Here is a 42,360-nt window from a genome sequence, read left to right as displayed (position 1 = left end):
CTGGTCGGCCGCCCCTCCGCCTACGGCTCCGGGGTGACCGACCAGCCGGTGCCTCAGCACGCACCAAGGGGGTCCCTTTTGGACGCCGATCCGGGGTCCCATTTCCATGCCGATTGACACTCGGGGGCATTGCCACGGTCGAACGACGAGCGAGGAGGGGGACCAATGACCGATGTTCCCGCCGACCGGGCCGAGGAGGCCAGCGACGAGGGGTTCGACCGCCCGCTCCTTGACCCCGCCTTCCGGGAGGAGGTGCGGCGCGTGGTCGCATTGGGGCGGGCGGCGCACGCCCGGGGCGACCATGCCGAGTACCGGAAGGGAGAGGAGGGCAGCGCGAGCCTGCGCCGCCTGCTGCCCGAGGCCACCGCCGAGGCGGAGGCTCACAGGCGGGCGGAAACTGGCGGCGGCGAGTGGCTGCCCGCAGATCCTGGGGAACGCGTCGGGACGGGCGCCATCGCGCCGCCCGCCGCCGTTCCCGGCGCGTTTCATAGGGAAGTTCCGCGCGATCCGCAGGGGAAGAGCTTGGCAAGTAACTGCGTTCACTTGGCAATTCGGCCCCGAATCCTGAAGGATTCCAGGGAGGGCCTCGCGAACGGCACCTGACCGGCTCACGCCGCTTGCAGGCTGACGCGGCCCTCTCCCGGGACGATGCGCCCGTCGCGCTCCAGCCCGGCCGGGGCACACGGCCACGCAAGCCTGGCCCAACCGCCACGGGGATGGCGGCTAGAGGTGGACATGGGCGGCCGCGGCCGGGTCGCGATGGCCGATCGTCGCCGCCACCCAGCCGTAGGTCCGGAGCAGCCAGCGCGTGGCGCCCCCGCAGCCTTCGCCGGGAGCGCCCCTGCCGTGCACCACCAGCCGGTTCCGCACGAGGCAGACATCGCCCGGGCCGATCACGACATCCTCGTAGAGGCCCGGCAGCGCCTCCTCAAGCCGGGCGAGGGCGGACGCCGCCGCCTCTGGGGCATCCTCGGCGGCGCGAACGCTGCGGTGGCTGAACCGGAAGGCCAACCCGTCCGGCTCGTCCCGGCTCAGCAGGGGACTCCCGACACGCGGCCGCACGCCGCGGAACGTCCGCTGCGCGCCGATGTTGAAGTGCGGCCCCTCCAGGGCCGCCACCTCCTCGTCCGTGAGGTGCTCCAGTGCCTTGGTGACGGGCGCCAGCCTCGTTGGCGTGCCGCCCGGGTTGCGCAGGCCGACCAGGACCAGGAGGTCGGGCGCGGGCGAGTGGTCCTCGCCGCCGCGGGCGAACTCGCTGGGGAACGGGAAGGCGGCCCCGTCGGTGTGGCCCCGCATCTCGCGGGTCGATTTCTCGGCGAATTGCGCCCCCACCTCGGAAGGTGGCAGCGCGACGAGGTTCACGAAGGCCGCGCCGTCGTTCTCGCACGCGTACGAGACGATGCGCGCGCCCGCCAGGGACATCAGGCCCACGGTGAGCCAAGCCAGCGGCCACCATGCCGGGTCCGGGACCGGCTCGAATCCGGTCGGGGTCTCCGGCAGCGCCCGCAGGTCCATTCCGGTCCCCACGACGAGCCAGGGCAGCATCCCAGCCCGAAGGTGCTCGATCGCGGTGCGGTCCGGGGGTGCCAGCGCATCGCGCACCGCCGCCTCGGCCGCCCCCTGGAGCCGCCAGGGGGTGGCGCACGGGTGCTCGGTCGGCAAGCGTCCCAGGGAGGCGGTCACGCGCGCCGCATCCAGCACGATCCTGCAATCAAACATGGCGCTGAGGAGACTCGACCCAGGAGAGAAGCTCTAGCCTTTTCACCCAAAAGCGAATGCCATTGCAATCTCACCGCAATCCGGTGAGACTCACCGATGGGCGGTGAGGTCCAGCGCCGGGACAGCACGCGCCGCCGGGCGGCCTGGGCCGACAAGGGTACAAGGATTCGGTGGAGGCAAAATTGGCGACTTACGGCACTGCGGCGGGGCGGGCGCCCGGGGAGGCGGAGCGGGGCACCGGCGATGCCGGGGAGGTCACCCGGGCGGATCTGGAGCGCGCGGCCTTCGCCGCGCTCAGGCACGACTTCCACGCCCCCTCAAGGACCCACATCGTCTGGTGCCCGGGCGTCGGCCGCGGCGGGACCAAAGGATTCGGGGATGCCGCGGACGAGGCCCACCGGGCCTTCGTGGCGAGGCTCGCCACGCTCCTTGAGGCGGCAAGCTCCGGCGACATGCGGCGCTGGTGGGGCAACCTGGCCCAGGACGAGGCCGAGCGCAGCCGGGAGAGGCACGTGCGGTCCCTCGCCGCCAGGGAACGGATGGGGGAGTACAGCATCAGCCTCGACCCCAGCCAGTCGGCGGCCCTCCGGGCGGCGGCCGGGGCTGGCGCGGCGAACGCGCGCATCGTGGAGGCGCTGCGCGAGGGCCTCGCGGCTGTGAGGGAGGAGGCTCGCGGCATGACCGAGGCGGCCATGCGCGACGCGGTCGCCGCCAGCGAGCGGCTCCTGAGGGACGGCCGCCGCCTGCGCGGGGAGGACCTGGACGTCCGCACCGTGCGAATGGATGCCGAGACGCACGCGCGGCTTCAGCTCCAGGCCCACGAGCTCGGAGTGAAGCTGCCGGAGCTCTGCCGCTACGCTGTCGGGCTCCACCTCCGGCGGCACGCCCATGTCGACCCGGATCGTGACGCTATGGGAATCGACCCTTTCGCGGGTATGGACCGCCAGGCGTTCGGGGCGACCGCTCGGCGGCTCGGCATTCCGCGTGACCTGCTCGCCGGATTCAGGGACCGCCAGATCGAACTGGACACCGTGCCCCCCGCGTTCATGGCCCGCCTCTGCGACGACCTCCCCCGCCCGGTGCCGGTCGCGGCGATGCGCGCGCACCTCTCGGCGGAGCCGCGCCTGTCCGGCGCCATGATGTTCAGGGCCGACGGCAAGCCCGCGGCATCCGGCCGCAAGACGTTCGAGGAGGCCGCGAGGGACGCGGGCATGCCGGAGGAGGAGGTTCGGCGCCTGCTCTCGGAATGACCCCGCACGGCGGCCGGTGAATTCCTTCGACGCCGCGAGGCTCGCCGCCCGCGAGCTGCGGCGGCGCGTCGTCACGGCGGGGACGCCTGCCGGGGATCCGCTCCCCCTGGCGCTCGCCGCGGCGGATCACCTGGATTTCGAGGTGGTCTGGGTCAAGCCTGGGGATCCCAGGCTCCACGGTGCCCGGGCGCTGGTGGACGCCCAGGCGGGCTGCATCAGGTGCGGGGACACCGGGTCGCGGGGCGACCGCGCGTTGCTCCTGGCGCACGAGGTCGGCCACGAGGCCGTCCACCGCCTCTCCTCCGGTGGCGAGGCCGCCACCGGGTCGCGCTCGCCCTCCGCCGCGATGTCGCGCGTCACCGACTACGGGCCGCGCGAGCGCCGGGAGCTGGAGGCCGAGGTGTTCGCGCGCGAATTCCTCCTGCCGTCCCCCGACGCGAGGCGGCTGCACCTCGACGAGGGACGATCGGCTGCCGCCATCGAGGCCCTCCTCGGGTTGCCGCGTGGCGTTGTCGAACGGCAGCTGCTCGACGCCCTGCTCCTGCCGGTCGTCGGTGCGCCGGTCGCCGTGGCCGCCATCGGCGGCGGCGCGGCGCCGGGGAGTGACCCCTCGCAGGACGCCGCCGCGTCCCACGGCGGGGGGGCCCTCCTGCTCCAGGCGGGGCCGGGCACCGGGAAGACAAGGACGCTGGTCTCCAGGGTCCGGCACCTCGTCGCGGGGGGGCACGATCCCGCCGGAATCCTCGCCCTGACCTTCTCCAACCGGGCCGCTTCGGAGGCGGCCGAGAGAATCTGCGCCCACCTGCCGGACCATGGTCCCCGTGTCTGGACGGGGACGTTCCACCAGTTCGGGATGGACGTCATCCGCCGCCACCATGACCGCCTCGGCCTGCCCGAGAAGCCGGTGCTGTTCGACGGCGCCGCAGCGGTGGAGGCGCTCGAGGACCTGCTGCCGACGCTCGGCCTCGTCCACCACCGGAACCTCTGGGAACCGGCCCTCCTGCTGAAGGAGATCCTCCGCGCCATCTCGCGCGCCAAGGACGAGTTGGTCGGGCCGGAGCGCTATGCCGAACTCGCGGCAGGCATGCTCGCGGCGGCTGGCGACCCCGACGGGATCGAGGCCGCCGAGCGCGCCGTCGAGGTCGCCCGCGTGTACGACGCCTACCAGCGGGAGCTGCGGGCACGGGGCGCGGTCGACTTCGGCGACCAGGTGATGCTGCCCGCGCTGCTGCTCGAAGCCGACGCCGAGGTGGCGACGGCGCTGCGGTCGAGGCACCGCCACGTGCTCGTCGACGAGTACCAGGACGTGAACCGGGCGAGCATCCGCCTGCTCAAGGCCCTCGTCGGCACCGGCGGCGACGTCTGGGTCGTCGGCGACCCGCGGCAGGCGATCTACCGGTTCCGGGGGGCTTCGGCTGCGAGCGTCGCCCGCTTCGGGGAAGACTTCGGCCCGTTCGCGGCCATGCGGCTCGACACGAATTACCGCTCATCGGCCGAGGTTGTGGGGACGTTCCTCGGGTTCGGGCACAACATGGCCGCCGCCGCGGGCACGCCCGCGCTGTCGCTGTCGCCGAAGCGCGGGGCCACCGGCGCGGGGCCGGAGCTCATCACCTGCGCCGACGACCGGGAGGAACTGGGTGCGGTCGTGGCGGGCATCGAGTCCTTGGTGTCGAGCGGCATCGGGTATGGCCAGCAGGCGGTGCTCTGCCGGGGGAACTCCAAGATGGACCAGGTGGCGGAGGCGCTGGAGGTGGCGGGCATCCCCGTGCTCCGTCTTGGCAACCTGTTCGAGCGCGACGAGGTGCGCGACCTGCTCAGCCTGCTCAGCCTCGCCGCGGATTCGACCGGGACGGGCCTGCCGCGCGTAGGTGCGTTCCCGAGGTACGGGCTGACCCTGCAGGACGTGCGGGTCGCGGCATCTGCCCTGGACCCCGGAACCGGACGCACGGTCGTCGAGGCGCTTGGGCAGCTCGCCACGGAAGGCCTGTCGGCGTTGGCCAGGGCGGGGCTCGACCGGCTTCGCCACGACCTCGCTGGCCTCGGGCCCGGGTCGTCGCCCTGGACGTTCCTGACGACGTACCTGCTTGACCGCACCCGCTGGCTCGCGGATCTGGCGTCTGCGCCGGGCGTCGCGGGTCGGATGCGCTGCCTCGCCATCTGGAGCCTGATGGAATTCGTCCGCGAGCAGCCGCCCGGAATTGGCGGCCCCCCGATCAGGCGCCTGCTGGAGCGCGTCAGGCGGGTCACCATGCTCGGCGAGGCGCGGTCCCTGGGTGACGTGCCCGAGGCGGCGCGGGGCCTGGATGCGGTGCGGGTGATGACCGTGCACGGGAGCAAGGGCCTGGAGTTCGAGGCGGTGCACCTGCCCGGCCTGCACGACCGGGGCTTCCCCTTGTCCTACCGGGCTCCCACGTGCCCGCCGCCGGACGGCCTTATTGACGACCCGGGCGCGCCCGGGTCGTCGCCGGAGGCGGACGCGCTGGCCGAGGAGGAGTGCCTGTTCTTCGTCGCCCTCTCGCGCGCTAGGACGCACCTCCGCCTCTACAGGACCCGCGCCACGGGCGGCGCGCGGCGCCAGACGCGGAAACCGTCGCCATTCCTCGCCCGCGTGGCGCCCTTCCTGACCGAGCGGGAGGGCGTGGCAGTGGCGGTGGCGCCGCAGGTCGGGGAGCCGCCGATCGCCGTCGCTTGGCCGGGCGGCATCCCGGTCGTCGAGGCCCACCACCTCGACCTGTACCGCCGCTGCCCGCGCAGGTTCCTGCACACCGTGCTGCTGGGCATCCGGGGCGCCCGCAAGACCGGGCCGTTCGCCAGGACACACGATTGCGCCTCCCGCCTGCTGGCGCGGCTCGGGGCGCCGACGGAAGGTCCGGCGGGAAGCGACCTGACGGACCTGGAGGCGGAATTCGAGCGCATCTGGCTCGAGCACGGACCGCATGACCACGGCTTCGCGCCGGACTACCGGACGCTCGGCGCGGCGCTCGTGCGCGCCGTGCATGCCCAGCTCGGCGGCCGGGCGCGCTTCGAGCCAACGACCCACCTCGTGGCGCTGCCCGGCGGGTGCGTGGTCGTGCGGTCGGACGACTCCCGCGCCGCCGCGGACGGGACGCGCGTGTTCCGCCGCATCAAGACGGGCACTGACCGGGGGGCGCGCGGGGTCGAGGACGACGTGGCCTTCATCCTCCTCCACATGGCGGCGCGGGACTGCGCCACTGGCGGGTACAAGGTGGAGGCCGCGCACCTGACGGACCAGGAGGTCCGCCCGGTGGATCTGACGCCCGTGAAGCTCCGGAACCGCGAGGACACCGTCCTGCGGCTCGTGGATGGCCTGTGCGCCGGGAACTTTCCGGCCAGGATAGACGATGCGGCCTGCCCAAGATGCCCCCATTGGTTCGCTTGCGGGCGCCTGCCGCCGGGTGGCCTCAAGGTGGAGCCTACGGGGGCCGCGGCGGCGTGAGGCGCCCTCTTCCTGCGTGGGCGGCGCCACCCGGGTGGACGCTGTGCGCCGCGGCTGCCCTTGCCCGTGAAAGGTGCAAGAAGCGAATGGGGGAGGGCGGTGCCCCAGGACAGGCGGAACGTCAGGTGCCCGGTTGGAGCACCCGCCGAGCCTAGCGACATCCGGTCCACACCCCTCTCATCCGACGAGGTGACGCCACCTCAGCCCGTCGTGCCTCGGGGGACGAACCTGATGGTGGCGCGCGGCCCGCCTAGCTCGAAGTGCAGCTCGACCGCCGCGCCCTCGCCCAGGTCGTGGCCGAGCGCGCGCTCGAGCAGCCGGGTGCCGAAGCCGGGTCGCGACCGGTGCCTGCGGACGGGCGAGGCCGGGAAGTCAGCCCGGTCCGGCTCCGGCCCGGGGGCGCTCTCGCCACTCCCCACGTCCTCGGCCGCTTACGCTTCAGTCCTGGCCTGTCACCTCGCACTGTCGGTGATCGCAACGAGCGGTGCTGTCATCTGCTCCGAGTCTCCCGCAGCATCACCGGGCCATTCAGCTGACCGACGCGGCGTCCTGGATACGGGGTTCCACAACCCGGCCCAGCGCAAGCCTGCTCGACAGGAACCGCTCCGGCGCAGCGAGATCGGCGGCCAAGGCTGGGGAAAGGTGCAGGCACCCGTCAGTGAGGGCATCCGGCTCTCCTCCCCGTTGACGTGGCGGCATCTGGGTGCCCCGATGCGCCGAGAGCTGATCTGAGGAGCGGGAGAGGACCATGGGAGCGGCGCCCACGGCACGTCGGAACCGGGGTCCCGTGGACGGCGCCGCGGGGATCAACCCCCATGCCGAGCGGATCACGCCGGACGAGTTCCGGCGCCTCGTCGCGGAATTCTACGGCACCCTAACCCTGGTGTTCGACAAACTCTTCGCCGAGGAGGTGCTGAAGCTGAACACCGGCAACCGGCGCGTGAACCAGCGCAAGCTGGCGCAGCTGGTGGACCAGATGCGCTCCGGCGAGTTCGAGAACACCGGCGAGCCGATCATCGTCTCGGCCGAGGGCGTGCTGAACAACGGCCAGCACCGGCTGCTGGCGGTGGTCGAGGCCGACGCCGTGGCGGACATGGACGTCCGCTTCGGCATCCCGCGGCGGGTCTTCAGCAAGACCGACACCGGCGCGGCGCGGAGCGGGGGCGACGTCCTGACCATCAAGGGTGTGCCACAGGGCGGGCCGGTGGCCTCGGCGGTGCGGCTGCTCATCCTCTACCGGCGCGGGCTCCCGGACAGCATCCGCGAGTTCGTCAGCAACGACGAGGTGGGCCGGGCCTATGACCGCTGGAAGGACATCGCGGAGGTGGTCGCGGCGGTGAACGGCTACGCCTATCCCCGCGGCATCCGCAGCACGCCGCTCTACGCCACGGCCTACCTGGCCTCGCGCTCGCCGGGGAAGGCCACGCTGAAGGATTGGCTCTACACCCTGGCCACCGGCCTGAACGCGAGCAAGGACAACCCGGCCTGGCAGCTGCGCGAGCGGCTGATGCGGGGCATCGAGGCTCCCATCGGGACCCGCGAGGGCCTGGTCGAGCGGTTCGCCCTGATGATCAAGAGCTGGAACCTCTACGCCAGCGGCGAGACGGTCCCGATGCGCGAGTTCCGCTGGCGGCCGACCGGTAAGGGCGCGGAGCCCTTCCCGACGGTGACCGGGGCGCGGCTGCCCGGCTACGAGGGCCTGGGATAGCGCAGGCAAGCCTCTGCGGCGGCGGGCGAGTGGCACGGCGCGGCAATTCCTTCCGACCGCCAGGGGTGCGGTCACCAGATGGTGTTTTCCTTGTCGACGACGGTGTCGAGCCGCTCCGCGAGATCCACGTGGCCCGCGGCGCGAGCGTAAGCGGCGGCGCTCCGGCCCTGCTCATCGCGCTGCGCCGGGTCGGCGCCGCGCATCAGCAGCAGTTCCACGACCGCCTCGTGCCCGCCCTCGGCGGCCGCTACGATGGGCGTCACGCCGCCCGGGGCATCGGGTGGGCCTTTCTCCCCGGGCGTGCTCGCGGGCGGGAGCAGCGCCCGTACCCGCGCCTCGTCCCCGGCCCGTGCCGCCTCGAGCAGTTCGGTTGCCTTGTCGACGTTCATCCTGTCGCCCTCCCTGGCACCGCGCTCGGGAACGCCGGGAGCCCGCCCACGATCCCGCAGGCGTCCCGACATGTGCCGCAGCACCCGTTCGTCCCAGCTGTCGCAGTAGACGAGGTTGAGGACGTCCACCTCCCAGCGCGTCTGCCCACCTTCAGCTAAGACCCAAGGATTCCCGTGAGGCTCGGCCCGAGGTCACCGCCGTCCCCCTCGCGCATGGCAATGGTGACCGGCTGTAGGACGTGGCCCCTCTCCTCCCGGACCATGCGCCCGTCGCGCTCCAGCCGGGCGAGGGCCCGGTAGGTGGCCTCGTGGGTCAGCCCGAGCTCGGCGGCCATCTCGGTCCAGGTCCGGTCGAGGACAACGGCAGGCGGGTTGTCGGTGGAGCGCATGCGCAGCCAAGCCAGGATGCGCTCGGGCGCCGCCCGGATGCCGCGTGGCTCCACCCTGGCCTGAAGGCCCGGACCTGGGTTGCCAGCAGGCGAATGAAGGCGAGCCTGGCGGCCCCGTCCGATGCCATTTCGGCCGGAACTTGCGGAGGGAGTGTCCACGGAGGCCGCGGGCGAGAGCAGGATTCCGCTGCGCTTTCCCTTGCCCGCAGCGGTATACCCGGTCCGGCCACGCGTCTGGACACGTCCGGAGAGGCCGTGCAAGACCCGCGCGTGGACGACGACCCATGCCATCCGGCCCGCCGCTGCACGCCCTCAAAGGAAAGGCTGGCACCGTGGGGGTGTGGCCGTGCTCCAGGTCCGACGGGAAGCCGGGACTCGAGGTCTGGCTCGGAAGTCTGTTCGTTGGCGAGTATTCCAGCGACGCCGAGGCGCTGGCCGCGGCCAAGGATTTCGCCGAGAACGGGTTCAGCAACTCCGAGCCGTCGGCCGAACAGGCAGCGGAGGAGGCGCCCCCGGCGCCGGGTTTCCGCATCGACCCAGAACGGGTGCGTCCTGTCGATGAGGCTGCCCGCTCTGTGGAGCCTCTCGTGCTCGAGCGCCCGGACCAGCCACTCTCGGCACTCCGCCAGCCTCCGGGCCGACGCGGCGTCCTCCTCCGCCCGGGCCAGCACCTCCGGGTCGTGGAGCCAGCTCTCGACGGCCCTCGCGTGGCGGATCTCCCTCATCAGCAGCATCGCTCCGAAGCAGGCGCGCCGCAGCCGCTCGCCCGTCCACGGCGCGTGGGGGTCGGTTGCCTCCGCTTCCGCCGTCGAGGAATCGACGCGTGTCTTCCCGTCCATGTCCGTCCCTCCGGCTGGGCTTCCGCCCACGCTTCCTTCGTGGGGTGCTGATGCGGGCGAGCGAGGCCGCAAGGTCCGGGATCGAGCGCCAGGCGCCCGGCCCGGGCCACGACCTCCATCGCGGTACCAATCATGACCGCATTTCCGTCACGGAGCCCATTTCCTTGGAGGGCGGCCCGCCGACAGCGGGCCAAAGCCGAGGCCGCGGCCCTGGCCGATCCTCCACGGCCTCGGGCTCGCCGCCGTCATGGCAGTTCCACGGCCACTGACGGCCGGGACGGCTGGCGGGTGAGGGCAGCGGACCTGCCGAACGGGGTCACGCTGACCGTCACCCCCGCTGACCCGCGGCATGCGGCAATCATCCGGAGCTTCGGCTTCATCGGCATCATGGCCACCGGCTCGCGCCACCTCGCCATGGCCCTGGGCGACATCCACGGCCGCTGAGGGCTGGGCGGCGTCACCCCGCCCGGCTGCCCGGAAGCGCATGTAGACGCGGCGCCCCTCGCCCTCGCCGAAGGCGACGACGTCATAGTCGTCGTCCGGCTGGCCCGGCACCTCCATTCCCGGCGACCCCGTCGGCACGGCGGGCACGGCGAGGCCGCGCACGCCAGCCGGGCGCTCGGCCAGCAGGCGCGGCACCGCCTCGGCGGGCACGTGCCCCTCCAGCGCGTAGCCCTCGACAAGGCCGCGTGGCAGGAGAGCAGGTCGGGCGGAATGCCGAGCATGCGGCGCGCGGGCGCCACCGAGGCCACAAGATTGTCCTCAACGCGGAACCGGGCGGCGCGCATGTGCTCGATCCGGCCGGTGCAGTAGCCGCTTTCGGGTCACGCCAGACGCGCAGCAACCGCCGGGCGGCGGGCTGGGCGAGGCACCGCGAGCGACACCGGTGGCGACCACCGCCTTCAGGAAGAACCGTCGGTTCACCCCGTGTCTTCCCATTCCGAGCCTTTGGCGGGTCGGATTGCCCTGCATCACGCCTGGGCCTGGCCGACGCCCACGGACATGGCGGCATCCGTACCCTCGCAAATCCGTGGCGCGTCGGCTACGCAGAGTGGCGGCCGCCTCGCGGGCGAACCACGAGGCGCTTCATCATCTCCGGCGAGAGCAAGAACCGAACCCGGTGCCCTCAGGACCACGACATGCAGACCTCGACAGCCCTACCGGCCCGTGGGGGAATCGGGCCGAGCTCGCTCGACCCGATGACCGCCCTGCTGCACCGCTGGCGGGACGACCCCGGCGGCACCTATCGGACCTGGTTCCTCTGGGAGGAGCGGGTCAAGAACTTCCGCTCCATCCGCCGGGGCATCCAGCAGGTGGTCGCCGAGATCAAGGCGGGCACCTTCGGCGTCGCCTACCGCGGCTCCTCGCTGGAGACGGTGGTCCACTCCATCGCGGAGCAGCGCCAGATCTTCAAGGGCGCCGACCACGCCTTTCTCTGGAAGCCCAAGCTGCGAATCCCGGACATCTACGAGAACCTGGACAACCAGCGCGCCTTCGGCCGCCTGCTCGACGCTTGCGTCTGCTGCACCACCGAGCAGCAGGTCGTCGCCGCCATCCGCGAGATCGACGCCAAGGCCATCAAGGGCCTAGGCCCGGCTGTGGCGAACCTGCTCTACTTCCTCCACCCGACCATCGTGCCGCCGTTCAACACGGCCATCGTCAACGGCTACAACGCCCTGACCGGCGCGAAGGTGAAGCTCGGCCGCTGGGACGAGTACCTGGCCATGCGCCAGGGAATCCTCGCCCTGAACGCCAAGCACCGCGGCCTGCTCTCGAACGACCTCGGCGCCATCGGCGGCCTGCTGTTCGACCTCGGCAGCGGCTGCTACCCGGCGCCGCCCCGCGAGGACGACGCCGCTGCCCGGGCCGCCTGGGAGGCGGACCTCGCCCGCGTGCGCGACGAGGGCGCAAGGGCCGCCAAGGCGCTGGCCGAGGCGAGGGAGTCCGATCACACCCACACCGAGGTGCAGGGCTGGCTGCGCGACCTCGGCCTGTCGCTCGGCTACGACGTCTGGGTCGCAGCGAACGACCGCAGCCGTCCGCTCGGCGGCGGCAAGCTGGGCGACGGCTGCCTCGCCGCCCTGCCGGGCTTCGACACCGGCGCGGGCGCGGACGCCGTCCGGCTGATCGACGTGCTGTGGCTCGACAAGGATTCGAACCGGATCGTGGCGGCGTACGAGGTGGAGCACACCACCTCCATCTACTCCGGCATCGTCCGCATGCTCGACCTGGCACTTGGGTCTGAGGCCCACGCGCTGGAGGGCATGTTTCTCGTCGCGCCGGACGGCCGCGAGGGCGAGGTGCGCGAGCAGCTGACGCGGCCCGCCTTCAGCCGCGTGGCCGACCTCAAGGTGCGCTACCTGCCCTACGGCGAGCTCAAGGCGAACCGCGAGACCATCGCCAGGTTCGGCCACGGCATGAAGCCCATCCAGGCCATCTCGCGGTCACTGGTCTAGGCGTGCGGCCGGGGGAACCCCGCGAGCGGCGGTGGCGCGGGAGGCCGCCGCGGCCACGCGGACATGCCCGGCCGGTCAGGCGGCTGGCCGCACGGGTGTCTCGTCGCACTCCTGCACCTCGACCGTGACGTGGACGATGCCGAGATCCTCCGGGATCAGGGCCTTGTAGTGCTCGGGCGGTCGCGGCGCATGGGTGACCACCCCCAGGACGGCGGCGTAGGCGCCGGGCGCCACCGACCAGATGTGCAGGTCGTACAGCCGGTTGTCGGCCACATCCTCGATGGCCTCGCGCACGGCCCGCTGGATCGGCCTGGGCGCCTGGTGGTCGAGCAGCAGGCGGCTGGTGTCCCGTAGCAAGCCCCAGGACCACCGGGTCACGAGCACCGCGCCGAGGATGCCCATGACGGGGTCCATCCACCACGCCCCGAGGAACTTGCCCGCCAGCAGCGCCGCGATGGCCAGCACCGAGGTCAGGGCGTCGGCAAGGACGTGCAGGTAGGCAGAGCGCAGGTTGAGGTCGCCGTGCGCGTGCTGGCGATCATGGTGATCGTCGCCGTCATCGTCGTCGTCGTACTCATGGTGGTGGTGGCCATCGCGCGCATGGCCGTGGTCATGGACGCCGAGGAGCAGGACCGAGACCGCGTTGACGGCGAGGCCGACCACCGCGACCGCGATGGCCCACCCGAAGGCGATCTCCACCGGGGCGAGCAGCCGGGTCACGCTCTCCCACACCATCGCCAGCGCGAAGGCGGCGAGCAGGACGGCGCCCGTGTAGCCCCCGAGGGCGTTGACCTTGCCCGTGCCGAAGGTGAAGCGAGGGTCGGCAGCGTGGCGCCGGGCGTAGATGTAGGCAAAGGCGTTGATGCCAAGCGCCGTCGTGTGCGAGCCCATGTGCAGTCCGTCCGCGAGCAGGGCGACGGAGCCGAAGGCCAGCCCGGCGGCGACCTCCACCACCATCGTGGCGGCCGTGAGGGTCAGCACGAGCAGGGTGCGCCGCTCGGCGTCGCGGGGCCGGTCCTGACCGAAGGTGTGGGGGTGGCGCCAGGCCGCCGTCGAGTGGGTGTGCATGGCCATTCCATCGTCCACGGACAGAACCCGGGGAAGGGGATCCATCTCGATGTTGTTATTGCGTCTGCTCCTATCATCTCGAATGTGCGCGCCCTCGGCCAGAGGACAAGACCCGGTGGGAGCATCGCTCGCACCCGCTCCAGTGAGCTGGCTGTCCATTGGTGGTCGGTGGCCTTGTCCTCGGGCACGGCGAGCATGATCCGCAACACGTACAGGCCCGGGGCGTCCAGGTTCTCCGGGCCAAAGACCAGGAGGTAGGGATCGTGCACCGAGTGGAGGTGCAGCACCCGCGCCACTTCCTTGGGCGTCGTACGGTGCATGGGTCCGCTCCGCCGCACCCTCCGCCCCGGCGGGGTGGGCGGCACTTCCGGGGCCAGGGGCACATCTGGATGGTTGCAGTGGGTCCGGCGCGGGTTGTGTTGCATCCCGGCCGCGTCTCAGGGCGACATCGTCCCGCCCTGGCCTTGGACACCGTCCTGGATGCGATACAGCGCGAACAGCCGGTTCTCGAACACCCGCTCCAGTTGGTCTCGCAGCCGCGGCAGGATCTCCGCCAGGTCTTCGTCGTAGATCGGTGCCTTCGCCTCCACGATCCAGCTTGCCCTGCTTTGCCGGACGAAATGCCAGAACTCGTCCTCCGTCGGACCCGTCGGGGGATTGGTCGCTCGCCGGTGGCCGTAGAGCACGATGACGGTCGGCTTGGAGCCGAGCACCAGTGCATCGGGCGGCACGCGGTTCCGTATCTCCCGGAAGAGCTCCATGGCTTCGGGATCGTCCACCGATGCCGCGTATTCGAGGCTCCGCTCCGGGAACTGGGGCATGTAAAGTAGCGCCACGGTCACAGCGACCGCCGCCGCCTTGAAGGCGAGGCCGAGCCGTGGCCGGTTCCACTCCTGCACGCCGAGGAGGGAGTAGAACATGATCAGCGGCAAGACCGGCAGTGCGTAGCGGGCAGGCTCCAAGGAAACGGGATAGAGCAGCAGCGCGCCGACGTAGAGCAGCAGGAAGGCCTCGAACACCGTCAGCCACCGCCGCAGCGCCTGCACCAAGCCGAAGGCGGACGAGGCCAGCACCGCGCCGACGGCCGCGAACTGGATGGGATCCCAACGCCCGCGGCCACCGCGGAGAAGTTCCGCCACGCCGCCAGCGTAGGCCCTGGAGGACTCGATGAGCCTGCGGACGATCGTGGCGACCGTGTCGCCGGACGGCCCCCCAAAGTAGGATACGTATGTCCCCAGGTCGGCCGGAAACATCCAGCTGACCAGGCCGATCTCCGCTGCCGCCAGCAGCAGGACGACGAGGCCGTAGTGGCGCAGTCGGGAGAATCGCAGGACGCAGATCGCGGCCACGGCGGCGAGGAGCACCACGCCGATCGCACGCACCTCGTAGGCCGCGCCAAGTGCCAGCCCGCTCGCCACGGCCCAAAGCCAGGAAGCGGGCCGACGGGCCGGTTCGCTGTCGGCTCCTGAGTCCAGATGGTCGAAGGCGAAGAGTCCGACATAGGCGAACATCATGAAGGCGAATTCGGAGAAGAGGACGTTCTTGAACTGCCAGACGAAGGGGTTCAGGCCAAGGACCGCAACCAGGGCAAGGGCCCAGACCTCGTTCAGCCTTGAAGCAGCAAAACCTGCCACCACAACGAGCGTGATCACGTAGCAGGCAGCGATGATCGTCTTCATCGCGACGTAATCGACTCCGAACAGGTCGATCACTGGGGCCAGGAGGAGCGGCAAACCCGGAGGGTAGGTCGCGGGGTGGATGGCGTTGGTCGGATTCACCACGTAGCCGGTGGAGGAGTAGCTCTGGCCATGGATGACGTTCAGGGCGTTGAGGATGAAAAGCTCTCCGTCGCCGTCCCAGGGCTGTCCGGGCTTGACATCCAGCAGGAAGAAAACGCCGACGAGAGCCAGGAGAGGCCAGCGCCAGGCCCGCGCCGACCGCAGGTCACTAACCAAAGGCTTGAGCATTTCGCCATCCGATGGGCATGCGGCCCGCTTCTCGGCCTGGATACACACGGTCCCGGCATGCTGACCTTTGCTTCGCCCCGGGCCACCTGGGTTCGGGTAGCCGCCCACCTCGCCCGGATGCTCCGCGCCTGATCCAGCGCTGGCGGCTTCGGGCAGGCGCAATGTAGGAAGCTCTCTGTCGGGCAGGTGACGCTGGCGGCAAGCAGCGGCGTTGCCAGCGCACGCCGCGCGCGGTGGTGCCGCACATACCGCCCGTTCGGCAGGACGCCAGGTTCCGCTGCCGTACTCCCCCTCGGCTCGTTGCCGGGATCCGGACGGCGAGTAAGGCGGCCCGGTCGGACCGCATCGCGTGCAGCAAGGGCTCGACGCGGTCGCATGTCCATGGCGCGGGTTTGGTTCCGGCGCAGCCAGTGTTGTCCCCGTGACGTGATGCGGATCCTCCAGGCACTCGCTTCGGCGCGCAACTTCGCGCCCGTGGTCGGCGAGCGTCGAGGCCAGCGCGCCCCCGAGCCAGCCATGGACCCACTCCGGCTCGCTCACCTCTTCGGCACGCTCCAGCGCGCGTGGTTAAGCCCTGGGGAACGTCCCCGGCGCCATGGTGGCCGCCAATCAGGTGCCGGATGACCACGCCGCGGGGCCTCACCTGCGCCTCCGCAATGGCGTCGCGGACGGCAGCATACGACGCCGTGGCGTCAGTGCGGGGGCGGGGGCGTCATGGTCGCGCATGGTTGCTCCTCGCCGGGCATTTCTTGGCGTGGCCGCGGGATCGCCGCCAAACGCTTAGATGCCGACGGGAGCAGGCGCCATCGTTTCCCGGCGCGGCGCGCCTCCTGGAAATTTTTTGTCGCAAACCAGCGGTGACGGCGCGGGAGCGGCTCCGGAGGCGCCTCGGGCTACTGGACCCCGATCGGGAAGGTGCCACAGACGGGCGGCACCCCGCCGGGGACCCGTGCGGTCAGGGTGGCCTGCCGGTCTCCCTGCATCGCGGCTCCGAGTGGACGCGGTACACGCCGTTCCCCTCATCGGCCGCCAGGAGGGGAGGAGGGTTGGCACCCTCCACCATGCGCGAGGTCACGACCTTGTACCCTGACATGAGCATCTCGAAGCGGTGGCCCCATGGTCTGGGCGCGCGTTCCCGTCACCGACCTGGGGCGAGCACGGCACGGCCCAACGCCGCGTTGGAACCGGCCTACGGATACGGGCCGGAGCGGCCGCGCTGGGCGCCCATGGCGTGGTCCATGTGCTGGCAGTAGGTCGCCATCCGCTGCATGTCAGGCGAGATCTGCACGCCCTGCCGGATCTGCTGCCGCATCTCCGCGCAGTGCGCCATCCATGCCGGATGGTCCCCCGGAGCCGGGGTGGCCGTCGCGGTGCCGGTCGCGCCGGGCGCCGAGGCCGCCGCGGGCGTGGCCCGCTGCTGCGGCGCGCAGGCGGCAAGGCCTGCGGCCAGCAGCAGCGACAGGCTCAGCCCGGTGCCCCTTTGCAGTCTGGTCATGCGGTACTCCTCCTTCCGGTGCCGGTGATCACGGCGGCCATGCCGCCGGGTGCGGCAATGCAGGCAATGCAATTGCCATGCCGAAGTTTCGGGCGCGGCTCATGCTGACGCCGGACCCCTGTGCCCTGCGTGCGCCGTGGCTCGTCCTGCCCCAGCCCCGAGGAGCAGCTGCGCTCGGCCTCGCGGGCGGAGGGTCCGAGGGCGGCCGCGGCCAAGTAACGCCTGACCACGGCGAGCCAACTCGGAAACACGACGCCGCTCCCGCGCGCGCCCGTCACCCGGGTGCGGACCGGCCTGTGGGGGCATCGCTGGGGTCCGACCGGGCGTCCCCATGCCCGTGGTGCCCCCCGTGCCCGTGCGGCATCAGCAGGTGCATCAGCGGGCAGGCGAGCAGCAGCAGGTAGGGCAGCAGGCCGAGGGCGTGCTCGTAGTGCTCCCGCAGCACGAAGAACGCGACGACGAGGCCGAAGCCAATGGCGGCAACGCCGCCGCGGGTCCGCCACCAGGGCACCGGGACTTGGCTGTCCATCTCACATCTCCTCCGGAGATCCCCGCCGGGGCTGCGCGCCTCGGCGGGGTGTCGTCAGTGCCGCGCCCAGGTCCGCTCGCCGCCGGGCGTGCCGAACAGGACGACCTCGTACGGCGTGCCGGGGATGTCCATGCCGGACGACGAGGGCGGCATGCCGGGGGCGGACAGCCCGCGCGCCTGCGGCCGCTCGGCCAGCAGCCGCCGCAGGTCGGCGGCGGGGACGTGACCCTCGACGACATAGCCGTCCACCATGGCGGTGTGGCAGGACCACAGCGCCTCGGGTACGCCGTTGGCCGCCTTCATCGGCCGGACGTCCGCGACCTTGCGGACCGCCAGGTCGAAACCCGCCGCCCGCATGTGGCGGACCCAGCCCTCGCAGCAGCCGCAGGTCGGGTCCTGCCAGACCTCGACCCGAACCAGCGGCGCGGCCTGCGCCGCCACCGCGCCGGGCACCGCCAGGGCAAGGAGCAGCGCTCCCCGCCTGGTCACGGTCTTCCGGAGCGCGCCGGTGCCGCTCACAGCCCGAGCCTCCGCATGTCGTGCAGGTGCTCCGCCAGGAACTCATCGGCGGCGCGCTTCTGCTCGTCCGACAGCGCCGCGTAGAGCGGCTGCGCCGCGGCGACGAAGGTGCGCATCGCCTCGAGCTGGGCCGAGAGCAGCGCGATCCGCCGCTCCAGCAGCGCCGGTGCCGTCGCGGGCTGCCCGGCCGCCTGCATGGCCTGGGCATGGGCCTGCCGGAGCTTGTCCGCCGCGGCCCGCGAGGCGTCCGCGAAGGCGTTCCACTGCGGCGCCTGCGCGTCGGTGATGCGGAGCAGGGTGCGGACATAGGCGAGGTGCGCGTCGATGCGCTCGAAGTGCCGCATGGCGCCGGGGCCACCCATCATGCCGCGCGCCGCCATCATCCGGTGCATCATCTCCATCATGCGGCCCATGTCGCCGCCCATCATCCCGGGCATGCCACCCTGCTGGGCACCAGGCGCGCCCGGCATCGGCATGCCCTGGCTGCCCATCATTCCGGGCATGCCGCGCTGCTGTTGCTGCGCCGGGCCGGGCACCGGGGCCGGTGCGGGCGTCGCTTGCGCCGTGCTGCCCCCGGGATGGTGCGCCCCGTGCTCCTGGGCGGGCTGCGCCTTGGCGCCCGCTGCGCCGCCGAGCGCGAGGCCGAGGGCGAGCGCGGCGGTGATCGCGTTGCCGGTGAGGCGGTTGGTTGTGCTCATGACTTCCTCCGTGTCACAGTTTCGAAGCGCGCGTGAGGCGCCGGGTACGGCGAGATTCGGGTTGCGCGCCCACAAGTGCCTGTCCCGATGGGCTTGCGGTCCAGGTGCGCGCGAGCGGCCGTCCGGCTGCGCGGCACCTTTGGCAGGTCAGGCCAGCGGACGAGGCGGGTGGAGGGGAGGGTCCACGGCGACGCCATCCGGCATCGAATGGGCGGCAATTCCGACGAGCCGCAGGCTGAAGGGCGTCAGTGGCTGTCCAGGCGGGGCAAGCGGGACCGCGACCGTGGCTGGGCACTGGGCCGAGGCACAGCAGGCCAGATCCTGTACTTCGCCCGGGTGCCTGCCGGGTTGGCCGTGGTCGTGATGATGGGAGCCGGGCGCCGGATCCTGCGCCATGTGGCCGTGTGTGACGCAGTGGTGCGCCGCGTGCTGCTCCGGTGGCGCGGCGGCCGAGGCGTGCCGCACCGGGGCGCCCGGCAGGGCGAGCAGGGCCAGCGCGAGCAAGCCCGCAATGGCCTTCCTGAACCTGCCCATGCCCGTCGGCATCCCTGACCGCCCCGTCATCGGTGGATGGCTCCGTCCCCCAGACTACGCCGTTGCGCCCGGCTGGCTTTGACCGGCGTCAATCCGGCGCCTGCGCCGCACACGGGCGGGCGCCTGCTGGCCGCCAGCCTCCAGGTCCTCCAGAATCGGGCAGTCTGGCCGGTGGTCGCCGTGGCAGGCGTGGGCGAGGCCCTCGAGCGCCTCGCACATGGCGGTCAGCTCGGCGATCTTGGTCCGCAGCTCCGACACGTGCTCGAGGGCGATGCGCTTCACGTCGCCGCTCGAGCGCGCCCGGTCCTGCCACAGGCTGACCAGCAGCCGGATGCGCTCGATCGGCATGCCGAGGTCGCGCGCCCGCCGGATGAACCGCAGCGTGTTCACGTCGGCGGCCGTGTAGACCCGATAGCCCGCCTCTGTCCGGCCCGCCTTCGGCATCAGCCCGATGTCCTCGTAGTAGCGGATCATCTTGGCCGAGACGCCCGACGTCGCCGAGGCTTGCCCGATGTTCATGCTGGCCTCCGTCGCCCACCGCGTGGGGTGGGCCTGACCAAAGATGGGGCTTCCCATCGTGGGAAGGTCAAGGCCCGTGGCGCGGCCACGTCCAGGGCCCCGGCGGAGGCTCGTGCTTCCGGGTTGGGCCGAAACCGCGCCGGACCGGAGTCCGGCGCGGGATCTCCCTACTCTCCCGCCAGCGGCACCGGGCCCAGGGGCAGCGTTCCAGTCGGCGAAGGCCGGATGGCGTCGGCCACCGGCCCGGCCGCCGACCGCGGCAGACCCCAGCCCTTCACCAGGCCGTAGATCGCCGGGATGACCAGCAGCGTCAGCAGGGTCGAGGAAACCATCCCGCCCACCATGGGAACCGCGATGCGCCGCATCACCTCGGAGCCCGTGCCGTCGCTCCAGAGAATCGGCAGCAGCCCGGCCATGATGGCGACCACGGTCATCATCTTCGGCCGGACGCGGTCCACCGCGCCCACCATGATGGCCTCGCGCAGGTCGGCCCGGGTGAGGGCGAGGCCCTGGGCGGCGCGCCGCTCGCGGATCTCCCGCAGGGCGTGGTCGAGGTAGATGAGCATGACCACGCCGGTCTCGGCCGCCACCCCGGCGAGGGCGATGAAGCCAACCGCGACCGCGACCGACATGTTGAAGCCCATCCACCACACTAGCCAGACGCCACCGACCATGGCGAAGGGCAGCGAGAGCATGACGATGAGCGTCTCGGCGACGGAGCGGAAGTTGAGGTAGAGCAGCAGGAAGATCAGCAGCACCGTGACCGGGACGACGATGCGCAGCCGCGCCTCGGCCCGCTCCAGGTACTCGAACTGCCCACTCCAGGCCACGTAGTAGCCGGGCGGGAAGGCCACCTCGGCCGCCACCGCCCGCCGCGCCTCGTCGACATAGCCGCGCAGGTCGCGGCCGCGCAGGTCCACGTAGACGTAGCCCGCGAGCTGGCCGTTCTCGGTGCGGATCGCCGTCGCGCCGCGGCTGAGGCCGATCTGCGCCACCTCGCCGAGCGGCACCATGCCGCCGCCGGGCAGCGGCACCTGCACCTCGGCGGCGATCGCCTGCGGGTCGCCGCGCAGCTCGCGGGGGTAGCGGAGGTTCACCGCGTAGCGCTCGCGCTCCTCGACGGTCGTGGTCACCGTCTCGCCGCCGAGCGCCGAGGACACCACCGCTTGCACGTCGCCGACCGCCAGCCCGTAGCGGGCCAGCGCGGCGCGGTCCGGCACGATGTCGAGGTAGTAGCCGCCGATGATGCGCTCGGCGTAGGCGCTCGTGGTGCCCGGCACATTGCGCACCACGGCCTCCACCTGGCGGGCCAGCCGCTCGATCTCATTGATGTCCGGGCCGAACACCTTGATGCCGACCGGGGTGCGGATGCCGGTCGAGAGCATGTCGATCCGCGCCCGGATGGGCATGGTCCAGGCGTTGCTCACGCCCGGTATCTGCAGGGCCCGGTCCATCTCGGCGACGAGGCTCTCGGTGGTGACGCCCGGCCGCCACTCGGCGCGGGGCTTCAGCTGGATGACCGTCTCGAACATCTCGATCGGCGCCGGGTCGGTCGCGCTGTTCGCCCGCCCCGCCTTGCCGTAAGCCGAGGCGACCTCGGGGAAGGAGCGGATGATGCGGTTCTGCACCTGCATCAGCTCCGCCGCCTTGGTCACCGACAGTCCCGGCAGGGTGGTCGGCATGTAGAGCAGCGTGCCCTCGTTCAGGGTCGGCATGAATTCGCCGCCGATCTGCCGCGCGGGCCAGATGGTGGCGGCCAGCACCGCCACGGCAACCAGGATGGTCAGCACCCGGGCGCGCAGCACCAACCTGATGAAGGGGCGGTAGAGCCAGACCAGCAGGCGGTTCACCGGGTTGCGGTGCTCCGGCAGGATCCGGCCGCGCACGCAGAGCACCATCAGGGCCGGGACCAGCGTGACCGAGAGCAGGGCCGCCGCCGCCATGGCGAAGCTCTTGGTGTAGGCGAGCGGGTGGAACATCCGCCCTTCCTGCGCCTCCAGGGCGAAGATCGGCAGGAAGGAGACGGTGATGACGAGCAGGCTGAAGAACAGCGCCGGGCCCACCTCCGTCGCCGCCTCGACCAGCACCTCCAGCCGCGGCCTGCCGGGCGCCGCGCGCTCCAGGTGCTTGTGGGCGCTCTCGATCATCACGATGGCGGCGTCCACCATGGCGCCGACCGCGATGGCGATGCCGCCCAGGCTCATGATGTTCGAGCCGATGCCGAGCGCCTTCATGGCGACGAAGGCCATCAGCACGCCCACCGGCAGCATCAGGATGGCGACCAGCGCGCTCCGGAGGTGCAGCAGGAAGACGATGGTCACCAGGGCGACCACCAGGCTCTCCTCGATCAGCGTGTGCTTCAAGGTCGCGATGGCGTCCAGGATGAGCCCGGAGCGGTCGTAGACCGGCTGGACCTCCACCCCCTGCGGCAGGCTGGGCAGGAGCTCGGCCAGCCGCTCCTTGGCGTTGCGGATGACGTCCAGGGCGTTGGCGCCGTAGCGCTGCAGGACGACGCCGCTGGCCACCTCGCCCTGGCCGTCCAGCTCGGTGATGCCGCGCCGCTCGTCCGGGCCGACCTCCACCCGCGCCACGTCCGCCAGGGTCACCGGGGTGCCGCCCGCCTCGGCCCGCAGCACGACGCTCTCGATGTCCTCCACGCCGCGCAGGTAGCCGCGGCCGCGGACCATGTACTCGAACTCGGACATCTCGACGGTCCGGCCGCCGACGTCCTGGTTGCTGGTGCGGATCGCCTCGCGCACCCGGTCGAGGGGCACGTCGAGGGCGCGCAGCCGGAGCGGGTCGACCACCACCGTGTACTGCTTGACGAAGCCGCCGACCGCGGCGACCTCGGCGACGCCCTGGGCGCGGGCCAGGCCGTAGCGCAGCCGCCAGTCCTGCAGCGAGCGCTGTTCGGCCAAGGTCAGATCCTTGGCCAGCAGCGCGTACTGGAACACCCAGCCGACACCAGTCGCGTCCGGCCCGAGCGTCGGGGTGGCCCCCGTGGGCAGGCTGCGGGACGCGTTGTTCAGGTACTCGAGGACGCGGCTCCGCGCCCAGTAGATGTCGGTGCCGTCCTCGAAGATGACGTAGACGTAGGAGGCGCCGAAGAAGGAGAAGGCGCGCACCACCTTGGCCCTGGGCACCGTCAGCATGGCCGAGGCCAGCGGGTAGGTGACCTGGTCCTCGACCACCTGCGGCGCCTGCCCGGCGAACTCGGTGTAGACGATGACCTGGGTGTCCGAGAGGTCGGGCAGCGCGTCGAGCGGCGTGTTGCGCACCGCCCAGAGGCCCGCGGCGACGGTGAAGGCGGTCGCCAGGAGCACCAGGAAGAGGTTGCGCGCCGACCAGGCGATGAGGCGGGCGATCATTGGCGCTCCTCCCCGGCAGGGGTGGCTGCGGCCAGGCCCCGCAGGGCGGCGCGCAGGTTGCTCTCGGCGTCGATCAGGAAGTTCGCGGCCACGACCACCCGGTCGCCCTCGGCGAGGCCCTCGCGCACCTCGACGAGGCCGCCGCCGCGCCGCCCGGTGCGGACCTCGCGCGGCTCGTAGCGGCCCTCGCCGCGCTCGACGAGCACCACGCGACGGGTGCCGCTGTCGATGACCGCGCCATCGGGCACGGCGATGGCCGCGCCGCCGCCGGTGGCGACCTCGACCTCCGCGTACATGCCGGGCAGCAGCACACCGTCGGAATTCGGCAGCTCGATCCGCACCCGGGCGGTACGGGTGCTGGCGTTGAGCTGCGGGTAGATCAGGGCGACTCGTCCCTGGAAGGCCCGGTCCGGCAGCCCGCGCGGGCGCACCTCGACCGTCTGGCCCGGGGCGACGGAGCCGACGTCGCGCTCGGGGATCTCGGCCAGCACCCAGACCACCGAGAGGTCGGCGAGGCGGAACAGGGTGTCGCCCGGCGCCGCCCGCATGCCGTCCACGGCGCCGCGCTCCAGGACCACGCCGTCCCGCGGCGCGGGCCAGACGAAGCTCTGCGGGATCCGCCGGTTCCGGTCGATCTCGGCCAGCACCTCGGGCGGCACGCCGAGGTTCTCCAGCCGCCGCCGGGCGCCCTCCGGCGTGGCCGAGGTCGCGCCGGACGGGGTGTTCAGCATGGCGACGTACTGCGCCCCGGCAGCGACGACATCCGCCGAGAAGACCCGCATCAACGGCTGTCCCTTGCGGACCCGGTCGCCGGTGGTGACTGGCTCAACCCGCTCGACGAAGGCCTCGGTCCGCAGCGCGACGACCGACACCCGCCGCTCGTCGAGCTGGATGCTGCCCGGGGCGCGTACGGGGCGGACCACCTGGCGCCGGGCGACCGGCTCGGTCCGCACGCCCGAGGTCTGCAGGCGGCCGGGCGCGACCCGGACCATTCCGTCGTCCGCGGCCTCGCCCTCGTAGACGGGGACGTAGTCCATCCCCATCGAGTCCTTCCTTGGCACCGGCGAGGTGTCCGGCAGGCCCATCGGGTTCCGGTAGTAGAGGATGCGGCGCGGGCCGCTGGCTGGGGGCCGCTCCTCCGCCGGATGCGCCTGATGAGTGCCACGGCCGCCCGCGGGCATGGCAGCGGCCGGATGCTCGGATCCACCCTCCACCCCCGCGTGTGCCCCGTTGTGGTCATGGCCTTGGTGTTCGGACGCCAGGGCGGGGCGGGGGGACAGGTCCGTCCAGCCAGCGCGGTGGGCAGCGTAGCCGCCGAGCCCAAGCGCGGCGGCCGGGACCAGGGCCGCCAAAAGGATGCCGCGTCGCATCGTCAGCCTCCCGTCAAACCGTGAGGGAGGCGGGACCGGGCGGTGCCGTCCCGGAGTTCGTTGTTTCTCTCGTCTGCCGCCATGGCCGCGCGCGTCTGAGCCGCCTCGGCCAGCCTCATCCACCTGGACATCGTCCCGAATCCTTGTCAGTCGCCTGCACGCGCGGCCGCCCGGGCATTCGCCCGGCGCCCGCGAGACGGGGGGCGGCCGCGGGATGCGCGACCGGCCTGGATTCAGACCTTCGGTGGCTGGAGCGGCGGCGCCACGCCGATCCCGGCGAGCCGGACGTCAGGCGCGGCCGAGGGCACGACCGGCGGGGCGAGCCGCATCGGTTGCGGTGCGTCCAGGCCCGGCATGGGCGCCGGGCACCTGGCGAAGCAGGCCGAGGCGCATGAGGCCCCCATGGGGCGGTCGGGCGCCTTGCCATCCTGGTCGCATGGTGCGGCTGGTGTGGCGCCATGGCCTGCCATAGACGCCGCAGCGGCCATTGTCTGGTCGCACGGCTCTCCCGCCGCCGCCGGAGCGGTTCCCGAGAGGAGCAGCGCGATTGTCGCCAGGATCGCCACAACGCGCCGGAAGGAGAGGGCGCCCATATTTTCTTTTAGCACGTCCGCGACGGGGGCAGTTTGATCGGGATCAACAAGCGGCCACGACGCCGGTCCGCGGCGCTCGGCGCGCCGCTTCGGCCTCGGCGGCGCGGCTGAGGGCTCGCCGCCCTGCGATGCGCGAGGCCGCCACCCCGGCGAAGGGAGAACCCCCTGGCCCCCGGGTCAGATGGGCGACTTCGCCATGTCGCGGCAGCTCTCGACGCAGTCCCGGCAGACCCGCGCGCAGCGCTTCATCTGCTCGTCGGCCGTGAATGCCTCGCAGTCCTTGGCGCAGGTCTCGCAGAGCTCCGCGCAGGCGTTGCACACGACCGAGTGCCGCGACGAGCGCCGGAGCAGGGAGTTGGCGGTGAGCTGGCACATCTCCGCGCAGTCCTGCAACAGGGCGATGTGGCCAGGCGCTATGTGCCCGCTGGTCTGCTCGGTGCAGTAGCGCGCCGTTTCGAGGCACATGGCGTGGGACCTGACGCAGACGAGCACGCAGTCGCCGACCGACATTGCGCCGTGCCTAGTCCCCGGCATCTGGTGCGCGGGGGCGCCGGTGCCCTGGGCAAGGGCAGGCAAAGGAAGGATGCCCGCCGCGGCCAGGGCGGCAGGCAGGTGGCGGCGTTGCAGCATGTCCTTGTCCTCCCATCGGGTCTGGCAAGCTCTGGTCGAAGGGCGTTCATGTTCGTGATCCGGCCCTGGCCTCGGCGCCGGTCGCGCCCGCACCCGTCCGCGTCAGGCGCACCGTCACGGTCAGGCCGCCGCCCGGCCGGTTGGCGAGGGATACCGTGCCGCCGTGGGCCACGATCACCTGCCGGGCGATGGTGAGACCCAGCCCCGAGCCGCCGGTGCCGCGGTTGCGGGACGCCTCGAGGCGGTGGAACGGCTCGAACACGGCCTCCAGCTCGGAGGCCGGGATGCCGGGCCCGTCGTCCTCGATCCGGACCGTCGCGGCACCCGACAGGTCGGAGAGCGTGACGCGCGCGCCGCCGCCGTACTTGACCGCGTTGTCGATGAGGTTGGCGAAGGCGCGCTTCACCGCCAGCGGCCGGAGGAGAAGCGGCGCCCGGTCCGGCCCGGCGTAGGTCACGGCGGCGCCCCGGTCGGCCGCGTCGTCGCAGAGCGTGCGCAGGGTGGCAGCGAGGTCGGCCCGCCGCGGCGCCTCGCTCTCGGTCTTGCCCCGCAGATAGGCGAGCGTCGCCTCCACCATCGCCTCCATCTCGTCGAGGTCGGCGTCGATCGCCCGCTGCGCCTCCGCGTCCTCCAGGAACCCGGCCCGCAGCCGCAGGCGCTGGATCGGGGTGCGAAGGTCGTGGCTGACCGCCGCGAGCGCCTGGGTGCGGTCGGCAACCAAGCGGTGGATGCGCGCCTGCATGGCGTTGAAGGCGTGCGCGGCCTCGCGCACCTCCTGCGGACCATTCTCCGGGATCGGCACCGGGGCCGCGCCCCTGCCGAAGTCCTCTGCCGCCTTGGCGAGCCGCCGCAGCGGATTATTGATCCAGCGCACCACCAGGGTGGAGACCAGGACGATGCCGAGCGCCATCGCGCTGAGCGAGGAAACGGACGCGTGGCTCGGGACATACGCCAGGTCCTGCACCGGGGTCTCGAAGGTGACCCAGGTGCCATCCGCGAGGCGTATCCCGCCCCGGACGCGCGGGACGTTGCCCGCCGAGATCGGGACGAGGCCGAGACGCAGTTCGGCCAGCTCCGGCAGCCGTCGCTGCAGCCGGGCGCGGAGCGGGCCCAGGGCCGCCTCGTCCAGCCGGTCCGGTGGCGGCGAGCTGGCCCAGGCGACGTTGAAGCCCGGCGTGGAGAGGCCGAGCGCGGCCGCCTCGCGTACCTCGGCGGGCAAGGCGTCGAGGACGCGGGCGGCCATCGCGGCGTGCTCCGCCGTGTGGACCTCGCGCGCCTCCTCCAGGGCGCTCTCCACGCCGCGCTCCAGCAGCCACACGCTGCCGAGATGGAAGACCAGGAGCCCGGCGAGCAGCGTCAGAACGGTCCTGCCCGCCAGGCTCGCTGGCGAGAGCCAGTCCATGGCGCGCCTCACGGGACGCGCTCCACCCTGGGCAGGAAGGTGTAGCCCGCGCCGCGGACCGTCTTGATCATCGCCGTCCCGCCCTCCTCGCCCTCGAGCTTGCGCCGCAGCCTGCTCACCAGCACGTCCACACTGCGGTCATTCGGGTCTGCCAGGCGGCCGCGCGACAGCTCCAGGATCTGGTCGCGCGCCAGCACGCGCTGCGGGTGCTCCAGGAAGGCGAGGAGCAGGTCGAACTCGGCCCCCGAGAGGTCGATGACCGCGCCGCCGGGCGAGAGCAGCTCGCGCCGCGCGGTGTCGAGGGTCCAGTCTTCGAAGCGGAGGAGGCGCCCGGCGCCTCCTTCGGGGCCGCTGGCCGGTGGGTGGGCGCGGCGCAGGACGGCGCGGATGCGGGCCAGCAGCTCCTGCCGTCCGAAGGGCTTGGGCAGGTAGTCGTCCGCCCCGAGGTCGAGGCCGAGGACGCGGTCGGCCTCGGCGCCCTTCGCGGTCACCATCACGACCGGCAGGGAGGCCTGCTCGGCGCGGAGGGCGCGGAGGAGCTCCAGGCCGGACTGCCCGGGCAGCATGACGTCGAGGAGGACCAGGTCGACCGCCGAGTTCCGCAGCGTCTCCCACATCTCCCCGCCGTCGCGGGCGCCGGTGGCGCGGAAGCCGTTCTCGCGCAGCAGCCTGGCGATGAGGTGGCGCACCGGCGCGTCGTCCTCGACGACGAGGACGTGCATCTCCGGGTCGAGGCCCCGTCGGCCTGGCGGCTCCGGGGGCGGCCCGCTCCTGCTGGCCGCGCCCGTCACGGCCCGTGCCGGGCTGCGTCGCCCGGCATCAGTCCGGGAGCCTCTCGCCCGGGTAGCCCGCGTCGCGCAGGGCGCGGGCGAGACGGTCCGCGTCCGCCGCGCCCGTCACCGTGACCTCGCGGCGCTGCAGGTCCACCTGGACCTCGGCCCCCGGCTCGGCGCCCCGCAGGGCGGCAGTCACTCTCCGAGCGCACCCACCGCAGCTCATGCCTGCAATCCTGAACACGACCATGCCGACCTCCATCCGGCCGCCCAGATGGGGCTTGCCACCATCGGAGGGTCAAGGTCGGCATCGAGGCGTGGCCGGTTCAGACATGTTTTGTCGCATTTCGAACGGCGAACCCGGTGCCGGAACCGCGTTCGGAGGGCCGGAGCACGACGCTGGAGAGGGGAGGGACACGATGCTCTCTCGGAGCCATCCGCGAGCAGGTGACCTGCCCGGCGGGCCGCAGCCTCTGGGGCACATGCTGGCCGCGTTCACATCCGTGCCCGCCCTGGGCCTTGGCCTTCTGGCCGCAGCGGTCCTCATCCCCGGGCGCATCCCTTCGGCCCAGGGGACGATGGGCGACGTGCACTCGCGTGTCGGCCGCCGGGACGCAGTCCAGGGCGGTCGGCATCGGCAGCCGACGCAGGCGGAGATCGAGGAGCGTCTCCGGCACCTGCGCATGCGGTCGGAGGAGCGCGCCGGGGACGCCGCGCGGCCGCCGGGGGCTCCAGCGGCCGGGGACGCGACCCGCGCGGGCCCTGGTGGGACGGTCACGCCGCCGCGTGGAGAGGATCGGCGCTGAAGCTGGTCAGGCCTGGTTCGCAAGCGCCCCTGTGTTGACCGCCGCTGAGCCGGAGCCAGCCTCGGCTGGCCTACCTTGTCGCATGGCCCCATGTCTGCTGCCACGGGCAGCGCAGGCGGCAGCCCTGGCGGAAGACCTGGCCGCTGCGCCGACTGCCCGGCACGGCGGCCGTGGTCGCGTCAGTGGGCGTGGCCGGTTCCCCTGGCGCCGGGGTGGGTGAACTCGGCCCCCGAGGTGCCGCCGCCGGTCACGTTCACGGACGGGGTTCCGCCGCCCGCGCCGCGGCTTCCGCCCATGCGGCTGTGGTCCATCTCGTAGCCACCGCCCGGCTGGGTCAGGGTCGGCGAGCCCGCGCTGGGACCTTGGCTGCCGCCCATGCGCCTGTGATCCATTTCATACCCGGCGCCTGACTGGGTCAGGGTCGGCGCGCCGCCCGCGCGCGGCTGGGGCGACGGGGCGCAGGCGTTCAGCGCACCGACAACGACCCCGATAACCGCCCACTTAATGATGCGTCCATGTGAGGACATCTGTTCTTCTCCGTGTGAAGCCGGATCGGGGTGGAGCTCCCGGGAATGGGAACGCCCCCGACACCGGGAGGAAACGACCGGACGAGAAGCCTGGCCGGGTCAGCCACCCAACGTTGCTGGGTGCCACTATTTGTGCGCCCTGGCAAGAATATGCGCCTTGGCACGACTACTGGAACTGGAACCGGGACCGGCGCCCGCTCCGCTAGGCAAAGATGTACCAGGAGCCGTAGTCGTTGATGCCTTCGACGAACTGGGGCGTGTCGAACATGAAGTCGCTCTGCCGCAGGTCGGTCTTGGCCACCCCGACGAGCAGGATCGAGCCGTCGTCCTTGCCGTCGTTGTTGACGTCCCACGCAACCCGGGCGCCCTGCTTGGTGTCCTTGACCGTGACGTCGCTCGCGTCGATGTCCATGAACGCGATGTGGTCGAAGAGGCCCTGCGCCAGGCCCTTGGCGCGGAAGTCGAGCACGACGTCGTTGCCGCTGTCGGGCGAGACCATGAAGGCGTCCGAGCCCGTGCCGCCCACATAGGTGTCGTTGCCGCGGCCGCCCTCCAGCATGCCGTGACCGGGACCTTCGTCGAGCCAGTCGTTGCCGTCGCCGCCCATCAGCTCATCGTTCTCGGTGCCGCCGTGCAGGGTGTCGTCACCCGGGCCGCCCTCGAGCATGTCAGGGCCGTCGCCGCCCAGAAGCCAATCCTTGCCCTCGCCACCGTCGAGGATGTCGTCGCCGCCCTTGCCGACCAGATGGTCGTTGCCGCCGCGACCGAAGATCTGGTCCCAGGCGTCGCTGCCGCGCAGCCACTCGCCCTTGTCGGTCCCGATGATGGCCGCGTACTTGTCGAAGGCGAGCGTGCTGGCGTGCTCGCCCTTGTCCGGGACCAGGCTGTTATCCGCCTTGGGCAGGGCGCCGGTGATCTCTGGGCCGTCCTCGCTCGGAGTCGGACGCTCCGGGGTCGGCCCCTTGGGCGCGTGGGCGCCCGGCGGCAGGTCGGGCTGGTTGAAGAACATGAAGTCGTCCTGCGCCAGGTCGGACTTCTTCACGCCCTCGAGCAGCACCGAGCCGCTGCCCCAGCCAATCTTCACCCCATCGCTCGTGTCGGCGAACGAGAGGTCCTCCCAGCGGATGTCCTGGAGGGCGAGGTGGTCGCCGACACCCGGACCCGCGGTGAAGTCCTTCACGAGGTCGTCGCCCGAGCCGGGGCGCACGATGAAGGCGTCGGGACCCGTGCCGCCCACGAGGGTGTCATCGCCCTCCTCGCCATCCATGCTGCTGTGGCCGGGCCCCTCATCGAGGTAGTCGTCGCCCGGCCCGCCCATCAGGCCATCCGCGCCCGCGGCGCCGTAGAGGGTGTCGTTGCCCTCCTCGCCGTGCAGGTGGTCCATCCCCTCGCCGCCCGAGAGCAGGTCCGGCCCCTTGCCACCGATCAGGACATCGCCCTCGGGGCCGCCGCCGAGCTGGTCCCCACCGTCCAGGCCCCAGTAGTGGTCGGCGGCGTCGGTGCCGCCGAAGGCGTCCTTGCCCGGCCCGCCAATGGCCAGTCGGTGGTCCGGCTCGCCCGTGATGGTGAGGGAAACCTGCCCGACCTCGATGGGCTTGTCCGCCGGTTGGGTCTTCCAGTGGCCATTGGTCTTGTTCGTCATGCCGTGCTCCCCTGCCTGGTACTGGCGCCGCGCGGGAACGCCCGGTGGCCCGGCCGCGCGGCGGGAGGTGAACACGACGCGTCCGGCGCGGGTTGAGGCCGGTTCCATGACGTAGTGTGTCAATCTCCGCTACCCGGAATGAGTTGGCCGCGGCACGGCGGGCATCTCGGGGCCGGGGCAAACATGACGAAGTATGTCTCGGGAGCCTTCGTGCGTTGTCGCCGGTGGCCAGGAAGGTCACCTTCTGCGGCAAAGGTCGGGACGGGCCTTGGGCAGCTGCGCTGGCGCCGAGGCCGGAGGTGGTGGGATGACGAGAACATTCGGTTTCGAGACCACGCTACGGCGGCTGTCGCTGGCTGGGGCCATGCTGGTGACCCTGGCGGCACCCGCGCTGGCGCAGCACCATGACCTGACGCTCGAGGAGCGGGTGGTCAACATCAACGGCACCGACCGCCCGGCGGTGACCGTCAACGGCCAGTTCCCCGGCCCGCTGATCCGCCTGCGCGAGGGCGAGGAGGCGGTGATCCGGGTGACGAACCGGATGGACAGGGAAAGCAGCATCCACTGGCACGGGCTGATCCTGCCCGCGGCGATGGACGGCGCGCCCGGCTTCAGCCCCGGCTTCTCGCGCGGCGTCGGCCCCGGAGAGACCTTCGAGTACCGCTTCCCTGTGCGGCAGTCCGGCACCTACTGGTACCACGCCCACAACCTCGACCACGAGCAGCGCGGCCTCTACGCCCCCATCGTCATCGACCCGCGCGAGCCGGAGCCCTTCCGCTACGACCGCGACCACGTCGTGCAGCTCTCGGAGTGGACCGACGAGCGGCCCGCGCGGGCGCTGCAGAACCTCAAGCGCGACCCCGGCTACTACAACTGGAACCGCCGCACCCTGGTGGACCTGATCCGCGACCTGGGCCGCGCGCCGGACGCCGAGGCGCGCCGGGCCATCGTCCGCGATCGGCTCGACTGGGCCGAGATGCGGATGGACCCGACCGACATCGCCGACATCACCGGCGCGACCTACCGCTACCTGGTCAACGGCCTCCGGCCGGAGACGCCCGCGACCCTGCTGTTCCGGCCGGGCGAGCGGGTGCGGTTGCGGCTCATCAACTCGGGGGCCATGACCTACTTCGACGTGCGCATCCCCGGGCTGAAGATGACCGTCGTGCAGGCGGACGGGAACAATGTCCGCCCCGTGGTCGTGGACGAGTTGCGCATCGCGGTCGCCGAGACCTACGACGTCATTGTCGAGCCACGCGAGGCCCGGCAGTACCAGATCCTGGCCGAGACCATGGACCGCACCGGCTGGGCGAGGGCCCGGCTGGCGCCGCGCATGGATGTCCCGGTCGAATCCTTGCCGCCGCACCGCCCGCGCCCGGTCTTGACCATGGCGGACATGTACATGACGCCCGGGCCAACGGGCCTCGACCGCGGTACGCCGCGTCCCGAGCATGACCAGCCCGGGCATGTCTGGCCGTCTTCCGGGATGTCGCATGGCGCGCACGCCATGCCAGCGGGGGAGACCGCATCGGCGGGTGGCCATGCCGAGCATCTCGCCGCCCAGTCCGCTGGGCACCCTGGCCACCGGGGCGCGCCGGACAACCCACATGTCGGCCACACGCCGGTGCCTCGTCCAACCGCGGCGGACCATGCAGGGCCGGGTCACGGCGCGGCGGACGCGCACGGCGCCGCCTCCCCGGCCATGGGCGACCCAATTCGCCACGACACCGGGGCGCCGCCCGGCGCGCGCGTGCTGTCCTACCGCGACCTGCGCCCGCTGCGCGCCGACCCGGAGTGGCGCCCATACGACCGCATCATCGAGGTGCGCCTGACCGGCAACATGGAGCGCTACATCTGGTCGATGAACGGCAACGAGTTCTGGCGCGCCCAGCCCATCGTCGCCCGGCTCGGCGAGCGGCTGCGCATCCGCTTCATCAACGAGACCATGATGAACCACCCGATGCACCTGCACGGCATGTGGATGGTGCCGGACCTCGGCAACGGCGCCTTCAACCCGCGCAAGCACGTGGTGAACATCAAGCCCGGCACGTCGCTCGACGTGGACGTCATCGTAGACGCCGAGGGCGACTGGGCCTTCCATTGCCACCTGCTCTACCACATGGAGAGCGGCATGATGCGGGTCTTCCGCGTCGTGCGGGACGGGGCCCCGGTCGCCTCGGCGCCGCGGCCCGCGGCGCAGCCTGTGACCGCCGCGCATGTGCACTGAGCGCGGAGGGCTGCACAGGCGATGACAACGACCCTCATTCGGCTGCTCCTCCTCGTGGGTGGGGCACTCGCTCTGGCCTTCCTTTCGCTGGCCTCGGCACAGACCACATCCCATGCAGGCCAGGTGCACGGGCCGCGAAATGGCGTTAGGAGTGGGGCTGTCGGCCCGGCCGGTCTCGATCTGACGCCGCAGGAGGCAGCATGAACTCCAAGCTAATGACGGGCGCCGCGGCGGGGCTGCTCGCCGCTGCGCTGTCCTCTACCGCGGCCTGGGCGCAGGTGGGCGGCGGCCACGCCGGTCACGGCGCGACCGCGACGACCACGGCGGACCCCCATCCCGCCCCGGGTGGAGGGTTTCTGGCGCCCGAGACGCATGGCATCGACGCAAAGCACCCGCCGCTCTACTTCGGCGCCGTCCTGTTCGAGCAGAACGAGATCCGCAGCACCGGCCGCGGCAACCCGCTCTACGCCTGGGAGGGCCTCGGCTACTACGGTACGGACTACCACCGCCTCTGGATCAACGCGCGGGGCGAGACGAACCGCGAGCGCGGCGGCCTGGAGAGGGCCGAGGTGCAGGCGCTCTATTCCCGCCTGCTCGGCTACTACTGGGACATCCAGGCGGGCGTGCGGCACGACTTCCGTATCGATCCGTCCGCCGGGACTCCGCCGCGCACCTACGGCGTGATCTCGCTGCAGGGCCTAGCGCCGGGCTTCTTCGAGGTGAAGCTGCAGGGTTTCGTCGGCGGCGAGGGCGTGTTCCTTGCCCGGGTCGAGGCATCCTACGACCTGCTCATCACCAACCGGCTCGTCCTGCAGCCCGAGTTCGAGATGAACTTCTCCACCGGCTGGGACCGGGAGGCGCTGATAGCGCCGGGCCTCTACCGGACTGAGGTGGGGATCAGGCTGCGCTACGAGATCACCCGCGAGTTCGCGCCCTACATCGGCTACTCCTTCGAGAGCTTCAACGGCGGCGCCACCGGCCTGAACCGGCGTCTGGGCGAGAAACCTTCGCAGTCGACCGTGGTGGCGGGCATCCGTCTCTTCTTCTGATCCTCCGAGCGCGGTGGCGCGCCGGGTTTGCCCCGACGCGCCTGTGCCGCCCAGTTGTGCCGCTGTCCACCGCGCCGCTGATGCGGCGGATGCCGCCGCTGGCCAGGCAGATGGGCCATCGCGTCCTCCAGGCGTTGCGAGGCGGCGCCACGACCGTGCGCCCCTGGACAGTGTCGAAGGTAGACGGCGCAGACGGCGCGCGTGGGCCCAATGGCCTGCGGCACACAGCTTGACGCCTGGCGCCCGCCGGTCCTGCCGAGCGTCCGATCCGCGCGGCCGAGCGGGCGTGACAAAGCTTTGCCGGGATGCGGTGCGCCGTTGCCGCTGCCGCCCCGAGCGGCCATCAATATGGGAGCGGCGCACGGGTTTCGGGTGCGCGGCCAAGTGGAGATCCTCAAGATGGGCAGGAAGTTTGCCGGACTCGTCGCGGCGGCCAGCGTCGCCATCCTGTTCGGTGCGCAGCCCGGTCTCGCGCAGCCCACGCTGTCGCCGCATGGCGGCGGGAATGTCGAGATGGACCACAGCCGCATGGGCGGTCAGGGCCAGCGCCGGACCGGACCGGCTCCCACGCTGACGCCCCAGGGCGGGAGCGGCAACGCCGAGATGGACCACCGCCGCATGGGCGGCGGCAACCTCGGCAGCCCGTCCGGCGGCACGATCGTCGGCAACTCCGGCGAAGGCGGACCGGAGGTGCGGCATGGTCACGAGAACGGCATGCCGTCCCGCGGCTAGAACCGCCCACGGGGCGTCGGCGCCCCCGAGACGCCTTTCCGTGGGCGCCGCGTTCGAGGCGGACGCCCACGCTGATGGATGGAGGACACATGATGCGGACGCGGACAAGCCTCCTTCTCGCCGCGGCGGGCGGTCTGCTGGCGGCCTGCGCCGGAGCCTCGGGGGTCACGGAGCGGGCCTCGGTGCCTGCCCACGCCATCGGCGAGGGCCTGGGGAGGAGCCCCCAGACCACCGCCGCAGCACCCGCCACCGCGTCGGGGCACGACCACCACACCCAGGGGGACCGGCCGCACGTCCATTGATGGTTCCCGGGTCAGTTCGTCGCGTTCGCACCGTGGCCGCGCTCCTGCTGCCGCCCCTCCTGGGCGCCTGCGTGCGGGCGCCCGACCTGCGCGATCGCCCGCCCGCCGCGGTGGTCGAGACCAGAGGCAATGCGACGCGCCTCGCATCCTGCCTGGCCGACGCCTATGCGGATGACCCCTTCCGGCTGGAAGTGGTTTCCGGAGGGCAGGGCACCCGCATCACGGCCTTGGGATGCCTGCGGGCTTGGCCCCCTGGCGACGCAGGCCCCGCTTCGAGATCGAGGTGAGCCAGGCGGGACCGGAGACGGCACGCGTCGTGCTGCGCACCGTCCCGACGCTGCTCGGCCCGGAGGCGGAGGTCGTCAGGCTGCGGCGCCGCGTCACCGCCTGCGCCGGTGCGACGTCAGGGCCAACATTTCGAAGTATTGCTGGCACACCCCGGACGGGCCCCCGCGCCTTGCCCGGCGCGTCGGGTCGACCCCATTGGATAACTTGAGCCGCGCCGTCCGGCGCGGCGGCCCGCAGACACAAACCCGAGGTTCGACATGACTGGTTTACGTCCCCGGAGGCGTGCCCTCGTCGCCGCGTCCGCCGTCGCCCTGAGCCTCGCCGCCACCGGCCCCGCGCTGGCGCACTCCGACCTCCACCATTCCGAGCCTGCCGACGGCGCGGTGATCCGGGGCACCCCGCCCGCCGTCGTCCTGATGTTCCAGATGCCGATGCGGGTGATGACCCTGCGGCTGCTGGATGAGGCCGGACGCGAGAAGAAGCTGGCCCGCGAGGGCGAGCGGGGCGCCACGGTGCAGGAGGTGCGCGCCACCGTGCAGGACAGGCTGATGCCGGGCGCCTACCGCATCGAGTGGCGTGGTGCCTCGCCCGACGGTCACGTCGGCGGCGGCACCGTAAGCTTCCGGGTCGAGACCGCCGCGCGGTGATCCTCGCCCTGCTCCGGACGGGGGAGGTCGGCTGGGGCGGCGTCGCGGTGGTGCTGCGCGCCGCCTACTACACAGGCAGCCTCGGCGGCGCGGGCCTCGCCTTCTTCGCGCTGCTGTTCGGCACGCGGCGGGAGGTGGACCCCCGTCGGCTGGGCCGCTGGGCGGCGGGCGCCGCCCTGCTGGGGATCGCCGCCGGGCTCGGTGTCCTGACGGCGCAGGTGGCGGAGCTCACGGGCGGGGAGGCCCTCGGCGATCGCGAGGCCTGGGACGTGGTGCTCGGATCGCGCGCTGGCGCGTCCTACGGCCTCGGCGGGATCGGCCTGCTGCTCGTGGCGGCGCTCGCCCTGGGGTCGCGCTGGGCTGCCGTCGCGGCGACCGGGGGCGTCGTGGCCTGCGCCAGCTACGCGCTGCTCGGCCACACCACCGAGCTCGCCCCGCGGCCGCTGCTGGCCGCGCTGCTGCTGGTCCACCTGGTGGTGGCGGCCTACTGGATCGGCAGCCTGCCGCCGCTCGCCTGGGCGGCGCGCCGGGACGGCCCGGGGGCGGCCCGCCTGGTCGAGGACTGGGCCCGCATCGCCGCAGGCGCCGTGCCGGTGCTGGTGGCGGCGGGCCTGCTGCTCGCCTGGTGGATCCTGGGCGGCATCGGTGAACTCCTCGGCTCCTGGTACGGCTGGGCTCTCCTGACCAAGCTGTCCCTGGTCGCGGTGTTGCTGGGTTTCGCGGCGTGGCACCGCTTCCGGCTGACCCCCGCGCTGGCGTCCCGCGCTCCGGAGGGCGGAGTACGGCTGGCGCGTTCCGTAACGGCCGAGGCGGTCGTGGCCCTGCTGGTGCTCTGGGCAGCCGCCGAGATGGTCTCGACCTCGCCGGGCGGCATGCCGGGGGTGCGCTGAACCTGACTGCGGGGAGGTCCGCCATCCAGTCCCTCGGCCGCGGAACACACCCAGAATGCGGTGGCATCCGAATGCCACCGTCACAGGATGCGAAATGCGGAAGATCGGCCTCCCGGGTCATGCGCCGACAGCGGAGGGGCAGGGTTTCGGTGGCGCAGGACTCCCCGTTTCGCCGCAGGGACGCCGAACTGGGAATGACAAAACGGACGGAGAAGGTGATGGTCGCCACTCAGAAAGCTACCACGGACACCGCTCTGCGCCGCCGCGTGCTGTTCGGCGCGGTCATCAGCCTGGCGTCCACCAGCGTGCCGCACGAGGCAGGCGCCGTACATCCCGAAGGCACATTCCGCCGCGCGGGAAACCTGGTGGTGTACCTCGGTGTGGTCCCGGCCGCCGTCGTGCGCGGGCACCCGCCGGAGCACGCGGGAAAGGGCATGCACGGCGGCGCGCCGGAGGGCCGCTACGTGCACCACCTGCTCGTCGCGGTATTCGAGGAGACGACCGGCGCACGCGTCACGGACGCCGCGGTGGCGGCCACCATTCGCGGCCGTCGGCACAGCCCCGAGACCCGCATCGCGCTTGAGCCGATGGCGCTCGACGGGACCACGATCTATGGCGGCTTCGCAACGCTGCCGCCGCGCGACTACTACCGCCTCACGGTCGAGGTGCGGCGTCCCGGTGCCACGGCGGTGCGTGCCACCTTCCCGCATCGGCATTTCCAGCCATGAAGAGGCACCGGCTGCGAAGGTACACATAGGTCAACGAAAGCGAGCCCGGCGCCGCCGGACCGGGCCGCGGGGAGGAGAAAGCGATGGCCAAACCTGCCGTCCACATGCTGTGCACCATGGCGCTCGCCGCCGCTTTGGCCGGTTGCGCCGCGGCGCCGAAATCCGAAAACTACCGCTTTGAACTCCTGAGCCAGCAGGTGCCCCCGAGCCAGAATGCTGAAGTTCGGGTCCGCCTGCTGCATCTGCCAGACAACCGCCCGGTGTCCGGGGCCGTCGTCTACGAGCACCAGTCCGAGATGATGCACCGGCCCGACACGCAAGCGCGAGAATATGGCTCGTCCCCAGCGCGTGCATCCCCGGGGCTTGGCGCACCGCCCCCGATCGTGTTTCCGGCCCGGATGGGCGAGGGGCCCAATCCCCCTCCCACCCCGGCGGCGGACGAGGGCAACGGCGTTTACCGCGTCCACGCTGTCCTGCCGATGAGCGGTGTTTGGACCCTGACGCTGGTCGCGCGGGTGCCGGGCGAGGCGGCACCAGTGCGCAGCGAACTGCAGGTCAGGGTTCAGTAGGCGCTACTCACCGCAGAGCTGCAGCAGCTGCGAACTCTCCCGGAAGGCAAGTGCCTTCTGGAATCCGTCTCGGCCGGGAGTGATGGCCAGGAACTCCGTCCCGTCACCCGCTCCGAATGACGCGTAGGCGCCCCGGCGGCATCGGGGCGCCTTCCAGTGCCCGCGAGCCCCCGCTCCGTCCCGGCGCGACGGGCGCGACTTCGACCGGCTCCCGTCAGTTGGCACGCGCTGGAGTTTCGGGACCGTGCTGGACCGTCGGCCCCCCGGTCGCCCCGGTGCCACCGGTGATTTGCCCACCATATGGTGACCCGGCGCTGCCGACCCCGGTTCCACCGTGGATGACCTCGGGGGATCCACCACCCGTCGGCGCCAGTCGAGCGGTCCCTACCCTAGTGCCGGGGCCGGATGCCGGATGGTGGACTTCTGGCCCACCGCCAGGTGCGTTCATGAGGTGGGTCGGTGCCTGGCCGGAGGCGTGGCCTGGCGCGGTACTGTGGTCCATGGAACCCTGGTCCGTTGCTGTGCAGGCGGTCAGCGCCGCCGCTGCGGCGGCGATCGCGATGCACTTGTACATTCGGTTCATCGTCGTCCTCCGTCTCTCGCTAGGCCACGTGAACGGATTCCATGAAGTTGGATCCGGACCGCATTCTCGGGCGCGTCGTGGGCATCAGCGCCATTGCGCTCTGACGGTCTTCAACTGGCCCGAGACCATCCAAGGCATGCCCTGAACTACCGACCCGCTCCCCAATCGAAGCGGAAGCGCCCGGCCGCTCGGGTGCTCCCTCGGTTCGTTGGAAGACGCGCTGCCGTACCAGCGACATCCATGGCTCGGGATCTAGCGGGCCAGCGTTCCGCCCGCCAAATGTCCATGCCGCACTTCGGGTCCGCCCTCGCCCGTGCCGCCGGTGACCGCCCCCCCGGCGGAGGAGCCGAGGCCACCTCGGCCGCCACCCTGGTGGACGATCGTCGGACCTCCCTCGCCCGCTCCGCCCACCCAGGCGCCACTCGCCGCGATGCCCGTGCCGGGAGTCGGCAGCGGACGATGGACTTCGGGCCCGCCGCCTGGCGAGTTCTCCAGGTGCGCAGGAGCCCGGCCGAAGACCTCGCCCGGCGCGGTGCCATGGCTCGCCAGGTTCGGGGTCGCCGCGGAGCAGGCTGCGAGCGCCGAAGCGGTGGCGGCGGTAATGACGAGATGTCTGAGCATCGACTTCCCTTCCTCACCATCGGGACATCGGGAGCCTGACGCAGCCGGGCCGCGCGCCACCTGGTCCGCCAGGAGCGGCTGGAGCCACACCGGCGAGCGCGAGCGGGACTTGGCACCTTGGCATCGGGCTACGCCTCCAGTCCTGCTGCCTTGGAGCAGCCGACGTTGTCGCCCGCGTCGTCCATGTGCCGCCACGTAGCGGTCCGTCGCGCGAGAGAGGTCGGCACTGCACGCGCCGCGAACAATGACCGTGGAAGCCAGCAACACTATGTAATCCGACGCGACCTGCGGGGCTCGGAATCGCCCAGGTCACCATCAATGTGCAGGAGTGTCACGACCCTGCCTGCGTGCGCCCGGTTCCGCAGTCAGGACGCCCGTTCAGCGCCGCTGGGCCGCTGCCCCAAGCGCCTCCTGCCTCGCGCGGATCTCCGCAGGCCAGGTGCTCTTGATGAAGAACAGGACGACGCGGATCTCGTCGTCGCCGAGCACGTCGCCGAAGGCGGGCATGTCAGTCTCGTAGCCGGGCACGAGGCCAGCGGGACCGCGCTTGGCCAGCTCGACGAGCTGCGCGTCCGAGTGGTGCCAGGTGTGGCCGGAGGCGTCGTGCGGGGGGGCTGGCAGGCGCCCGTCCGCCCGGCGCTGGCGCCAGTTCGGCTGTCCCTCCAGCTCCGCGCCGTGGCAGGAGGCGCAGTGCTGCACGTACAGCTGCCGACCGCGCGTCAAGGCCGCCGCGTCACCTCCCCTGCCAGCCCGGTTCTGGCCGTCTCCGGTCGTCAGCAGCACCGCCACCCCAAGGCCGGTCACCAATGCCAGCACCGCCACGGCAAGGAGCGTCCGACGACCAAGCCCGCTCACCGGCCGGAAACCCTCCCGTTGGCTCCGCTGTGGGGTTGTGCCGTGAGCCTCAGCGCCATGTCGCTCTCCTTGCCGAGGGCGACCCCGACAAGGCGCCGCCAGCACCGCTGGTAGGTCCCGTGCGACGGGTGATCAACACCGCAGGCCCCCGAGCGGGCCGCCAATTCGTGACAAACTGTTTCCCCGCGCGGAGCTTGCGCCGCGTCAAACCAGACCTCGACCACCTGGCCCACTGTCGAACATCACCACGCGTGGAGGAGCATGGCCATGGACGGCACGGTGACGACAGCGAAGGTTTCAGCGGGGAGGTCAGAGGCCGCCGCGTGTGGGCGCGACCAGCAGAAGCGTGACCGCGCTGTCCGGGATGTGGCGCCCGTAGCCTCTGTCGGAGTGGCTGGCGCCCCATCGCCTGGTCCGCTGTCGCCCTGGGCCGACCTGCTCGACTACCAGCGCGACGTCTGGGAGCGGTCGATCCTCTTCTGGGACACGCTGCGCCAGCGCGCAGACGACACGCTGGAGCACGAGCGCCAGGGCCTGCCGCCGCTGCTCGACTTCCGCTCGGAGACGGTGCTGGACGCCCGCACCTTTCCCCACCCCGCGAACTACGCCCTGCTCCGCATCCTCGGCCCCGCCGATGGGGCCCGGGTGCTCGCTCCCGATCCGGCGAAGCCGCCGGTCATCGTCGTCGACCCGCGCGCCGGGCACGGCCCTGGCATCGGCGGCTTCAAGCAGGAGTCCGAGGTCGGCATGGCGCTCAGGGAGGGCCATCCGGTCTACTTCGTCGTCTTCTTCCCCGAGCCCTGCCGGGGGCAGACGCTGGCTGACGTGCACCATGCCCTGCGCCGCTTCATCGAGACGGTGGCCGAGCGGCACCCGGGCAAGCCGCCCGTGCTCTACGGCAATTGCCAGGCTGGCTGGGCCGTCGCGCTGCTCTCGGCCGACTGCTGCGGCCTGGTCGGGGCCGCCGTGCTGAACGGCTCCCCGCTCTCCTACTGGGGAGGCGAGTCCGGCGTGAACCCGATGCGCCTCGCGGGCGGCCTGCTCGGTGGCGCCTGGCTCGCCGAGCTCGCGGCCGACCTGGGCGACGGGCGCTTCGACGGCGCCTGGCTCGCCGCCAATTTCGAGAACTTGAAGCCGGAGCGGGCCATCTGGGAGAAGTACGCGCGGCTGTTCGCCGAGGTGGACACCGAGCGGGAGCGCTTCCTGCGGTTCGAGCGCTGGTGGGGCGGCTTCTACTCCCTCGGCCGCGAGGAGATCGCCGCGATCGTCGAGAACCTCTTCATCGGCAACCAGGTCGAGCAGGGGGTGTTCCGCATCTGCGGGGGCTGCGTCGCCGACCTCCGGCGCATCCGCAACCCGCTGGTGGTCTTTGCCTCGGAGGGCGACGACATCACGCCGCCGCACCAGGCGCTGGGATGGATTCCGGCGGTCTACGACAGCACCGAGGCGCTGAAGGCGGCCGGGCAGCGCATAGTCTACCTCATCAACCCGCATGTCGGGCATCTCGGTATCTTCGTCTCGGCCGCCGTGGCGCGGCGCGAGCACCGGGCGATCCTCGCCAGCCTCGCCGAGATCGAGGCGCTGCCGCCCGGCCTCTACGAGATGAAGATTGGTGGCAGCTCTCCGGGCGAGCCGCATCGGGCAGCGGGAGAGGCGGCCGTCCGGTTCGAGCCGCGGGCCGTCGAGGATCTGCGCTTCGCGCCGCCGCCGCGCGAGGCCTTCGAGCGCGTCGGCGCCGTCTCCGAGACCGGCCTCGCCCTCTACCGCGCCTTCCTGAAGCCCTGGGTCCAGGCGACGACCAATCCCTGGACGGCGTCGCTGCTGCGTTGGCTGCACCCGATGCGGACCAGCCGATACATGCTGTCCGCGGACTTCCTGCCCTGGATGCGCCTGGCGGCGGGGATGGCCGAGCAGGTCGGGGCGAACCGGCATCAGGCCCACCCCGAGAACATGTTCGTGGCGCAGGAGAAAGCCTTCGCGGACGCAGTGTCGCGGGCGGCCGGAGCGGCGCGGGCGATGCGCGACGCCGCAGCGGAGCGTGGCTTCGCCGCGCTGTACGCCGCACCGCCGTGGGTCGCCCGGGCCGCGTCCGGTGGGTACAATGGCCTGCCGGAAGGCGGACCGGCAGGCGGCGTGGCCGCGGAATGACGCGTCCGCTCCGGAGTTGGTCGTACTCCGGAGGGCCGGGGTGCGCCGGGCGTCGGAACTGGTCCAGGGCGCCG

Annotated in this window: 34 protein-coding genes; 15 read left to right on the top strand and 19 right to left on the bottom strand. The window is 72.1% G+C overall.

Annotated elements, in window-relative coordinates:
* Positions 1-165: 165 nt before the first annotated feature.
* The gene (locus LHA35_RS22515; RefSeq protein WP_226612273.1) at positions 166-603 is read left to right on the top strand and encodes a hypothetical protein; all 438 of its coding nucleotides are present in this window, start codon (positions 166-168) and stop codon (positions 601-603) included.
* 120 nt (positions 604-723) lie between these two features.
* Here the strand turns inward: LHA35_RS22515 and LHA35_RS22510 are convergent, their stop codons facing one another.
* Positions 724-1,719: a TauD/TfdA family dioxygenase gene (locus LHA35_RS22510; protein ID WP_226612272.1), complete on the bottom strand. Its 996-nt coding sequence runs from the start codon at positions 1,717-1,719 to the stop codon at positions 724-726.
* A 407-nt stretch (positions 1,720-2,126) separates the two neighbouring features.
* Here LHA35_RS22510 and LHA35_RS22505 point away from each other — a divergent pair, with 407 nt between their 5' ends.
* Together LHA35_RS22505 and LHA35_RS22500 are read left to right on the top strand one after the other, a co-directional pair.
* Positions 2,127-2,969, top strand: coding sequence for a hypothetical protein (locus LHA35_RS22505; protein ID WP_226612270.1), 843 nt, complete (start codon positions 2,127-2,129; stop codon positions 2,967-2,969).
* Between the two features lie 16 nt (positions 2,970-2,985).
* Positions 2,986-6,426 carry a UvrD-helicase domain-containing protein gene (locus LHA35_RS22500; RefSeq protein WP_226612268.1) on the top strand — a complete coding sequence of 1,147 codons (3,441 nt, stop codon included), beginning with the start codon at positions 2,986-2,988 and terminating at the stop codon, positions 6,424-6,426.
* Between the two features lie 200 nt (positions 6,427-6,626).
* Here LHA35_RS22500 and LHA35_RS22495 read toward each other — a convergent pair whose 3' ends face one another.
* Complete coding sequence (locus LHA35_RS22495; RefSeq protein WP_226612265.1) at positions 6,627-6,845, bottom strand: hypothetical protein; 219 nt, start codon at positions 6,843-6,845, stop codon at positions 6,627-6,629.
* A gap of 368 nt (positions 6,846-7,213) precedes the next feature.
* Between LHA35_RS22495 and LHA35_RS22490 the strand changes: the two genes are divergently transcribed.
* Positions 7,214-8,134: a hypothetical protein gene (locus tag LHA35_RS22490; protein WP_226612263.1), complete on the top strand. Its 921-nt coding sequence runs from the start codon at positions 7,214-7,216 to the stop codon at positions 8,132-8,134.
* Positions 8,135-8,205: 71 nt separating this feature from the next.
* Here LHA35_RS22490 and LHA35_RS22485 read toward each other — a convergent pair whose 3' ends face one another.
* On the bottom strand, positions 8,206-8,523 hold the full coding sequence (locus LHA35_RS22485) for an ankyrin repeat domain-containing protein (RefSeq protein ID WP_226612257.1): 318 nt from the start codon (positions 8,521-8,523) through the stop codon (positions 8,206-8,208).
* Positions 8,524-8,678: 155 nt separating this feature from the next.
* Positions 8,679-8,966, bottom strand: a complete 288-nt coding sequence (locus LHA35_RS22480; RefSeq protein WP_226612255.1) for a helix-turn-helix domain-containing protein — start codon at positions 8,964-8,966, stop codon at positions 8,679-8,681.
* Between the two features lie 1,073 nt (positions 8,967-10,039).
* Between LHA35_RS22480 and LHA35_RS29030 the strand changes: the two genes are divergently transcribed.
* On the top strand, positions 10,040-10,195 hold the full coding sequence (locus tag LHA35_RS29030) for a hypothetical protein (protein ID WP_226612253.1): 156 nt from the start codon (positions 10,040-10,042) through the stop codon (positions 10,193-10,195).
* Positions 10,196-10,950: 755 nt separating this feature from the next.
* Entirely contained in the window at positions 10,951-12,207 is a 1,257-nt protein-coding gene (locus LHA35_RS22465; protein ID WP_338050946.1) for a type II restriction endonuclease, read from the top strand.
* Positions 12,208-12,282: 75 nt separating this feature from the next.
* Here the strand turns inward: LHA35_RS22465 and dmeF are convergent, their stop codons facing one another.
* From dmeF to LHA35_RS22435, 6 genes are all read right to left on the bottom strand, one after another.
* A complete protein-coding gene (gene dmeF, locus LHA35_RS22460) occupies positions 12,283-13,281 on the bottom strand; it encodes a CDF family Co(II)/Ni(II) efflux transporter DmeF (protein ID WP_226612249.1) in 999 nt (332 codons plus the stop codon).
* A gap of 431 nt (positions 13,282-13,712) precedes the next feature.
* Positions 13,713-15,242 (bottom strand): ArnT family glycosyltransferase, encoded by a 1,530-nt coding sequence (locus tag LHA35_RS22455; protein WP_226612244.1) that lies wholly within the window; start codon positions 15,240-15,242, stop codon positions 13,713-13,715.
* Between the two features lie 1,189 nt (positions 15,243-16,431).
* A complete protein-coding gene (locus LHA35_RS22450; protein ID WP_226612238.1) occupies positions 16,432-16,737 on the bottom strand; it encodes a hypothetical protein in 306 nt (101 codons plus the stop codon).
* A gap of 274 nt (positions 16,738-17,011) precedes the next feature.
* Entirely contained in the window at positions 17,012-17,266 is a 255-nt protein-coding gene (locus LHA35_RS22445) for a DUF2933 domain-containing protein (protein ID WP_226612236.1), read from the bottom strand.
* 54 nt (positions 17,267-17,320) lie between these two features.
* Entirely contained in the window at positions 17,321-17,785 is a 465-nt protein-coding gene (locus LHA35_RS22440) for a DUF411 domain-containing protein (RefSeq protein ID WP_226612235.1), read from the bottom strand.
* The gene (locus LHA35_RS22435) at positions 17,782-18,483 is read right to left on the bottom strand and encodes a Spy/CpxP family protein refolding chaperone (protein WP_226612233.1); all 702 of its coding nucleotides are present in this window, start codon (positions 18,481-18,483) and stop codon (positions 17,782-17,784) included. Before LHA35_RS22435 ends, LHA35_RS22440 begins: the two co-directional genes overlap by 4 nt.
* 207 nt (positions 18,484-18,690) lie before the next feature.
* Here LHA35_RS22435 and LHA35_RS22430 point away from each other — a divergent pair, with 207 nt between their 5' ends.
* On the top strand, positions 18,691-19,035 hold the full coding sequence (locus tag LHA35_RS22430; protein ID WP_226612231.1) for a hypothetical protein: 345 nt from the start codon (positions 18,691-18,693) through the stop codon (positions 19,033-19,035).
* Positions 19,036-19,071: 36 nt separating this feature from the next.
* Here the strand turns inward: LHA35_RS22430 and cueR are convergent, their stop codons facing one another.
* From cueR to LHA35_RS22390, 8 genes are all read right to left on the bottom strand, one after another.
* Entirely contained in the window at positions 19,072-19,536 is a 465-nt protein-coding gene (cueR, locus tag LHA35_RS22425; protein WP_226612229.1) for a Cu(I)-responsive transcriptional regulator, read from the bottom strand.
* 167 nt (positions 19,537-19,703) lie between these two features.
* A complete protein-coding gene (locus LHA35_RS22420; RefSeq protein WP_274708195.1) occupies positions 19,704-22,904 on the bottom strand; it encodes an efflux RND transporter permease subunit in 3,201 nt (1,066 codons plus the stop codon).
* A complete protein-coding gene (locus tag LHA35_RS22415; RefSeq protein WP_226612227.1) occupies positions 22,901-24,085 on the bottom strand; it encodes an efflux RND transporter periplasmic adaptor subunit in 1,185 nt (394 codons plus the stop codon). Before LHA35_RS22415 ends, LHA35_RS22420 begins: the two co-directional genes overlap by 4 nt.
* Positions 24,086-25,044: 959 nt before the next feature.
* The gene (locus LHA35_RS22410) at positions 25,045-25,497 is read right to left on the bottom strand and encodes a four-helix bundle copper-binding protein (protein WP_226612226.1); all 453 of its coding nucleotides are present in this window, start codon (positions 25,495-25,497) and stop codon (positions 25,045-25,047) included.
* A gap of 46 nt (positions 25,498-25,543) precedes the next feature.
* Complete coding sequence (locus LHA35_RS22405; RefSeq protein ID WP_226612224.1) at positions 25,544-26,911, bottom strand: ATP-binding protein; 1,368 nt, start codon at positions 26,909-26,911, stop codon at positions 25,544-25,546.
* The gene (locus LHA35_RS22400; RefSeq protein ID WP_226612222.1) at positions 26,908-27,621 is read right to left on the bottom strand and encodes a response regulator transcription factor; all 714 of its coding nucleotides are present in this window, start codon (positions 27,619-27,621) and stop codon (positions 26,908-26,910) included. The genes LHA35_RS22405 and LHA35_RS22400 overlap by 4 nt, the downstream gene beginning before the upstream one ends.
* A 97-nt stretch (positions 27,622-27,718) precedes the next feature.
* Positions 27,719-27,922 (bottom strand): heavy-metal-associated domain-containing protein, encoded by a 204-nt coding sequence (locus LHA35_RS22395; RefSeq protein WP_226612276.1) that lies wholly within the window; start codon positions 27,920-27,922, stop codon positions 27,719-27,721.
* Between the two features lie 1,285 nt (positions 27,923-29,207).
* Positions 29,208-30,647, bottom strand: coding sequence for a calcium-binding protein (locus tag LHA35_RS22390; protein ID WP_226612220.1), 1,440 nt, complete (start codon positions 30,645-30,647; stop codon positions 29,208-29,210).
* A gap of 307 nt (positions 30,648-30,954) precedes the next feature.
* Here LHA35_RS22390 and LHA35_RS22385 point away from each other — a divergent pair, with 307 nt between their 5' ends.
* The 7 genes from LHA35_RS22385 to LHA35_RS22355 all read left to right on the top strand — a co-directional run bounded on the left by LHA35_RS22385 (position 30,955) and on the right by LHA35_RS22355 (position 38,079).
* Positions 30,955-32,874 (top strand): copper resistance system multicopper oxidase, encoded by a 1,920-nt coding sequence (locus LHA35_RS22385; protein WP_226612218.1) that lies wholly within the window; start codon positions 30,955-30,957, stop codon positions 32,872-32,874.
* Positions 32,875-33,074: 200 nt separating this feature from the next.
* Positions 33,075-33,923: a copper resistance protein B gene (locus LHA35_RS22380; RefSeq protein WP_226612216.1), complete on the top strand. Its 849-nt coding sequence runs from the start codon at positions 33,075-33,077 to the stop codon at positions 33,921-33,923.
* 318 nt (positions 33,924-34,241) lie between these two features.
* Positions 34,242-34,655 (top strand): hypothetical protein, encoded by a 414-nt coding sequence (locus LHA35_RS22375; protein ID WP_226612214.1) that lies wholly within the window; start codon positions 34,242-34,244, stop codon positions 34,653-34,655.
* Between the two features lie 847 nt (positions 34,656-35,502).
* Entirely contained in the window at positions 35,503-35,892 is a 390-nt protein-coding gene (locus tag LHA35_RS22370; protein WP_226612212.1) for a copper resistance CopC family protein, read from the top strand.
* Entirely contained in the window at positions 35,889-36,782 is an 894-nt protein-coding gene (locus LHA35_RS22365; protein WP_226612210.1) for a copper resistance D family protein, read from the top strand. Before LHA35_RS22370 ends, LHA35_RS22365 begins: the two co-directional genes overlap by 4 nt.
* Positions 36,783-37,000: 218 nt before the next feature.
* Positions 37,001-37,510: a hypothetical protein gene (locus LHA35_RS22360; protein ID WP_226612209.1), complete on the top strand. Its 510-nt coding sequence runs from the start codon at positions 37,001-37,003 to the stop codon at positions 37,508-37,510.
* A gap of 83 nt (positions 37,511-37,593) precedes the next feature.
* Positions 37,594-38,079, top strand: coding sequence for a FixH family protein (locus tag LHA35_RS22355; protein ID WP_226612207.1), 486 nt, complete (start codon positions 37,594-37,596; stop codon positions 38,077-38,079).
* Positions 38,080-39,661: 1,582 nt separating this feature from the next.
* Here LHA35_RS22355 and LHA35_RS22350 read toward each other — a convergent pair.
* On the bottom strand, positions 39,662-40,105 hold the full coding sequence (locus LHA35_RS22350; RefSeq protein ID WP_226612205.1) for a c-type cytochrome: 444 nt from the start codon (positions 40,103-40,105) through the stop codon (positions 39,662-39,664).
* Between the two features lie 423 nt (positions 40,106-40,528).
* Here LHA35_RS22350 and LHA35_RS22345 point away from each other — a divergent pair, with 423 nt between their 5' ends.
* Complete coding sequence (locus tag LHA35_RS22345) at positions 40,529-42,286, top strand: DUF3141 domain-containing protein (RefSeq protein WP_226612203.1); 1,758 nt, start codon at positions 40,529-40,531, stop codon at positions 42,284-42,286.
* Positions 42,287-42,360: the final 74 nt, after the last annotated feature.

The organism is Roseicella aerolata, from assembly GCF_020523605.1.
Lineage (GTDB): Bacteria > Pseudomonadota > Alphaproteobacteria > Acetobacterales > Acetobacteraceae > Paracraurococcus > Paracraurococcus aerolatus.
Note: the sequence above shows the minus strand (reverse complement) of the source record. Positions and strands in the feature narration are given on the sequence as shown.

Bases quoted from the DNA above. Each gene is read 5' to 3' on its own strand.
- LHA35_RS22400 (WP_226612222.1), bottom strand. From the start codon at position 27,621: ATGCACGTCCTCGTCGTCGAGGACGACGCGCCGGTGCGCCACCTCATC.
- LHA35_RS22450 (WP_226612238.1), bottom strand. From the start codon at position 16,737: ATGACCAGACTGCAAAGGGGCACCGGGCTGAGCCTGTCGCTGCTGCTG.
- LHA35_RS22485 (WP_226612257.1), bottom strand. From the start codon at position 8,523: ATGAACGTCGACAAGGCAACCGAACTGCTCGAGGCGGCACGGGCCGGG.
- LHA35_RS22395 (WP_226612276.1), bottom strand. From the start codon at position 27,922: ATGGTCGTGTTCAGGATTGCAGGCATGAGCTGCGGTGGGTGCGCTCGG.
- LHA35_RS22430 (WP_226612231.1), top strand. From the start codon at position 18,691: ATGGGCGGCAATTCCGACGAGCCGCAGGCTGAAGGGCGTCAGTGGCTG.
- LHA35_RS22465 (WP_338050946.1), top strand. From the start codon at position 10,951: ATGACCGCCCTGCTGCACCGCTGGCGGGACGACCCCGGCGGCACCTAT.
- dmeF (WP_226612249.1), bottom strand. From the start codon at position 13,281: ATGGCCATGCACACCCACTCGACGGCGGCCTGGCGCCACCCCCACACC.
- LHA35_RS22355 (WP_226612207.1), top strand. From the start codon at position 37,594: ATGGCCAAACCTGCCGTCCACATGCTGTGCACCATGGCGCTCGCCGCC.
- LHA35_RS22415 (WP_226612227.1), bottom strand. From the start codon at position 24,085: ATGCCCGCGGGCGGCCGTGGCACTCATCAGGCGCATCCGGCGGAGGAG.
- LHA35_RS22390 (WP_226612220.1), bottom strand. From the start codon at position 30,647: ATGACGAACAAGACCAATGGCCACTGGAAGACCCAACCGGCGGACAAG.
- cueR (WP_226612229.1), bottom strand. From the start codon at position 19,536: ATGAACATCGGGCAAGCCTCGGCGACGTCGGGCGTCTCGGCCAAGATG.
- LHA35_RS22420 (WP_274708195.1), bottom strand. From the start codon at position 22,904: ATGATCGCCCGCCTCATCGCCTGGTCGGCGCGCAACCTCTTCCTGGTG.
- LHA35_RS22455 (WP_226612244.1), bottom strand. From the start codon at position 15,242: ATGCTCAAGCCTTTGGTTAGTGACCTGCGGTCGGCGCGGGCCTGGCGC.
- LHA35_RS22370 (WP_226612212.1), top strand. From the start codon at position 35,503: ATGACTGGTTTACGTCCCCGGAGGCGTGCCCTCGTCGCCGCGTCCGCC.
- LHA35_RS22435 (WP_226612233.1), bottom strand. From the start codon at position 18,483: ATGAGCACAACCAACCGCCTCACCGGCAACGCGATCACCGCCGCGCTC.
- LHA35_RS22360 (WP_226612209.1), top strand. From the start codon at position 37,001: ATGGTCGCCACTCAGAAAGCTACCACGGACACCGCTCTGCGCCGCCGC.
- LHA35_RS22385 (WP_226612218.1), top strand. From the start codon at position 30,955: ATGACGAGAACATTCGGTTTCGAGACCACGCTACGGCGGCTGTCGCTG.
- LHA35_RS22380 (WP_226612216.1), top strand. From the start codon at position 33,075: ATGAACTCCAAGCTAATGACGGGCGCCGCGGCGGGGCTGCTCGCCGCT.
- LHA35_RS22515 (WP_226612273.1), top strand. From the start codon at position 166: ATGACCGATGTTCCCGCCGACCGGGCCGAGGAGGCCAGCGACGAGGGG.
- LHA35_RS22510 (WP_226612272.1), bottom strand. From the start codon at position 1,719: ATGTTTGATTGCAGGATCGTGCTGGATGCGGCGCGCGTGACCGCCTCC.
- LHA35_RS22410 (WP_226612226.1), bottom strand. From the start codon at position 25,497: ATGCTGCAACGCCGCCACCTGCCTGCCGCCCTGGCCGCGGCGGGCATC.
- LHA35_RS22445 (WP_226612236.1), bottom strand. From the start codon at position 17,266: ATGGACAGCCAAGTCCCGGTGCCCTGGTGGCGGACCCGCGGCGGCGTT.